Origin of the sequence: Haloferax larsenii (assembly GCF_024730625.1) — an archaeon.
Lineage (GTDB): Archaea > Halobacteriota > Halobacteria > Halobacteriales > Haloferacaceae > Haloferax > Haloferax larsenii.
In genome coordinates this window covers 337,504-392,403 of sequence record NZ_CP078063.1, presented here as the reverse complement: position 1 = coordinate 392,403, position 54,900 = coordinate 337,504, and the positions used below count along the sequence as shown (strand labels likewise).

Genomic DNA, 54,900 nt, shown 5'->3' with positions numbered 1-54,900 from the left:
GTTTCCACGTGACCCGTTGGGATTCGCCTCCTCGGTGACGTTGCCGTCTTCGTCGCAGTAGCGAAAGAGGATGCGGTCCTCGGACTCCAGTTTCTCGTAGCCCTCGTCGTCGATTTCGAAGCGCCCCTCGCCGTGGGCGATGGGGAGTTCGATAACGTCGCCTTCCTCGTACGCCTGCGTCCACGGCGTGTCCGCGTTCTCGACGCGGAGGTAGGCGTGTTCACACTGGAAACGGGCACTCGCGTTCGTCGTGAACGCGCCGGGGGTGAGACCGGACTCACAGCCGACTTGTGCTCCGTTGCAGACGCCGAGCACGGGCGTTCCCGCTTTGATTTCCTCGCGTACGGACTCCATGATGGGCGAGCGCGCGGCCATCGCACCGCCGCGAAGGTAGTCGCCGTAGGAGAATCCACCGGGGAGCATGATACCCGTCGTGTCCTCCGGAAGCGAGTCTTCGTGCCAGACGCGTTCGGCCTCGAAGCCGAGGTCTTCGAGCGCGCGGACGGCGTCTCGGTCGCAGTTCGACCCGCCGAACTGCACGACTGCAATCATCTTAGGCCTCGGCGACCTCGACCTCGTAGTCGTGGATGGTCGGGTTCGCCAGCAGACGTTCGGCCATGTCGTCGGCGCGGTCGGCCGCCTCGTCGGCGTCGGCGGCGTCGAGGTCGACTTCGTACCGTTCGGTAAAGCGCAGCGCGTCGAGTTCGAACCCGAGTCGTTCCAGCGCGCGCTTCGTCGTCTCCGCCTCCGGGTCGAGGACGCCCTGCTTGAGGCGTACCGTCACCGTCGCGGTGTAGGTGGTCATCGAGTGGTGATGCGTAGTGATGTGCAAAAACGGTTTTGGGTCGTGTTTGATATACACGAATGTGTGTATGGTCGGCGAGCGGCCTCCTATTCGGCCGGAGACCGTGCCACGTCGAGGACGTTCAGGTCCTCGTCGATGCGGAGTGTGAGGGTGTCGTCGTCGACTTCGAATGTCACTTCGGCGCGAAGCGGGTCGTCGGAGACGGTTTCGATGTCTGGCATTGTGCGCCATGCGGTCCCCCACAGATGAGGCTGTGACAGGTCGATGTCGTGGTCGTAGTAAAAGGAGACGACAGCGGGGTGGTCGAGATAGACCATCCCGACACCTGTGACGAGTTCGTCGTTACACCGGTCACAGCTGTAGGCCGCGTGGACATCGTCGAAAATAACGTCGTTGCGACTGTCGTCGCCACTCCTCACCAGTCGCCCCTCGAACGTGCCGCGACAGGTGATACAGAATCCGGCACGGGCTTGCGAGAACAGTGTTCGAGTGTATCGGTCGGCGACCGCTGGCAGTTCTTCGATATCGTACCCCTCGAATACACCCGGCGGGATGCCGACGTCCACCAACGGCTTGTCGCACTCGGTACACTGGACGGTGATTCGTTCGTCTGCGTAGGTCGCTTCGATGTCGCCGCCACACATGGGACACGGCGGGTCGAGCGGAATCGGGCCAACGTCGTCGCCACGGCTGTACGACCCCGCAAGAATAGCCCCAAAGACGAGTTGCCCCGCGAGTCGTAGTTCGTAGCCGTCGTCCGTCTTCTCGACGAACCGCCCGGTGAGTTTGCCGAGGTGATAGTTGAACCGGCCACTGTCGATGGTGCCGACGCGCTCGCGGAGTTCCGAGAACGTAAGCGGCGTGTCCGTCGCGTTCGCGAGCGCGCGAACGATAGCGAGTCGTGTCTCGTCGGCGAGCAGCGAGAACGCCGATTCGGCGTTCGATTCGACCGCCGACGAGGAATCGTTCGACATGGGCCGTGCTACGTAGCTGTCGAGTATAATACATTCGCGAGGGAACAGAACTGGCCGGAACCGGCGCTTCGACACGGTCTTTCGCCATAATTTGTTGCGGAGAACGACAGGGGTTTACCGTTCGACCACGCAGGGCGGTGTATGTTCAGCCTCGAACAGCTGGAGGTGACGGTATGACGCGAGAACTAACCGAAATCACGGTCATCGGAGGAGACAAGACCGGACTCATCGCGAACGTGACCACCCTGCTGTTCGAGCGCGGAATCAACGTCGAGGACCTCGACCAGGCGGTCCGCGAGGGAATCTTCCGAATGACGCTCCACGCGGACACCGCGGAGATGACCTGCACCCGCGACGAACTCCGCGAGGCGCTTTCCGACCTCGGTGACGACCTCGGCGTCGACGTGCAGGTTCGCTTCCCGTCGGACCGCGAGACCCGCGAGATTGCCGTTCTCGTCACGAAAGAATCCCACTGTCTCGAAGCGCTGTTCGAGGCGTGGGCCAACGACGAACTCGGCGCTGAAATCTCGGTCGTCATCGGCAATCACGACACGCTCGAACCGCTGGCGAGCCACTACGACGTTCCGTTCTACGACATCGGCGACGAGAAGGGGACCCCCGACGAGGACGAACTCCTCGACCTGCTCGAAGAGTACGACGTAGACCTCATCGTCCTCGCGCGCTACATGCGCATCCTCGGCCCCAACGTGGTCTTCCGCTACGAGGACCGCATCATCAACATCCACCCGTCGCTCCTACCCGCCTTCCCCGGCGCGGCCGCCTACCGACAGGCCAAGGAAGGCGGCGTCCGCATCGCGGGCGTCACCGCCCACTACGTGACGACGGACCTCGACCAAGGACCGATTATCACCCAGCGGGCGTTCGACGTCCCCGACGACGCGAGCATCGACGAAATCAAAGCCCGCGGCCAGCCCGTCGAGGCCGACGCGCTCCTCGAAGCCGTCAATCTGCACCTCGACGACGCCATCTCGGTCCACCGCGGGCGTACCAGCCTTCGTGAGAACGCCGACGCCGACGACTACCAACTCGGTCTGACGCGCGAAGCGCAGACTGCCAACCCCGACCGCCCGGTCGACGGCATCGTCGATGCGCTCGGCGAGACGGAGTCGGCCGTCCCCCCGCAGTCGGACGACGACTGATATATACTCACTCCGCCTCCACGGAGTGATGACAGATTCTTCTGCTCCCGGTATCCCTGACCGACCCGACAGCCCCGGCGCCGCCCGCGCCCTCGGAGAGTTCGCCCTGCGCGTCGAAGACTTCGAGACGATGCGTGAGTTCTACCGCGATGTGGTCGGACTCGGCGAGCCAATCGGTGACTTCGGCTTTGCGACGTTCTTCAGCCTCGGCGAGAGCCACGCCGGTCACGAGGCTGTCTTCGCACTCTTCGACCGCACTGACGAGGCGGACTACGAAGGCCTCGACCAGACGTTCACGACGCTGGACCACCTCGCGTTTTCCATCTCGCCCGACGACTTCGACGCCGAAGTCGAGCGCCTGCGCGGGCACGACCTCGAACTCGACTTCGCGTACCACGAGTGGGTCGAGTGGCGCTCGCTGTACTTCGCCGACCCCGAGGGCAACCGCGTCGAGTTGGTCTGCCGCGACCCGAAGGGCGCGGGGAAAAACGAGCAGTACGAAACGAACGAGTAGGACAACCGAGACGACACTGAGGTCGTCGTCGTGTTGCTACCGATGTTGCTGTTAACCGCTTACAGTTGCTGTTGACCGCTTACAGGTCCTGCACGCGCTCGACGGCGTCCTCGATGTCCGGCGCGTCGAACCAGTCGTGGCCGACGTAGGCGTTCGCCCCGGCGCGGTAGAGGTCCGACAGCGCCGCGACGATTTCCTCGGGCAGGTGTTCGGGTGCAACCTCGCACTTCTCGCGCCAGTTGGGTTCGCCCGTCTCGATGGCTTCCTGCTTCGCGTCGGAGACGGCGTCGACCCACTCGGGCTGGACGCGCTTGTAGTACTGGCGGACGACCTCTTTCGAGACCTGCTGGCCGTCGTACGAAAAGCGGTTCTCGTCGAACGTGCCGACTACGTCTGCGACCTTCACGGTCCCGTCGTGGTACAGACACTCGATTTTCCCGTCTTCGTGGGTAAATCCGGCGTCTGCGGCCTGTTGGTTGAGGACGTGGTTGACGGCGAGCGCGAGTTCTTCGAGGCGGTCGAGGTCGACCGCGCCCGCGACGTAGTCGGCCTCCTCGCGGTCGAGATAGCGGTCCTGTTCTTCGTACTTCGTGGAGAACTCGACCACTGGCTCCGACAGGTCGAGCGGTTCGTCCGGCCACTCGTCGAGGTCGAGTCCGTAGTCGGCGGGCTCACCGCGCTTGCGGAGGCTCGACCCCACCGGGACGGTGTTTCGGAAGACGATTTCGAGCGGGATGAGGTAGTTCTCGCCCGCGGCGTCGTGGTAGGCCTCGTAGTCGTACTCGCCGTCTTCGTGGGGCAGGTCGGGCACCTGCGTCAGGTCGATAGCCATCTCCGTCGGCGGCGACTCGCACTCGCCGAGGTCTTTGACCTCGCCGTCTTCGACGACGACGCCGCGGTAGTGGGTCGGGATGTGGTTCACGTCCAAGAGTTCGAAGTTGTACGCGCCCATCAGACAGAGGCTCGCGCCCTTACCCGGGATGTGGTCGGGCATCTCGCCCCAGTCGAACACAGAGTAGCGGTCGGAGAAGACGAAGCGGCCCCGGCCGAGGTCGGTCGCCGTCGCGTCCTCCTCGACACGGAAGTCCTTCACGCTGGTCATGCTCCCACGTCTGCGCCCCTCCCACTAAGAACCTTCCACTTGTGTGCGCATATTGGGTAGAATACCCTCACAGATATGCACGATTTTGCGTATCTGTGGCGACCACGGCGCTTTTTCGCCCCCACCACGTCAGTTTGGACATGGACGCGGATTTCGACACCGACGCCGACTGGGTTGCCAGCCGTCTCCGCGATGCGGACGTTGCGGTCGCGTTGACTGGCGCTGGGATGAGCACCGCTTCGGGAATCCCGGACTTCCGCGGCGACGACGGCATCTGGAACACCGAGTTCGACCCCGCGTCGTTCCACCGCGACCGATTCCTCAACGACCCCGCGGGCTTCTGGCGTGACCGTCTTCGCCTGCACGAACGGATGTTTCCCGACGAGGTCGGCCCGAACGCCGGCCACGACGCGCTCGCTACCCTCAAATCACGGGACGTTCTCGACGCCGTCATCACCCAGAACACGGACGGACTCCATCGCGCCGCCGGGTCAGAACGCGTGGTCGAACTCCACGGCAACGCCGCCGACGTGGTCTGTGAGTCCTGCGGGTGCAGGTTCGATGCCGAGTTGGCGTTCGAACAGGTGCGAGACGACGCCGTCCCTGCGACCTGCCGAACCTGCGACGGCGTCCTGAAACCTGACGTCGTCCTCTTCGGTGAGCAACTCCCGCGTGCAGCCTACGCCGAGGCGACGACGCTCGCCGACGACGCCGACATTATGCTCGCACTCGGGTCGTCGCTGACGGTCCACCCCGCAGCCGGGCTCGCGGGCCGGACGGCCGAAAACGGCTCGCTCGTCGTGGTCAACTTCGACGAGACGGAGTACGATAGGAGCGCAGACGTGGTCGTCCGCGCCGACCTCACCGAGTTTCTTCCGGCGGTCGAAAAACGCGTTTGACGACACCTGACAGCTCATAATAACTATCGGGAACGAGAGACATGAATTCTACCGGACGGACCATTAAATACTGCAACTGTGTCATGGATAAACATGGCACGCACTGGTCGGACGGGTGAGCCCGACGGGGTAGAACCGACCGTTCTCTTCGTCGCTCCCAGCCCGTCACTCGCTGAGGCAGCGAGCGCGGCACTCGAACGACAGGGGGTGGCCGTCTCCGTCGAATACGACCTCGGCGTGACGATAGAACGGCTCCGCGAACAGGACGCCGACTGCCTCGTCGCACCGACGCCGATTGCCGGACTGACAGCCACGGAACTCGTCGAGATAGTTCGTGAACGAAACATAGCGGTTCCGCTCGTCCTCCTCGTCTCCGAGGCTGACGAGGACCGCGTCGCCGAACTGGAGGAGGCCGACGGTGCCGACTACGTTCTCGCCGACGTCGACTCCGTCTCGTACGGTCGTCTCGCCGACCGAATTCGAGCCGCCGTTGCGAAATACCACTCCTCGCGCGCCCAGCAGTCCGAACGCGACATCGTCTCGCGCCTCGAACACCGCATTCAGCGGACCGAACGAAAGATTACGTCGCTCCACGGCGTCGCGATGGAACTCAGTTCCGCGTCCACAGTCGACGACATCTACGAACAGACGGTCGACGCGGCCGAACAGATTCTCGACCTCGACATCTGTTTCGCGTTCGAAGCCGAAGCCGACCGATTCGTCCCGCGGGCGAAGTCTTCGACGCCAACCGACCGCGCTCTCGAACCGGTTCCCCTCGACGCGGGCGTGATGGGCGAGACGTATCGAACCGGCGACTCCCACCGCGCCGTCGACATGGACCTCCACGCGCTGGCCGAACCCGAGTTCGGTGAGTACCGTTCGGGGCTCAGCGTCGCTATCGGCTCTTTCGGCGTGTTTCAAGCGGTCTCGAAACAAACCGGCGCGTTCGACGAAATCGACCTCGAACTCACGGAACTCCTCGTCGCACACACGACCGCCGCCCTGCAACGACTGGAGTACCAACAACAACTTCGCGTCGAGCGCGACCAGTTCGCTGCTCTCTTCGACAACAGCACCGACTGTATCGTCGAAGCGACGTTCGACGACGGCGAGCCAATCGTTCAGGCGGTCAATCCGGCATTCGAGGAGACGTTCGGCTACGACGAGTCCGAAGTCGTTGGCGTCCCTATCGACGATATCGTCGCGCCGGACGAGCGTCACGAGGAGGCAGTGCAGTTGACAAGGCAGGTCCGTGCCGGAGATTACGTCCAGACCGAAGTCAGACGACAGACCAACGACGGCGAGAAGGACTTTCTCCTTCGGTCGGTGCCACTCAGCGACGACGCGATGTACGCGGTGTATACCGACATCACAGAGCGCAGAGACCTCCAACGCGGTGTCGAAGCACAGAACGAACGGCTCGAAGAGTTCGTCAGCGTCATCTCTCACGACCTGCGCAACCCGCTGAACGTCGCTCAAGGTCGCCTCGACCTCGCTCGCGAAGAGACCGACAACGAACACCTCCAAGCAGTCTCCCGCTCGCTGGACCGAATGGCAGACCTGACGGACGAACTGCTGGAGTTCGCCCGCGAGGGGGCCGCAGCACTCGACCCGGAGCCGACGAACCTCGAAACGGTCGCACACCGCTCGTGGGAGCACGTCGATACGGCCGAGGCGACACTCGACGTCGACGCCGACCTGACTATCGACGCCGACGAGGGACGACTCCAGCAACTCTTCGAAAACCTGTTCCGAAACTCGGTCGAACACGCCGCAGACGACGTGACAATCACGGTCGGTACGCTCGACACAGGGACGGGGTTCTTCGTCGAGGACGACGGTCCAGGCATCCCGGCGGAGATTCGAACAGAGGTCTTTGACGCAGGCTTTTCCACGGCGGAGATGGGTAGCGGATTCGGGCTGACTATCGTCGCAAGCGTCGCCGAGGCACACGAATGGAACGTCGAAATCTGCGAGGGCGACGCTGGCGGGGCGCGATTCGAGTTTACGCTTTATCGCGGGGAGGATGTCAATGGCGTAGCCGAGTGACGCCGCGAGCGGAGGCGCAGGCGACTACTGGAACTCTTCGCGGAGATACGGACCGAGGTAGCCACCGAGCGCGCCGAGCCCGACAGTGTACGCGAGGGCGACGACCAGACCGAACAGGACGACGAGACCGATTCCGAGGATGCCGAGCCCGACGCCCAAACGCGGCGCACCGACGAGGGCGAACACGCTGACGAAGCCGAATCCGACGAGTGCGAAGAGAACAACGACGAGGCTCACGAAGACGCCCGAAAGCGCTCCCGCTTTGACACCCACGTTGCGGTCGGTACCGGTGAGATAGCCTGCCAGCGCGCCGCCGAGAACGGTCGACCCGGGCAGTGGCGAGAGAACGATGCTGACGACCGCGCCGACGAGCGCCGAAAAGAGGACGCTCTCACCGTCGTCGTCCAGTCCCGACTTCGCCGACTCCACGACGCCGTCTCCTGAGGATGCCGAAACGCTGTCTCCCGAGGACGTCCTGTCGGTGGCTGATTCGGGGTCAGTGTCTCCCGACGAGGGGTGTTCCATACTGGGAACGAGACTGTCTGAGCGGGTAATCCTTTCTCCGGTTCCAACGGGCTTCGATTCTACTTCCGCTACCGCCCCGTTTTTTACCGCCGTAGCGCGTTCTCCACGACCATGACCGGTGCCGCCCGCGACGACTTCGGGTTCGACCACGTCCCGGAGACCGACCAGTCGTTCGAAGAGGCCTTACAGAAGGCACGAGCGGGCGAGCGCCTCAGCGTCGCCAACGGCGTCGAACTAATGACGACCGGTACCGACAGTGCCGGAATCGACGCCCGGCGAAAGGAACTCGTCCTCGAAGCGGCCGACCGCCGCCGCGCCGAGATGGTCGGCGACGAGGTGACGTTCGTCGCCAACCTCAACAACAACGTGACGACGGCCTGTACCACCGGCTGTCTCTTTTGTAACTTCAAGAACACTGCCCACCTGTTCGAGTCGGACTCCGATGTCGACCACCAGGGATTCACGAAGACGCCCGCCGAATCCCGCGATATCGTCGCCGACGCCGTCGAGATGGGTATCTACGAAGTCACCTCCGTCTCTGGCCTCCACCCGGCGCTCGTCCTCGACGAGGAACACCGCGAGATTCTCCAGTCGTACGACAATCCCGCCGCCGAGGTGAACTACAAGCCACCCGAGGTCTACGACGCCGACCCCGGCACGTACGCCGAGCAACTCGCGGCGATGTCGGTCGACGGCGTCCACGTCCACTCGATGACACCCGAAGAGGCTCACCACGCCAAGCGCGGCACTGACTGGACCTACGAGGAAGTCTACCGCCGCCTCGACGCGGCCGGTCTCGACAGCGCACCCGGCACTGCGGCGGAGATTCTCGTCCCGGAAGTCCGCGACGTTATCTGCCCCGGAAAAATCGGCACCGACGAGTGGGTCGCTGGGATGGAAGGCGCGATGCAAGCGGGCCTCGACGTGACGGCGACCATCATGTACGGCCACGTCGAAAACGAGATGCATCGCGTGATGCACCTCGACGTCGTCCGCGACTTGCAGGACCGATACGGCGGCATCACCGAGTTTGTCCCGCTGTCGTTCGTCCACCAGAACACGCCGCTGTACGACCGCGGCCTCGTCACCGGCGGCGCGACAGACGACGAAGACGAACTGATGGTCGCCGTCGCGCGGCTCTATCTCGACAACGTCGACCACATCCAGTCGTCGTGGGTGAAGTTCGGCAACGCGAAGGCGCTCAAACTGCTCAACTGCGGGGCCGACGACCTGATGGGGACGATTCTCTCCGAGGAGATTACGAAGCGCGCCGGCGGCGAGTTCGGCGAGTTCCGCTCGTTCGACGAGTACGTCGATATGATTACCGCAATCGGCCGCCAGCCGGTCGAACGCTCGACGGACTACCGGACTCGCCGCCCGCTGGATATCGACGCCGACACACACGGTCCGATGCTCGGGCCGCATGCGGACGGGACACCGCTGTTGGAGCGCAGTCGCGACCCCGCGCTCGCAGACGACTGAGATGATGGCGACCACCCACGCGGCGGTGGGACTGGCACTCGCCGCGCCGCTCGTGTGGATTGCACCCGAACTCGCACCAGTCGCTGCCGTCGGCGCGCTCGTCGGCGGCGTCGTCCCCGACGTGGACCTCTTCGTCGGCACCCATCGCAAGAGCCTGCACTTCCCCGTCTACTACACGCTCGCGGCCGTGTTGGTTGGCCTCGTCGCGGTCGTCGCACCCAGTGCGGTGGTCGTCGCTATCGCGTTTTTCCTCCTCTCGGCAGGTGTCCACTCCATCTCGGATTGGTTCGGCGCGGGCGACGAACTCCGGCCGTGGCATCGGACCTCCGACCGCGCCGTGTACGTGCACCCGGCCAAGCGCTGGCTTCGCCCTCGCTACGTCGTCCGCTACGACGGCGCGCCGGAAGACCTCGTGTTGACGCTCCTGTTTTCGATTCCGGGCTACCTCGCGTTCGATGGCGGACTTCGACTTGTCGTCCTCGTCGGTGTCGCTGTCGCCGTCTTCTACACCGGCTTTCGAAAGCGGATGCCGGAGTGGTTCAATATCTGAGTCAGCGCTACCCCCTGACCGTCACCTCACCATCTCCCCCTGACCGTCACCTCACCATCTCCCCCTGACCGTCACCTCACCACCACCATAGCCAGACGCCCGTCTCAACACTTGTCACCGTATCTATGTACCAGACGGACCACGGCACTGAAGCGTCTCCGCGACGGAGAGTAGCGAAGGATGTCAACTTCGCCGACGCAGTGGGAGGTGACGACCCGATGATGGCACCCACGCATGCCGCCATGAGCATCGCGTTTGCTGCCGTCGTCGCGGCCGTCGTCCCCGAAGCGACGCCGCTCGTCGTCGCTGCTGCGCTGGTCGGCGGACTCGCGCCCGACCTCGACATGGTCGTCGGCGTCCACCGCAAGACGCTCCACCAACTCGAAGCGTTTGTCGGCGGCGCAGTCGTCGCCGGTGTCGTCGCGGTCGCGACGGGCGACGTGACGCCGGTGCTCGCGGCGACCGGATTCGCCGCTGCGGCGCTGCACTGCCTCGCCGACCTCGCGGGCGGGAGCAGCGAACCGAACCCGTGGGAGGCGGCTACCGACCGCGGCGTCTATGTTCGGTCTGCGGGTGGTTGGGTCGCACCACGTCGCTGGGCCGCCTATGACGGGTCGCCCGGCGACCTCGCATTCGCCGCGGTGCTGTCGATTCCGGGGTTTCTCGTCTTCGGTGGCGACGTGCATCTCGTCCTCGTCGGGAGTCTCATTGTGGCTATCGGGTATACGACCGTTCGAAAACGCGTCCCGCAACTCTCCGGGCGGACGCCCGCGATGTACGCGGCGCTCGTCGCACTGTTTTCGGTGTTGGTGCGACGCCGATGACGGACTGTCACCGTCACAGCCCGAGTACCTCGATTATTGATTCTCCGCTGGCTGTGACTCAGTCACCGTCTAACTCGGCAGCCGCACTCTCGACTTCGTATTCTACGATCCACTGGTAGAGGTCCTCGAAAATCGGCGTGAGCGAGTGCGTCTTCTCGGTGGCGACGTACTCTACACGTGGCGGAATCTCGTCGTACGAGTAGCGTTCGATGAATCCCGCGTCCGTAAGTTCGGCGAGTCGGTTCGAGAGGGTCGTCGACGAGATGCCGAGTCGTTCTTCGAGGTCTTTGAACCGAAGTCCCGAGTCGCTGAACGCGAACTCGTGCATGATTGCGAGCGTGTGCTTCTTGCCGAAAAGCGAGAGCACGTCGCTGATTTCGCTGCTGGCGTCGAGTTCGGCTAGCTGACCACAGTCTTCCGGTTCCTCGCTGTCTTTGTCCATCCCGCGTGGCGTACTCATGGTCCGATGGTTGTGGCCGGTAGTATAATACTTTAACATCTGTACTATTGGCAACCACTCCGAATATTGGGAGTTACTCCAATACTCGCTACTCGACAGCTTTTCACTCCACATTCCAAAGCGATAGCCACAATGACCCACTCCGACACGCAGACGGCGCTCGTCACGGGTGCATCGAGCGGTATCGGCGCACAGTTAGCACGGCAGTTCGCCACCGATGGGTACGACGTCGTGTTGACGGCCAGACGTCGCGCGCGGCTCGAAACGCTCGCCGAAGACCTCGAATCGACTCACGGTGTCTCGGCGTCGGTCTATACGGCCGACCTCGCCGACCCCGACGCACCGGCGGCGCTCGCCGACGAACTGGCGGACGCCGAAATCGAAATCGACGCGCTCGTGAACAACGCCGGTTTTTCGTCGCACGGTCGATTCGACCAGACGTCCCTGTCGACCGACCTCGACATGATTCAGGTCAACCTCGTCGCGCTGACTGAGCTGACAAAGCGCTTTGCGAAGCCCATGGTCGAGCGTGGACACGGCGAGATACTCAACACGGCGTCGATGGCTGCGATGGCTCCGACGCCGAAGCTGGCGGTTTACGCGGCCACGAAGTCCTACGTCCTCTCGTTCACCGAGGCCATCGCGGACGAACTCGAAGCCGCCGGTGTCACCGTCAGCGCGCTGTGTCCCGGCCCCGTCGACACCGAACTCGTGTCGCTCGACGGGATGGACGGCTCCGGTGCCGCCGACCAGCGTCTCAACGACCCCGAATCGGTCGCCCGAGCCGGCTATCGCGGGCTGAAAAATGGGAAACGCATCATCGTCCCGTCGATGCGGATGAAGGCGCTCGCGCAAGCGACGCGCGTGCTCCCCCGGAACCGCGTCGTCTCGATTGCCGGGTCGTTTTACGACTGAGTACGATTCGCTTGGTCCGGCACCGACAGCGGCCCGTCACCGCGTGCAACGCTCCGAAGCCGTTCTCCGTGAACGTCGTCCGTGCGAAGTCGCTCGACGATGGGGCCTCGAAGCCACTCACACTCGTCTCCCGTTCCGACCGCGCTGTCTTCGCTCGGCAAGAACCGCTCGTAGACTGGCAGCCGCTCGTGAAGCGAAACGCCCGCTTCGTCGGCGATATCGGCGAGTTCTTGCAGCGCCGGCCACGCGTAGTCGGGGTTGACGTAGTCGTCCGTGACGGGCGAGACGCCGCCGAGGTCGTCGACGCCACAGTCCACGAGCGACGCGGCTTCCGAGAGATTCGGCGGAACCTGCACCGACACCTCCGCTGGAAGCGCCGCGCGCGCCATCGAGACGACGCGGCGCATCGTCTCGATAGACGGGCGCTCGAAGTCAGACCGCTCGTTCGGCACGACGTTCTGAACGATGACTTCTTGGACGTGCCCGTAACGCTCGTGCAGGTCGCGGATGGCGAGCAGGCTCTCCGCGCGGTCGCGCCACGACTCGCCGATACCGACGAGGATGCCCGTGGTGAATGGCATGCCAACCTCGCCCGCGGCGCGGATGGTGTTGAGTCGCTGCCCCGGCGTCTTTCGACGGTTTCCGGCGTGTGCGTCCACGTCGGCGGTGGTCTCCAGCATCACGCCCATACTCGCGTTCAGTGGCGCGAGGTCGGCCAGCTGCTCGCGCGTAAGGTCGCCGGGGTTCGAATGCGGGAGGAGGCCTTCGTCGAGTGCGACCTCGCACGCGGCCGCGAGGTAGTCGAGGATGTCGTCGTATCCCCACTCGTCGAGTTGGCGATGAATCTCGGTGTACCGGTCGTCGGGTTCGTCGCCGAAGGTAAACAGCGCCTCCGTGCATCCGGCGTCAGCACCCATGCGAACCACGTCGCGAACCTCGTCGAGCGACATGAGCGTCGCCTGCCCGGGGACGTCGTAGTACGTGCAGTAGGTACAGGTGTACCGGCACGCGGTCGTCAACGGCACGAACACGTTCCGCGAGAACGACACGGACTGTGGCTTCTCGACGTCGTCGGGGCCGACCGAGAGGAGTCGGTCGACTTCGTCGGCGTCCACGTCGACTTCGACTCCGTACTCGTCGGCTCCGGGGAACATACCACTCGGTCTGTGGTGGAGGACAAAAAACGTGTCAGTCGCGGGGCTCACTGGTCGGAACCGATTGGCGAGAACGAAGTCGGAGTGTTGGTGCCAGACACTACTCCGACTCCTCCGTAAACCCGCCACACACCTGAGAGACTCTTTGTAAGCGTCGGTCAGGTCGTAGCGTGGCGGCCGGAGTTTCACTGCCTCCCGCACCGCCGACAGACGGCTCGGAAGGGCGCGGCGCACGTGGCCTCAGTTCCCGCCGGCGCACAGACACACCGCGCCAAGCTACTGTTTACCGTGGAACATTATGGTCCTATCGGCGCGCGCGAACTACGCCGACCCGGCCGTCGCCACGTTGGAGGCGGATTCCAGCGTCGACGACCCACTCGTGAGCGCGCCCCTCCCCGTGAAGGAGCACGTCGACGAAATCGGCGGGTTCGTCCACGTCGACGGCGAGGCGCAGTGAATCGACTTCGACGAACGTCGCCCCCGCCTCGTCGGCGAGGCGTCGGTGGTCGGCGATGGACGCACCGTGGTAATCGACCGAAAAGTCCGGGTGGCGGACGACGAGCGCGTTCGTGCCGCCACCGAGTCCGGGCGCAGCGACTACATCTCCCGCTGTCTCGAAGAGCCGCGTGAGCGCTTCGGGTGTCGCGAGCGCCAAATCCGCCATCACGACGGCGACAGGCGTGCCCGCCGCGAGTTGGTTGTTCACCGCGTCCGTGAGCGGGCGGTCGTCGACTGCGACGGGCGCGTCGATGGGTGCGTCGAGGGGAGCATCTGCGAGAACGAGTGGTGTCCCGCCGGCGTCACACACCGCATCGAGGACGTCTCGAAGCATCGCGACTGCGAAGTCGCGTCGCTCGGCGCCGTCGAGTAGTGGAGCGAGTCGCGTCTTCGGGGACTGTGCCCCGAAGGGAACGACCACTCGCACGGAGAATCAGCCCAGTTTGTCGTAGGTCTGCTGCTGGGACTTCCAGTAGAGGAAGCCACCGGCGAGCAGTGCGACGACGACGAGCCCACCTGCTGCGTAGATGAGCAGTTGGGTCGTCTGGCTCGACTGCTTCGCTTTGTTCGCGCGGGTCTCCGCTTCTTCGGCCAGCGTCGTCGCGAGGTCGAAGTTGCCGCTGTTGTAGGCGTCAACTGCGTTGTCGAACGACTGCTGTGCCTCCTTCGTGTTCGCGCCACTCACCGAACTGATGGTCGCCTGTGCGCTGTCGAGTTTGGCGCGCGCGGCGGCACTGTCTTCGGTGTAGTGGTTCACGTCCCACGTCTGGATGTGGTTGCTAGAGCCACCTTCGCGGGTCTGGTTGAGCGAGACGGCGGTGAACGTCTGTGCGGGGTCGTAGGAGTACTCCTCGACCGCCGGCACCGTTCCGGTCACCTTGACTTCGACTTCGCTCGTCCCGTCGTCAGCGACGACCTGTGCGCCACTGAAGTTCTGCCCGTCGAAGGACTGCTGGTCGACTTTTGCGCCCGTCTGGTCGTAGTACGTGACGGTCCACGTCACGTCTTCGAGCTCAGTGCTTCCGGCGAGCGACCACGATTCGAGTTGTGGGTTCTTGTACAGTTCGTCGAGCGTGACCGACGCGGTCACTTTCGAGTCGGCCTGTGCTTCGCTCGGGACGTCGTCGGACGCGACGCTCACGGCTCCTGCCGGGGCCACGAGGGCCGACAGCAGCACGACGAGCGCGAGCGCCAGCTTAGAAGAGCGACTCCAGCTCGTCTTCGTCATCGTTTATGAGGTTCTCCAAGTTCGAATCGCTCTCCTGACGGATCTCTTCGATGTTGTCTTGCGCCTCGATGGCGACCTGCTGGAGCTCCTTGATGCGTGGCACGTTGGTCACGCCCGAAAGGAGGATGACACTGGCGACTTTTCCGGCGCCCGGAATCGGGTAGTCGCCGCCGCGAACTTCCATGGACCCGGTCTGCTCCTCGATCCATTTCCGCCCGCGCTCTATGCCTTTCCGGTTCAGATGCTCCGGCGGGCCAGCGAGTACGAGCAGCGCGCGCTCGGCACCTTCGATCTCACACGGGAGTGTGAGGCGGCCGAGTGCAGCCTTGCGTACGAGGCTGGTGATGCGGTTCGTCGTGTGGGCGGTGTCGAGGTTGTCGTCGGGTTCGTCACCGCCAGTGAGTCGCGACAGGAGGCCGCTACTCTTGTTCTCTCGCGGTTCGACACCCTCGGAGGCGTAGCCGACGGTCGAGACGCCGCCGCCAGCCAGTGTGTTGATAATCTCCGAGGAGTCGACGACAGATTCTGCGACTTCCTGTCCGTCCTTGACCTCGCCGGCGCCGAAGAGGACGCCGAAGCGGTTGACGATTTCCTGGTTAATCTCGTCGTAGCCGCCCTGCACCGATTCGCCGGTCTTTCGCCACGCGTCGTTGTCGAACACGAGGAGGTTGTCGACCTCGCGGACGAACGTCTGGAACGAGCGTGCGGCGTTGAGAGTGTAGATACCACCCTCGTCGGACCCCGGCAGGATGCCGAGGCCGTAGACAGGCTCAGTGTAGATGCGTTTGAGGTGTTTCGCGAGGACCGGCGCGCCGCCGGACCCGGTACCGCCACCGAGTCCAGAGACCACGAGGAAGGCATCGACTTCGTGAACTGGGATGCTATCGATTGCACCCTGCACTTCGTCGATGTCTTCTTCGGCGATTTCCGCGCCTAGTTCGTTGTCCGCACCGACGCCATGCCCCTTCACGCGGGACTGGCCGATGAGGACGCGCTGGTCCTTCGGGATGTTTTCGAGTCCGAGCAAGTCGGCTTTCGCCGAGTTGACTGCAACTGCTGCACGGACGATGTCCGAGTTGCGTTGCCGGTCGTACTCGACGAATTTGTCGACGATCTTTCCCCCGGCTTGCCCGAATCCGATCATTGCGAGCTTCATAGGTTCGGTCCCCTCGCCATTGCGTGAAAGCCAGTACGAACGCAGACATAAGCGTTGTGATGGCCAGGTGTCAACCCAGGAACAGATTGGCTGGAAAAAACGGCGGACGGAGGCGGAATTTTAAGCAATCATTATTCTGGCTGACGGACGCGTGACATTATCAATATTCGTGATTTATATATGATTAACAGGGTTTCTCGGTGTTTGGACCCGAGAAACGACCCGATTGTTCAGTTCGGTCGGGTCGGCCGCACGGCGTGTTCTCAGTTCCGTTTCGAGAGGAACTCCTCGAACGTCTTCAGCGACGATTTGTCGACGCCGAAGGAACCGATGTCGTTGTTTGCGACCGCGTTGTCGATTTTGAGTGACCGGTACTGGTCGGCACCCATCGGGAAGCCGGGGACGAACCCGAGCGTCGTGAGACCGACCCGAGCCAGCGGCATCGGCAGCGGCACGATGGTGATGGACTTCCCTTCAGACTCGTATATCATCTCTGTCACGTCCCGGAGCGTGAGTATCTCCGGGCCGCCGATTTCGTAGGTCTTACCCACGTGCGCGTCGTCTTCGATGGCTTCGCCGAACATGGGCGTGAGGTCGTCGATCCAGATTGGCTGGAACCGCGTCCGGCCGTTCCCGGGCAGCGGGTACAGGGGGACGCCGGGCGCGAACATCCCCTTGAGCTTCTTCGTGAAGTCGATTATCTCCGCGCCCTCGCCGAAGATAATCGACGGCCGGAAGATGGTCCAGTCGAGGCCGGACGACTTCACCGCGTTTTCGGCTTTTCCTTTCGACCGGATGTACGCCGTGTCTGCGTCCGGGTCCGCGCCGAGCGCACTCATCTGCACTAGGCGGGGCACGTCGTGTGCCTCGGCGGCTTTCACGACGTTCTCGGTGCCCTGCCAGTTGACGATGTCGTGCATCCGGTAGCCGCCGTCCGGCTTGAACAGCGGCGAGAGGGCGACGAGGTTCACGACGGCGTCTTTCCCCTCGAACGCGTCGGTGATGGAGTCGTAATCCGTGACGTCGCCGACGGCCGTCTCGACGCCCTCCGGGAGGTCCTCGCTAGTGGGGTTGCGTGACATCGCAGTCACGCTGTGCCCGCGCGACTTCAGCTCTCGGCAGAGGTTACTACCGACGAATCCGCTTCCGCCGACAACAAGGACTTTCATAGCGAATTATTCGGCGGAGCGAGCCTAAAGCTAACGGGAGTTCGAGGTGGATTTCGCCGGAGTAGTTGCCGACGACAAGAGTGTTCGGTAGACCGAGGATTCGAGTCAGTTCGGCGGTGTGTCTGTCACGCCAATATCGGTGGCATAAGCGGACCATCTGTCCGCTTAATCATCTTCCCGCCTTCGTCGTAGACGACGACTTCCTCGTGTTCGTAGTGCCATTCGTCGGGGGCCTCACACGGTGTTGCAACCTCTCGAAGCTTGGTTGCGAAGCCTTCGTCTCCCAGTGGCACCGTCTCGTCGTACCAGACGACACTGTACGGTAACGACACTGGGAGGAGTGCATCCCATCGGTTACTCACGGAACAACACATGTGGTCATCGTGTTGGGTTGACATTATCGTTACGGCAGTTTGTGGCGCGTGTCGCCCCGGCAGTTCGGGGTGAGTATCGCTGCGCCAGTTCGGGGCGCTTTTTTCGCAGGGGCGACTCGGGGGACGTATGCTCGTCACCCTCGAGGGACTCGACGGAAGTGGGAAGACCACCGTCTGGGAGGCGCTCCGTGACACGTATTCGGACGCGGTCTTCACACGAGAACCAACCGACGATTCGTGGTACGGTGAGGCGGTCAACCGCGCTATCGGCGACGACGACGCCGACCCGCTCGCGACGCTGTTTCTGTTCACCGCCGACCACGCCGACCATCTCTCGCGCGTCGTTCGACCCGCCCTCGACGCGGGTGAACTCGTTATCTCTGACCGGTACTCCGACTCTCGGTACGCCTATCAGGGTGCCTCGCTCCGCGACAGCGACCTGAAGCGCCCGATGGAGTACATCAGGGGAATTCACTCGGCGTTCACTCGCCCGCCGGACAAGACCATCTACCTCGACGTAGACCCCGAGACGGCCGCCGCTCGGAGTGGGTCGACGAACAAGTTCGAACAGGCGGCGTACCTCGCCGAGGTGCGCGCGAACTACGAGCGACTCATCGAGGCGGAGCCGGACCGGTTCGTCAGAATCGACGCCACACAGTCACCCGAAGAGGTTCTCGACGAAGTCGAAGCGGCCCTGGACGACATTCTCGCCGACGCGTAGGGCCTTCAATCGCAGTCGATACGTCCGACAGGCCGTGCTCCGCTACCGCGACTCGGGCAGGTTCTCGAACTCTTCTGGGGGAGGGACGTACAGCGTGTCGATGGTGAATCCGAGGACTAGCGGCATCCCAATCATCACGCCGAACGCTGCTGCGGTACTCCCGAGGTCCACGCCGATACCCAACACGCCCGAGAAGACGAGCGTGGACACGAACAGTACCAGCGGGATGAGGAACAGGGCGTAGAGGATGTACCCCCACTGCGTCTTCAATCGGAGGCGGAAGAAGCGCGTCATGACCGCCGCGATGAGGGTGTGAAGCACGAGTACGACGCCCATCAGCGCGAGGTTGACCACCGAGACCATACCGGGGGTTAGTATCGGGGCGTCTTTTCCCTGTCGCTCCCGGCGGGGCTATTCGGCGCGGAAGGGGTTGGTTCCCGCGTCGAGTTCGTCGGTGTTCGAGACACCGTCGTCGTCGAAGTCGTCGTCCACGACGCGATTTTCGGGGTCGGTCGGGTCGAGACCCGCTTCGAGTTCGACGCGGTCACTCAGCCCGTCGCCGTCGGTGTCGTGGTCGCTCGCGTCCAGGCCGATAGCCTGCTCGTAGTCGTTGGCGAGTCCGTCACCGTCCCAATCGTCGATTTGCGCGTCGTCGCTGGCGTCAGTCGGGTCCGTTCCGGCCTCGATTTCGACGCCGTCGTACGCCCCGCCACCGTCGGTGTCGGGGTCCTTCGGGTCGGTCGTGTAGCGTTCGTACACCTCGTCGCCGTCGAGGTAGCCGTCACCGTCGTAATCGGGGTCGGCGGGGTTGAGCCCGCCTTGCTGCTCGCTGTCGTCTTCGAGGCCATCGCCGTCGGTGTCTGACTGTTGGATGCTCACGTCACCATCGACCGGGTCGCCGCCGAGACTGTTCCACTCGGCGAGGTCGCTGCTCCCGTCGCCGTCGGTGTCGGGATTGTACGGGTCCGTCGGCGCAGTCCGTTCGAGGGCGTCGCCCACCTTGTCACGGTCGCTGTCGCGGTCGTTGTAGTTCGGCAGTCCGTCGCCGTCCGTATCGGCCGTCCCTTCCCGACTGTCGGGGATGCCGTCGCCATCGGTGTCGGTGTCGTACCACGCGGGCGCGCCGTCGTTGTCCACGTCTGACGGCCAGGTATCGAATCGCTCGCGGGCCGTCGAGATGCCGTCGCCGTCGTCGTCCCAGTCCTCCACGTTGGGGACGCCGTCGCCGTCGAGGTCACCCGCGCGCTCGTCGCTGTCAGGGATACCGTCGCTGTCTGTGTCCGTCGGTCCTGCCGACTCGACCGTTTCAGAGTCCTCCGCGGGCGTGGCGTCTGCTGTCTCGTCGGTGGCTGTCGAATCGTCAGCCGTCGTTTCGTCTCCCTGGTCCGCGTCGTCAGTCTCGTCGCTGTCGTCACCGCCCGAAGCAACTGCGTCGTCCGTGTCGTCCGTGTCCGCGTCGTCCGTATCATCCGAATCGTCCGACTCACCTGCTTCGTCTCCACTCGTCGCCCCGTCTGTACTCCCCGTCGATTCGACGGTCGTATTCTCACCGTCCTCCGTCGATTCATCTGTCGAGTTCACTTCTGTCTCGGTCGAGGTGTTCGTCTCGTCCGTCCCGTCTGTCTCGGTCGAGGTGTTCGTCTCGTCCGTCCCGTCTGTCTCGGTCGAGGTGTTCGTCTCGTCCGTCCCGTCTGTCTCGGTCGAGGTGTTCGTCTCGTCCGTCTCGTCTGTCTCGGTAGTCGTCGTCTCGTTGTCTCCGATGGCACCGACGCTCTCCGAATCGTCGAGTGAACCAGTCGAGCCAGCGCCCGACTCGGTGTCGGTCGCGGGCACGAGAGGACCACCGAAGCCAGCACCGCCGAGGGCGGCGAGCATGACGACCGCCCCGAGCGCCGTCGCGGCGATAGCCTTCGCGCTCTCCTGCAGACGTGGATACATAGCCCAGTCGAGACAGAGGAGGTGAATTGCTATCCAGTCGCTACGTCGCATTAATAGATTATTTTTGAAGCACGTTACGCGCGAGTCGCCAGGCCGCGTGGCGACGCGAATTGACCGACCCAACCGGAGTCAGTCGAGTGACACCAGGGTCCAAACCGGGGACGTTTATCACGAAGGACCGTGACCCTCCGCGCATGCATCGACTCATCGCCGAGCACGGGTTGGACGACACGGACTTCACCGAAGACGACGCCCGTGCCGCCCTCCGCGACATGATTCGAGCGCGCCGGTTCGACGAACGTGCACTCGCCCTCCAGCGACGCGGGTGGATGAGTGGCTACCCGCCGTTCAAGGGACAGGAAGCGTCACAAATCGGTGCCGCGCACGCGATGCGCGAAGACGACGTGCTCCTCCCGACGTATCGGTCGAACGCGCTGCAGATTGCTCGCGGCGTGCCGCCGAGCGACCTCTTTCTCTTCCGCCGCGGCTACGCCGAATACGAGTCCGACCACGACGTTCCGGTGTTCCCGCAGGCCGTCCCGATTGCCAGCCAGATTCCCCACGCTGCCGGGGTTGGCATGGCCAGCACCTACCGCGGCGACGACTACGCAGCGCTCGTCTGCTTCGGCGACGGCGCGACTTCCGAGGGCGACTTCCACGAGGGACTCAACTTCGCGGGCGTCTTCGACGCACCAGTCGTCTTCTTCTGTGAGAACAACGGTTGGGCCATCTCGCTCCCCCGCGACCGCCAGACTGCGAGTGACTCTATCGCGGTGAAGGCCGAGGCCTACGGCATCGAAGGCGTGCAAGTCGACGGGAACGACCCGCTCGCCGTTCGGGAAGTCGTCAGCGACGCGCTCGAAAAGGCCCGACAGGGCAAGCCGGTGCTCGTCGAGAGCCTGACGTACCGACAGGGCGCACACACCACCGCAGACGACCCGACGCGCTACCGAGACGACGACCCCGACCTCCCCGAGTGGCGGACTGCCGACCCCCTCGAACGGTTCGAGGAGTTCTGTCTCGACGCGGGCATCGTCGACGAGGACGAACTCGACGCGATGTACGAGGACGCGAACGAGGAACTCCGCGAGGCCAAGGAGACGGCAGAAGAGACGCCGGAGCCCGGTCCGGACGAGTTGTTCGACTACGTGTACGAAGACCTCACGCCGGAACTCGCCGAACAGCGGGCCGAGCACATGGCGCACGTCGACGAACACGGACCGTTCCACATCGAGCGCTGACGCCGCAGCCGACCTGTCGGTGACGGCGTCGGCGACTCAGTCGTCGAGTGAAATGTACGTCTTCGTCTCGGAGACGCCCTGTAACCCCTGAATGCGCGTCGATGCCGTCTTCAGGACTTCGTACACCGCTTCGGTGTCGACCTCCGCGATGATGTCGTACGCCCCGGCGACGATGTGGGCCTCTGCAACCGTCTCGAAGTCGCGAATCGGACCGAGCAACTGTTCTGATTCCCCGGCACCGGTCTTCACCATGATGAAGGCGTGAACCATGTGTGGGATATTCTATCACACGATGCAAAAGCCTTGCTCCGTTCGATGTCCGGTGGTTCGACCGAAACCGGGGTAAGGTTATTTGCCTTCGCCGACATACCGTACTTCCATGCGGTTCGTTATCATTGGTTCTGGACGGGTGGGGCTACGGACAGCCCGGGTCCTTCGAGAGGAGGGTCACGACATCGTCCTCATCGAGTTAGACCGCGACCGGGTGAACCGGGCCCGTGAGAGGGACTTCGAGGTGGTGGAAGGTGATGGCTCCCGCGAGGAGGTGTTGCTGGAGGCCGGCATCGACGAGGCGGACGCCCTCGGCGCGCTCACAGCCGACCTCAACGTCAACTTCGCGGCGTGCATGATTGCCAAACACTTCGGCTGTCGGACGGTGCTCCGCGTCGACGAGGACTACCGCGAAGAAGTGTACCAGAAGTACGCCAGGGAAGTCGACGAAATCGTCTACCCCGAGCGACTGGGAGCGATTGGTGCGAAGAACGCCCTTCTCGGCGGGTCGATTCGCGCTATCGCGGATATCGCCCAGAACCTACAGGTCATCCTCGTGACGGTCACGGAGAGTTCGCCCATGAACGGGTACAGTATCGAAGAGGTTGCGCTTCCGGCCCACGCGCGCATCCTCGCGTTCGGGAAGAAAGACAGTCCGATGAGTCTCCCGCTGTCGGATGACTCACTCGAAACCGGCGACCGCGTCGCCGTTCTCGCCGACTTCGACGTCCTCGACGACGTGCGTCAACTCCTCGTCGGCGACGAAGTCGTCACTGCTGCAGGAGGTGCTTGAGATGGTTCATGCATACATCATGGTGAAAGCCGCAACCGTCGCGAATGGTATCGACCAACTGAGAGAAGAACTCGTCGACGTCGACCACGGTATCGAGAGCGTCCACATCGTCGCGGGCGACGTCGATTTCATCGTGAAAGTCGACGTCGACTCGCCGGCCGACGTCAAGGAAGTCGCAAACGGCATCCAACAGGTCGAGGGAATCGAAGGCACACAGACGTACATCGCGATGGACTGAGTCGGCCGTCAGACGTGCTTCGTCCGCCGCTCGTACCGTCAGTTTCAGAATCCCGTTCCGGCGTTCTCCTGTGCTCGACTCAGGATACTCGTCACCGGTTCGGTGTAGTCGTACCCGGGGATGATTCCTTGGACGAACGTCCCCTCGACGTAGTCGATGACTGCGCCCGCGTCGTCGACGCCGCGACGCTCGTTGATGTCCGCGAACGACGTTTCGACGAGTGCCTCGTCGTCCTGGCGCTCTACGGTCGGTTCGAGCTGGTGGTCGCCTGCGGTTACGCCGCCGGCGTCGTCCATCCGAAGTTCGAACGTCTCGAACCAGCCGTCTTCGACGATGTCGGCGACTCCGTCTTCGGTGACGGCCGACAGCATCGGGACGCGAACCGACACCTCGAACTCGATTTTCCCGTCATCCCGCTGTGTGACGGTGACGCGGCCATCGAAGTGCGTCGTCGTCGAGACGAACGTTCGGTCGCCCTCGTGCTCGAACGAACCGTGGTCGCCGAACGCCCGGCGGACCCGACCGGGAAGCTCCTGCTGTTCACTCATGGCGAGAGGAAGGAACTGATGGGAGAAAAGGCCGTTGCGTCTCGGTCGGTTCGTGTTCGGTCCCCGAATCGCCCGATTCCGCCGGAATCGGCAGAATGGCGGCATGTTTAAGTATCTCGCCGCACTCCGTTTAGGTGACGCTTCGCTTTGGAGGGCCGAAGCGTCAGCGGGGACCAATCTAGGGCGGCATTCGCCGCACGGGCCGCTCCCGTGCGGCTGCCTATCCCTTTCTGAAGAACTCGACCATCGAGCCGCCAGTCTATCGATTTTACCGGCTGTATCCGCATCGAGTGGCGACGCTGTGGTCGTCTCGTGGTACTGACAGCGTTCGCGACGGTTCGTTGGAGAAGAGTGTTCGCGCGGGAATCGCACTTGGCCGTTCTGCGCGGGAGAGTGCTACTCGTCGTCTCCGGTGCCGTCGGCCGCGAGCTCCGAGAGCGTCGGCGACGAGAGTACGTCGTCGTCGACGTCGGGCTCCGGGACGACGTCTATGTCCTCAGGAGCCCCCGACTCAGGAGTGTCGTCGGGAGTTTCCGGTTCGGAGTTGCCGTCGATGTGCGCGTCGTCAGCGCCATCGCTGCTGTGTCCTCCGTCAGGCTCCCCACTGGGTTCGGCTGCGACATTCGGCTCGGCGCCTTCCGGTAAGGGGGTCGGCTCGTCGGTCGCCTCGGCTTCGATGGCGTGGTTCTCGCCGTCGAGGGTCTCGACTTCGTCGGTTCGTACCTCGAAGCGGTCGGCGAGCGCCCGGAGTTCTTCGGTCGTTCCGGAGAGTTCCTGTATCTGCCCGGCAACGCCCATCATCGCGTCGTTCTGTTCGCGAGCTGCGGCAGCGACATCGGCCGCCTCGCTTTGCGTCTCGCTGGCGATTTCGACCGCTTCGTCGGCGCGGAGTGCAACCGACTGCGCCGCTTCGGCCTGCGAAGCGGTCGCGGCGTCGATAGCGGCCACCCCGTCGTCGACCTCGTCGAGTCGGTCGACCGCTTCGTCGATTGCCTGGACGCTGTCTGCGACCGTCTCCGCCCCGTTGGACACGCGCTCTCTGGCTGCGTTGACTTCTGAGACGGTCTCGTCGGCTGCCGTTTCGACCTCGTCTATCGAGGAGGCGATTTCGGTCGTCGCTTCGGCCGTCTCGGTGGCGAGTTGTTTGACGCTGTCGGCGACGACGGCGAAGCCCTTTCCTGCTTCGCCGGCGCGGGCGGCCTCGATGGAGGCGTTGAGCGCGAGCAAGTTCGTCTGGTCGGCGATGTCCTCGATGAGGTCGACGACTTCGCCAATCTCCGCCACTTCGTCGCGGAGCGCTTCGACGCCGTCTGCCGCCGCGGCGACTCGGTCGTCGATAGCCGCCATCTCTTCGTGGACGGCGGCGCTCGCGTCGCGACCGTCTTGTCCGCGTTCGCTGGCTTCGGTGGCGAGGCTGGCGAGTTCGTCGGCGGAGGCGGCGACCTCTTGGACGGTCGCCGAGAGGTCCTGCATCTCGGTCGAGACTTCGTCGAGGAGCGTCGCCTGCGTGGACGCCCCATCGGAGATGTCGGCGGTCGCCTGCTCGACGCGTTCGGAGGCCGAAGTGACCTCTTCGGTCCCTGCGGTGACGCGCTCTCCGGCAGTATCGACGGTCGCCGCGAACGTCGCGACCTGCCCGATGGTGTCTTCGAGTTCGTCGACCATCGAGTCGATGCCGTCGCCGACAGCGGCCATCGCGTCGTCGTCCGGTTCGACCGAGGTCCGAACCGTCAGGTCGCCCGTCGCCACGCGGTCCATCGTCGCTTGGTAGTCGGCCGCGGCTGCAGCCAAGTCTTCTTGGGCCTCTTCGGCCGCTTCGATTCGGTCCTTGAGGTTGTCGCGCATCTCGGCGAACGAGTTGGTCAGTGCACCGAACTCGTCGACACGCGAGGTCGAGAGGTCCACGTCGAGGTCGCCGCTCGCGAGTGTCTCGGCGCGACCACGGAGTCGCCGGAGCGAGACGACCGTCCCGCGGCCGATGACGAGGCCGACAAGTCCGAGACCGCCCAGCGCGACGCCGATGAGGATAGTGATATCTCGCTCGACCAACGTCGCAAGCGCGTAGGTGCTCTCGGGTGGTGCTTGGATGAGCACGGCCCAGTCAGTCCCCTCGACGGGAGCGTGACCGACGACTTTCCCATCGCGTTCGATGACGCCGGTTTCTCCCGAGACTGCCGCGTCGAGCGCGGGCGTCGAGGAATCGCCACGGTACTGTTGGAGGACGTTACTGTGGTACTTGTCGAAGGCGACGACGCCGTCGGCGGTGACGACCTGCGTGTGCGACCCTTCGATTGGTTCACTGATGGTCTGGGCGTGACGCGACGCATCGACGACAATCATGACCGCAGCGTCTCGGCCCGCGACGGGGCTGAGGAACGCGAGGCGCTGCCCCCCGGCGTAGCGGTACACCTCGGAGATGGCAACGCCGTCGTTCATCGTCAGCGACCCGGTCGTCCACGACACTTCGAGGTCGGCGATGGTCTTCGTCTCCAGCACGGCGTCGGTACTGTGGACGATGTCACCGTTCGACGGCTTGACGTAGTGGACTGCGAGCACCTCTGATGGGAGTTGGTCTTTCTCTCTTTCGAGGGCTGTGTCGATTGCGTCGGGGTTCCCGGAGCGGATTGCATCGTACTCCGAGAACATCCGGGCCGTCCGCGTGTATCCCTCCAGCCAACTCGACAATTCTTCGGCTTCGAGCGACGCGACCATCTCCAGTTCGGAGTGGGCGTCGGCCCGGACCTCCTCGGTAACCATCCCCGAGATGTAGAAGCCCAACCCGCCCATCACCCCGGCGACGACCACGAGGACGAGCAAGAACTTCCGGAGGTAACTCCGTCTGAGGACCTCTGGAACGAACCGTGCGATTCTCATGCTACTCGTTCGCAAGCTAATCGAACGTAAAGTGTTGACCCACCAGATATCAGTGGTGATAACGAATGTCGTGGGTTGGTAACTTCGTCAGAGTCCGTCGGCGGTTGCACCTACTGCAAGCGCCGCTGCACCCGTTGCACCACCGCTCGTCGCAAGGTGGGTCGGAATCCCAGAAACGAGACCGACGACGCCACCGAGGACTAAACAGACCGCCATTCCGGCGAGGGCGACGTCGAATCGGGAGGGGGCGTTGGCGGGCAGCACGGCCTAATTACATGTTATTACAGTATCCGCAAAGTGTGTTGGGGTGGCGGGACTACTCGCCGGGCTCTTGGAGCGTGTCGTCGTCGCGTCCGCGTTCCGTGACCTGCTCGTAGTCGGCTGTCGCCGCCTCGATATCGCCGATTTTCTCCACTGCTCGCTCACGCTCACCGTACACAGATTCGTCCCGCATGCCGAGTGCGATGGCGCTGTCGAAACAGCGAATCGCGTCCTCGTAGAGGCCCCGTTCGGCGAGTAGGAACCCACGGTTGTACCACGCGTGCGGCAATCGCGGGTCGAGTTCAGTCGCTCGTTCGGCGTGGTCGAGCGGCGACGACGCGTCGCCGGATTCCCACAGCGCATACGCCAGGTTCGACTCCGCCGTCGCAGCGAACTCGCTGTCGTCGTCGATGCGGAGCGCCTCGCGGTACGCGCCGATTGCCTCGTCGTACTCCTCCAGTTGAGCGTGTGCGACGCCCTTGTTCACCCACGCCTCCTGTGTTTCCGGTGCGTCTTCGTCCGCGTAGGCGATTGCACGCGCGAAACTGTCGATAGCCTGTTCGTACTCCTCGATAGCGACGTAGGTGAGTCCAATGCCGACGAGCGCCGCGACGTCGACGTCTTCGGGGACGACCTGCGATTCGTCGACGAACTCGCTGAGAACGTGGTCGTCGGCTGGGTCGACCAGGCGGCCGTTCAGTCGGAGTTCGACCGGGTCGAAGTCGAACCCCGCGTACGGATTGCCGAAACCGCGACCCTCAGAAAACCGGTGATTGCGCGTCGAAGTCATCCAGAGAGATTGGCGCGCGGACGAGATAGCGTCGTCGTCGGTGCTCAGGAGACGATGCCGGGCCCCGGCTCAGTTGCTGTGTGTTTCCCGGGCCCACTCGTTCGTCCAGTAATCGGTGTGTCACTTGGCCACATTGTTTATTTATTGGTAGTGAGGATGGCCACTTGACTGGGGGGTTCCACCAAACGGGTGGATGCAACGAGCCGAATATTTCGGTCGGTCCTGTCCGGGCACTTCAGGGCCTCATTCGCGCATTCAGTTCCCTTCTCACGGACACTCCTAGTCACGCAACCCAACCATGAAATTAGGAATAATCGGCGTCGGCAATGCCGGTAGCAAGATTGTCGACAAGATGGTCGAGTTCGAATCGCTTACGGACCGAAAACTCTGCCGCCACGTGATGGTGATAAACACCGCACGGACCGACCTTTCGAAACCAGACCACATCCCCGACAGCCAGCGGATTTTAATCGGCGACACGCACCAGAAAGCCAAAGGCCACGGCGTCGGCGGCGACGTCGAAGTCGGTGCCGAAGTCGCCCAAAACGACATCGACGAGATTCGGCGCGCGTTCGACGACGTCGACATCCACGAGGTCGACGCCATCTTGGTCTGTGCGTCGCTTGGCGGTGGCACCGGGAGTGGCGCGGGTCCGGTCGTCATCAACGAGTTGCAGAAGATGTACGACGAGCCGGTGTACGGACTGGGCGTCCTCCCCGGAAAGTACGAAGGCGGTCGCCCGGCGCTGAACGCCGCCCGGTCGCTCCAGTCGTTCGTCAACAACACGGACAACTTCATCGCCTTCGACAACGACGCGTGGCGCTCGAAGGACCAGACGGTCGGCGAGGGCTACGAGGGAATGAACCGCGAACTGGCGACGCGCCTCGTCACGCTCCTCGGTGCTGGCGAGTACGACGAACCGACCGTCGCCGAGAACGCGATGGACTCCAGCGACATCATCCGAACGCTCGATACGAGCGGTATCTCTTCGATTGGATACGCGTCGACTTCGGTAGACAAGACGAACGGCGAAGGCCTGCTCAAGCGCTTCCGCGAAGACCACGAGATAGAAGACGGCTCGAACGCCGCAGCGAAGATAAACGGCCTCGTCCGCCGCGCGGTCAACTCTCGGCTCACGCTCCCGTGTGAGGTTTCGAGTGCCGACCGAGCGCTCATCGTCCTGTCCGGACCGCCGTCTGAACTCTCGCGGAAGGGACTGGAGAGCGCCCGCGAGTGGATCGAAAACGAGGTCGACACGGTCGAAGTGTTGGCTGGCGACGACCCCCGAGAGAACGCCACGGCACTTTCGGCGGTGGTGCTTCTGTCGAACGTCACGGAGACGCCTCGAATCGAGTCGATTCAGGACCAAGCGGTCGAGGCACAGGAGAAAATCGCCGAACAGGAGGCCGTCCGCGAGGAGGAGATTGCCGACCTGATAACCGACTCGGACGGGAAAATCGACCCGGTCATCTGACCATGGCTCCCGTCACGTGGAGCACGACGACTGCGGCTTCAGCCACGCGGACAACCGCCACGCGGAGCCTGGTGTCCACCTCTCGGGAGGTGAGGCTGTGAAACTGGCAGTCGTCGGCGTCGGGAACGCGGGGTGTCGCCTCGCGAATCAAATCCTCGAAACCGAGCAGACGACGGGTCGAGACCTCTGTAACGGCAACACGTTGCTCATCAACTCGACGGAGCCGACGTTCGACACGACAGCACACGTCCCCGAAGCGCGGCGACTGACGATTGGGGATGTCTACTGGGAAGCCGACGGCGCGGACATCGACGGCGACCCCGACCTCGCGGCCGAAATCGCACGCGAGGAGAAAAACGACATCATCCGCGCGTTCGACCACATCGAGTTCCACGAGGTCGATGGAATCTTGGTGATTGCCGGGCTCGGCCGGGGAACCGGCGGCGGTGCCGGTGCGGTCGTCATCGACCACCTGAAGGCAATCTGCGACGAGCCAGTCTACGCAGTCGGCGTGCTTCCCGCGGATTCGGAAGGCGAGCAAGAAGCACTGACTGCTGCGCGGTCGCTCCAGTCGTTCGTCTCGAAGGCTGACAACGTCATCGCCTTCGACAACGACGCGTGGCTCGATGGTGAGCGACCAACAGGTAGCGCGCCGGACAACCGTCTCGGAGACGACGAAGCCGGTTCTGAAGGCAACGACGCCAGTTCCGAAGACGACGACACAGCCGACGACGAAGCGTCTCCCTCGCGACCGGAGTCTGACGGCAGTGGCTATGCAACCGTCAACGCCGCGCTGGCCGAGCGACTCGTCGCGCTGTTCGCCGCTGGCGAGTTCCGCGACCCGTCGGCGGACGAATACCGAATGGACCCGAGCGACATCATTCGAGCGCTCGATACGGGTGGTGTCTCGACGATTGGGTACGCCTCGTTCGACCTCCCACAACCGGGCGGAATTCGCTCGTGGGTCCGCGCGCTGACCGACCGCTTCGCGTGGATTCCCGAACCCAGTTGGGTGTCTGCTCCGCCTCACAGCGACGAGGACACCCCAACTGACGCGGCGAAAATCAACAGACTCGTCCGCGAGGCCGCCCGGTCGAAGCTCACGCTTCCGTGTGAGATATCGAGCGCCGAGCGGGCGCTTGTCGTCCTCTCGGGGCCCTCGAAGACACTCTCCAGACAGGGGTTCGAAGGCGGCCGCTACTGGCTCGAAAAAGAGGCGGACATCGTCGACGTGATGGCCGGAGACGAACTGAACGAACGAGCGACGGCGCTCACGGCCGTGGTTCTGCTGTCGAACGTGACCGACGTCGACCGAATCGCGGAGATTCAGGAGACAGCGGTCGAGCACCAACAATCCCTGCGTACCGACGGGAAACAGTACGGTACGGCACGCTCCGAATGAACACCCCTGTCGACGACGACTGGCAACAGACGCCTGCGTGGGTTCCATCCCGCGTCGCCACCACCGTCCGAGCCATGCGTGTCGACCTGCACTGGTTGCACGCGAACTGGATGGAAGTGGCGTTCGCTCGGGACCGAGACGGAAACCACTCGGTGGTCGAAAACTGGAACGCACAGTCCAGTCGAAAACGCTGGGGGTACCGCCTGTGGGCAGTACTCGGCGCACTGCTCCTCGCCGTGGTGTACCCGCTTTTCGTCGTGGGTCTCGCGACCAGATTTTACGCCCACCGTATCGACCGTCTGACGGCGGGACTCGGATTCGTGGGCGTTGCACTCCTCTCGGCGCTCGTCTGGGGTGTGCTCACCGCCGCGACGTACGTCTCGTCTATCGCCTTCGAGGGGTTCGTCGCAGTCGGTGCCGCGGGCGTCGTCGCGACTGTCGCGGCCGTGCTCGCACTGCTTTTCACCCAGCGAGGCGGGCGAAAGACCACAGTCGGGCTTGCCTATCCATTGGGTGTCACCGCGCTGTTTCTCCCCCCGGTCGTCGCATCGCTCTACTCACCGACGCTGGCGTCGGTCGTGTTCCCGAGTTCGACGTCGCTGGCGATTTGGCTGTTGGACAACGTGCTCGACGTCGCCGGTATCGCCGCGTTCATCCGCAACACGTTCGAACTGCAGGGATTCGCGTACGTCGGTATGTGGTTCGTTCTCGCCATTCCGACGGGATGGGCACTCGGGCTACTCACCACCCTCGTCGACCGTGTCCGCACGCCTGATGACCCGGACCTCGACGAGCGAGGATCGAAGCTGTACAGGTAACCGAGACTCGCCGTCTCGGTTCTGCACTTCGGTCCTTCGCCGTCGTCGCTTAAGTGATGACTGTTAGCAAATGACTATGTCTTATCTCGTCGTATCTCAATATAGCGTCTGTTCGCCAGTAACGCGCGGTGGTGGACACGGGCGCTGGTGGGTACCCATGGCAACAGAAACGACGACAGAGACCAAACAGCAAGTCCTTCGGGAGTTCGAGGAGGCGTGGAACGGCAACGACCTCTCGGCGCTCGACGACCTGTACGCGGCAGACGTTCGCATCGCGACGGTCCGAACCGGGTCCGACGACACACTCGTCTCCCGGGACGACCTCAAGGAACTGTACAGCGAGTGGGACGACGCGTTCCCCGACGCGACGACCGAACTGCACGCGGTGGTCGCCGAAGACGACGCCGTGATGGTGTGGTGGTCCATCCACGGCACGCACGACGGGACGTTCCGCGGCATCGAACCGACCGGCAACCAAATCGACGTGGAAGGATTCAGCTACCGCCGCTTCGACGGCGGCCGTATCGCCGAGTCCAAGGACGCAGCGAGCATGACGACACTATTCGAGCAACTCGGGGTCGAACTGCCGGTTTGAGTGTCGAGGGGGTGGCTGCGGTCGGGGATTTTTTCAGGGTGTTGGGTGCGAGGGACGAGATTTGAACCACGGTCGCGCTGCTCGCTTCGCTCGCGTCGCTCCTTGGTTCAAATCTCTCTGGCCGCACTTGACACTCCTCACTGTCGTTCGCCGGTACAAGTGCGGGGGACGAGATTTGAACTCGCGAACCCCTACGGGAGCGGATCTTAAGTCCGCCGCTTTTGGCCTGGCTCAGCCACCCCCGCTCAGGCTATCGTTCTCGGAGGGACAGAAAAGTGCTTTCGTTTACCAGTCGACCGACAGCGTCCCGTCGCCGTCGGGGTCCGGGGAAATCTCCTCGTCCGTCCTGCGGTCGACGACGTGGATGACACCACGACCCTTCTTCGCCGGACAGACCTCCGCTGCGCGGATGTTCTCGTCGAGTTCGTCCTCGCCGACGAAGTACGACTTCGCACGGGCGAGTCCGGTTTCGAGGTCCATCTCCCAGTTGTCGGCGACTTCCGCACACCGCCCTGCTCCGAAGCATTTGTTTGCCTCGAAGATGATTTTATACGGCTTCTCGTCGACCGGTGGGGCGTTTTCGTCGGTTCCGAAGTCGCTCGGCTTGGGTTGCTGGGACTCCTCGCTCATCGGCGGTGATTACGACCCAGTGAACTTTGCGCTGTCGGTCGCCCGGTGACCGCACGCCTCGGTCGGTGGGCGAACACTCACCGATATGGAACGTTTTGGTGGCTGAACGAAACGCCGAATTTCGAACTGCCTCGAACGACCGAGCGTATCGTATTCGAGTCCAACAGAGTGTCTCCACAAGCGACTGAATCGGCAGGTTGATTTCTGATGAACGAACTCCGCGTAACAAATTCAAACTTCAATTCTGATATTCAGAGAGATGAACTTATCACATTCCGATAATCTCGTCCACCAATGACCGACGACAGGTATCTCCACAGACGGGTGTCGTCGATTCGTGCGACCGTGCGGGCCGTGCTCGGCGCACACGCGACTGACGACGAACAGAGTACAGAAGACCCCGCTCGGGGTGATTCCGAACAGAGTACAGAAGAATCCGCTCGGGGTGATTCATCCCGAAAACCTCGCCACGACGGCGGGACGGTCGAGTCTCCCGAAGCCAGACAGCGTCCCGACCGCGACGCCTCGTTGTCGCATCTCGACGATTTCTCAGATGCCATCGAGCAGTGCATCGAGGGCGACCTCACAGTCCGCGTCGACGTGCCGGACGACCCGGAACTCGCACGGCACGCGCAACTCCTCAATCAACTGTTCGACGAGTGGCAAACGTCGATGCGGAACGTCGACGCCTTCGCGGACCAGGTCGCCTCGTCGACAGCGATTGTCTCGAACGCTGTCGGCGACAGCCGCGGAGAGAGTCGCGCCGTCGCGGAGTCTGTCGACGATATCGCCGACGGTGCGACGCGGCAAAGCGAGAGCGTCGAAGAGGTCGCCGACGAGATGCGGAACCTCTCGGCGACAATCGAAGAGGTCGCGGCGTCGGCAGACGAAATCAGGCAGTCGACCGACGAAGCTGTCGCACGCGGCAGCGAGGGAAAACGCGCCGCCGAGGAGGCAATCCGCGAACTCGACGTTATCAGTGACCAGACCAGCGCGACGGTCTCCCGCGTCCGAGAACTCGACGAGCGAATCGACGAGATAACCGGTATCGCGGCGAAGATATCGGACATCGCGGAACAGACCAACATCCTCGCACTCAACGCCTCCATCGAGGCCGCACGCGCCGGTGAGGCGGGCGAGGGCTTCGCGGTCGTCGCCGAGGAGGTCAAGTCGCTCGCGGAGGAGACGCAGGCCGCGACCGAGGATATCGAAACGACCATCGAGGCGGTTCGAGCGCAGTCCGACGAGACGGTCGACGACATCACCGACACGAACGACCGACTCGAAGAGGGAAGCGAGACCATTCAAGACGCGCTCTCGGCTCTCGACGGTGTCGTCGAAGACCTCGAAGAGACGAACACCAGCCTCCACGAAATTAGCGATGCGACCGACTCGCAGGCGGCGACGTCACAGGAGGTCGTGAGCCAGGCCGACGAGGTCGGGAGCATCAGCGACGAGACCGCGACACTGGCGTCTGACGTGGCCGGCTCGGCTCGCCGACAGACGGTGTCGCTGTCCGAGGCGATGACGAAGATAAACACGCTCTCGGAGCAGGCAGACGACCTGCAAGCGTCAATCGACGACTACCGACTCCACTCGGCGACCGAGTCGGGACAAACTGTCGTCCAGTTCTGGCACGGGATGACCGGCGACACGGCGCTGGTTCTGGAGTCGCTCGTCGACGAGTTCAACGCGACTCACGACGGTGTCCGCGTCGAAACCGCGGCGAAGGGGAGCTATCGCGGGACGTTCGACGCGACGATGGCTGCCGCGCAGTCGGGAACGCCTCCGACAATCGCCCAACTCTACGAGGTCGGCACACAGCGGGCGCTCGACAGTGAGGCGTTTACGCCCGTCGAGTCAGTGCTTCCCGACACCTCGTTGGTGTCGTCTCTCGTCCCCGAACTCGCGAACTACTACCGACAGGACGGGACGCTCTGGTCGATGCCGTTCAATTCCTCGAATCCCGTCCTCTACTACAACGCGGATGCGTTCGACCGCGCCGGTCTCGACCCGGACGACCCACCAGAGACGTTCGATTCGGTGACGAAGGCGGCGGCGACAGTGAAGACGAACACGAACGCCGAGTACGGCGCGACGTGGGCGAACTACAGTTGGTTCGTCGAACAGTGGTTCGCTGCGGCGGGCGCGTGTCTCTTCGACGCCGACAACGGCCGAAACGGGACGGCGCGCACGCCCCATCTCGACGGCGAGGTCGCGAGAAGCGTGTTCGGATGGTGGCGCGACCTCGAACAGAACGACCTCCTGTACAATCCCGGCGTCGAAGCCAGGGGTGCCGCGAGAGAAGCGTTCCTCGACGGCCGTGCTGCGATGCTCGTCGACTCCAGTTCGAGCGCCATGTCTATCGTTCAGGGGGCCGAAGAGCGGGGCTTTACGACCAAGGTCGGAAAGTTCCCCGCGCCCGACTCGCGTGCGGGCGTCGTCGTCGGTGGTGCCTCGCTGTGGGTCGCAGACGAAGCCACAGACCAACAGCAGGCTGCCGCAGGCGAGTTCATCACGTGGTTGACCCAGCCCGAGCAACAACAGCAGTGGCACCAACACACCGGCTACTTCCCGGTTCACCGCCAGACGGAACAGCGTCTTCAGGACGCTGGCTGGTTCGACGAGCGACCCGGATTCGAAGTCGCGTTCGAACAACTGGCCGAGAGCGAAGATACGCCGGCGACTCGCGGCGCTCGTATCGGGCCGTTCACGACAGTTCGAACCATCGTCTCCGAAGGTCTCTCAGAACTGTTCGACGGTCGCGACCTCGACGCTGTCCTCGAGGCGATGGACGACCAGATAACGACTCGGCTTCGGGAGTACGAGTCGTCGAGCGAACACTGAACTCGTCGCCGACTCGCTTTTGGTCGCGTTCCCCGGTGCTTCTATCCGCGTTGCGGCCCTACGTTCGATGATGGGCCAGCCCCACCGCTCGCGCTTCTGTGACCGCTTTCGCGCCGCCTCCGCGAGCGAACGGAGACAGTTCGTCGCCGACCTCTGGGACGCTCGCGGTTGGGAGACGACTATCGAAGCCGACCTCGTCGTCGCTCGCCGGGGCAACGAGACGGTGCGGATTGCGGCCGAGAGCGGTCCATTCGGTGTTTCTCTGCCCTCTCAGCTCTCACGGCTCTCACGGCTCTCACGTTTCCTCCGACTTTCACACCCCTCCCGCCTCCCTCGACTTCGCCGCCTTTCACGTTTTTCCCCTCTCTCTGGCCCACCCCAAACCGCCGACGTGGTCGTCACGCTCGACGACGCCGAATCCACAGCCGCTCGTTGCATCTCACCCGGCGACCTGTACGAGATTGCCCGATACGGCATTCCCGAAGCGGACAGCAACGACCTCTTTCAGACTCACTTCGGCGATGCCCTCGACGACCCCGCACCAGAACTCCCTCGAACCCAGCGCACGCCCTCATCGACGGCGACGGCGCTCGGTCTCGTCGTCGCACTCGCAGTCCTGCTCGCCGTCGTCGGCCTTCCTGGGTCGCCGCTGGCGCTCGATGCCCAAACAGGCGAGACGCGACAGTCGCCTACAGCGGCGGGGACTCCTGAAGCGACACCCACGCCGGAACCGCGGGTGGTCGCCCCCGGTGTGACCTCGGCAGGCATTCAGAACGCCTCGGTTCTCGCGGCAGCACACCGCGACGCGGTGACGAATCACTCCTACGAGTGGACACTCGGCTATCGAGAGTCGATTGCGGGTGACGAGACCGGCCGCGAAGTCGAAGTCGTTCGCGTCGAGCGTCCGCACGTGTACTCCGTCGAAACCCAGCGTGCCGGGCGACTTCGGGCGTATCCACGCCCGACCTCGGCCGAAGATAGCTTCGCCGACGGGACGTACCGCTACAGTCGGCGACCGATGGAGCCCGACGGGTTCGCGGTTCGCGTCATCGACCCCGACGTTCTGGATGGTCCGGGGCGACAGGCGACGCGGGCAGAACGGTACGTCGAGTGGTATCTCTCGACTGGCGACTCTCGCGTCGTGAACACGACGACCGACGGTGGGATGCGAGTCTATCGCGTCGTCGGTCGTGGCACCGACTTCCCTCGCTCTCGGCAGTACGAGGTCGTCGCGTTGGTCGAAGAAGACGGGTTCGTTCGGTCGCTGACAGTGACCTACGAGACGCGCGATGGTCTCGGAATCACCGTCTGGTTCGAGTACGACGACGTCGACGAGACGAGAATCGAGACACCGCCGTGGGTGTCTCCAATCGGTCGGTCGACGCCCGCGACAGTCGCGTTACTGTTCGATGTCGACTGATTCGAGGACGACGTCGGACACCGGCTTGTCGTTGCTGTCGGTCGGAACCGAACCGATGTCTTCGACGACGTCCATCCCGTCTGTGACCTTTCCGAAGACGGCGTGTTTGCCGTCGAGGTGCGGCTGAGCGTCGAGCGTGATGAAGAACTGCGAGCCGTTCGTGTTGGGGCCGCGGTTCGCCATCGACAGGACACCGGGGCCGTCGTGGCTGAGGTCAGAGTGGAACTCGTCGTCGAACGTGTAGCCGGGGCCGCCGCGGCCGGTTCCGGTCGGGTCCCCACCCTGAATCATGAAGTTGTCGATGATTCGGTGGAAGAGGATGTCCTCGTAGAGCGGCTCGCCCTCTTTCGTCTCGTCGGTCTCGGGGTGGACCCACGTCTTCTCGCCTGTGGCGAGGCCGACGAAGTTCTCGACCGTGTTCGGAACCTTGTCTTCGAACAGTTCGACCGTGATATCGCCCTTGTTCGTGTGGAGCGTGGCGGTTGGGTTGTCGCTCATGGTTCCACCGTCGGGCGGACGGGTGAAAACCGTGCCGCCTCACACTCTGGTGGGACGACCGATAGAACTAATTGTCATTCGACAACGACTATCACGGGAGGAGTTATCAACTAATTGTGATTTCTTTCGGCAGCGCGATGCTGTCTGCGCTCCGGCGACTCTCGGAGCTCGCAAACACCTACTTCGTCGGCCTCGTGCTCGTCGGTGCGGCCCCCGGTGGAACCGCATCGAACGTCATGGCGTATCTCGGGAAAGGTGACGTTGCGCTCTCGGTGGCTATCTCCTTTTGAGGAAAGAATCCCGCCCTTTAGGGCGGGAGTGAATCCGACAAGTCCTCTTCAGTCCACCGTCGATTGCAGACCGGATATTCAACGCTAATCCGCACCATTAAGTAGGATTTTCTACATAGTCTATGTATGGCGATTCAAGTCACTCGCACCTACGTTGCTTCCATTCGGAACCAGCAACAGGTCAAGAGTGACTTGGACTCGCTCGGGTTCGCCGCCTCGAAACTCTGGAACATCGCACGTTGGACGTGCGACCGTATCTGGAGCGAAACAGGGACAATCCCCGAGGATGGCCCGCTTAAGGCATACCTGAAGACCCACGAACGCTACGCCGACCTCAATTCTCAGTCGAGTCAGCGAGTCATCGAAGAACTCGCTGAAGCGTTCAAAGGGTGGTACGCCAAGCGCCGAAACGGGGACGACCGCGCAAACCCACCGAAGTACAGAAAACACAACGGCGACCACCCGCGTTCAACGGTTACATTCAAAGAAGACGGCTTCAAACACGACTCAAAGAACAACCGGATTCGGCTCTCCAAAGGTCGAAACCTGAAAGAACACTGGTCGGACTTCATTCTCTGTGAAATCGAGGCCGAGTCTCCCGGCAACGAAACCGCTGGCATCGACCTCGGTATCAAGAACTTAGCCGCCGTCTCATACTCCACAGGAGACCACGAGTTGTATCCGGGGAACGCCCTCAAGACCGACGAACGCTACTTCGCCAAGGAGATAGCGAAGTGCAACTCATCTCGGTCGAATAAGGCACTCTGGCTTCGCAGGAAGCGTTCCGAGCGTCGGTCGCACTACCTGCACGCCGTCACCAGACACATCGTCGAAGAGTGCGTTGAGCGCGGGGTTGGAACGATTGCTGTCGGGAACCTCGAAGGCATCCGTGAAGATGACGAAACGGGCGAGGTTCGGAACTGGGGCGACCGTGGCAACGAAGGCCTACACAGGTGGGCGTTCGACCGCTTCACGAACCTGCTCACGTACAAGGCGAAAGCCGAAGGCATCGCCGTCGTTGTGGTGAGTGAGCGCGACACCTCGAAGACGTGTTCGTGCTGTGGACAGAAACGAGATGCCAATCGTGTAGAACGTGGCTTGTACGTCTGTCGTGGGTGTAACGCCGTGATGAACGCTGACTCGAATGGTGCAGAGAACATTCGGTGTCGGTTAGACCAAGCAGAAAAGGTAACTCTGAGTCCTCGGTCTTCCGAGGATAGGAGTAGCGGGCGTGTGGCACGTCCAGTAGTCAACCTGTTCCGTCGTGGAGAACACGACCCGAGTTGTGGACAGGGGACGTTCGCTGAACAAGCGAGCATCTGCGAACCGTAAATATCCCAACGCGGTACGGGAAGCCCCGTCCTCAGAACGGCTGTGCCGTTCTGATGGGCTGCACAAGACGCTCTGCGTCTTGTGAACGCCGTTCACGGCGGGGAGGATGTCACTACGACTGTGACGACGCTGGCCGCGCCGCTCGTCATGCCTGCGTGGGTCGTCGTGCTCGCCGGAGAACAGCTACAGGTCGGATTTATGGACCTGTTCGTCAACATCCTCCAAATCGTCTTCATCCCCGTCGTGTTCGGCTTCGGCCTCCGCCTCGCGCTCGATAGGTTCGCGCCCTCGGTTGCCGAGGTCGGCCTCGACGTGTTCCCGCTCGTCTCGGTCGTGACTATCGTCGCCATCGTCGCGGCGGTTGTCGGCCTCAACGTGGACACCATCCTCGGCGCGGGCGTCGCAGCCATCTCAGCCGTCGTCCTGCACAATGCCATCGGTCTCGGAACGGGGTACGGAACGGGGCGGCTCGCCGGGATGTCCCCCGACCGCGTTCGGACGACGACGTTCGAAGTCGGCCTGCAGAACAGCGGGCTGGCGGCCGCACTCGCGCTGTCGTTTTTCTCACCGGCCGCGGCGCTTCCGCCCGCGCTCTTCAGCGTCTGGCACAACGTCACCGGGCCGCTCTTAGCGAGTTACTTCTCCCGCAGCGAGAGCGCTGCTGTCGGTGCCACGCCTGCTGACGACTGATATTCCGAAGCGGTTCCCGACCGATATCGGGCAGTCACTCTCGACCGATATCCGACAGCGGTTCTCGGCCACGTCCTTCCCCATTCTGTCGCCCCCTAACTACAAGACGACACACTGCGATGCCTCGAACATGCACTCTGCGGAGACCGTGACGCTCGCCCGGCTCCCCTCCGGCGTCCCGGTACAGACGACGGTTCACACTTACGAGCCAGCCGACGGCGCGGACGGGCCGACGCTGTACGTGCAAGCCGCCCAGCACGGCCGCGAGATAAACGGCACCGAGGTCCTTCGACGACTGCACAGCCAACTCGAACGCGCCGACCTCACGGGTCGCATCGTCGCAGTCCCGGTCGCCGACCCGCTCACGTTCGACCGCGTCTCGTACGCGACGCCGGAAGCACTCGATTCCGTCAACTCGAACATGAACCGCGTCTGGCCCGGTGACGCCGACGGCACGCTCCACGAACGCATGGCAGCCAAACTCTGGGAGTTCGCCGGGAGCGCCGACGCTATCGTCGACCTTCACACCGGAAGCCCGGACATGCTCACGCACACGGTCTACCGCAAGCACGACGACCAGTCACGAGAACTCGCCGAGGCCTTCGGTGTCGACCTCCTGCTCGCGGAGGCTGCGGGCGAAGACGCCGAAGAGGAGTGGTCCGAACGCAACTTCGGCGGGAAACTCCGCGTCGCGGCGACCGACGCCGGAATCCCCTCTATCACGCCGGAACTCGCCCACAACAAGCAACTCGTCGAACCCGCTATCGTCGCGGGCGTCGAGGGCGTACTCAACGTCGCCCGAGACATGGGCATCCTCGGCGGCGCGGTCGAACCGTGGGACGGCCAGACCTACCGGAATCACCTCGGTCGTGTCACCGCCGAAACCTCCGGGCTGTTCGTCGCGCGCGAAGACCTCCAACTGGGCCGCGAGGTCCGCCCCGGCGACCACCTCGGCTGGGTGTACGACCCGACGACGTACAACGTGCTCCAGGAAGTCGAAGCCGAGCGTGCCGGTGTCGTCTACTCTATCACCCGCGAAGCGACCGTGACGGCCGGAAAGACACTCGTCGGCGTCGCGCTCCCGCTTGACGACGGTCTCGACGAAGACGACCCCTTCGAAGACAGCGACGACGCGTTCGAAATATAGATTCGCCCACTTCTCGCGGTGGATTTCCCACGTTCTCTCCCGGTCGGCGGTTCGTCTCTCCTGCCAATCCGTAGTAAATAATTACTATCTCCGCCTACATTTAACAATGTCTTATGTTACCACTTCAACTGGGCGTCTCGCTCGACCCCCAGCAGTACGTCCCGCAACTCGTCAGTGCAGCCACGGCGGTCCTGTTGTTCGTCGTCGTGTTCGCCGTCATCTACCTCCTCGGGAAGTCCTTCATGACCCGGGCGGTCGAAGAGGGCCTCAGACGCCGCGGCTTCGACGAGACGATTATCGGACTCGCGGTGAGTACCACGGTGGTCGTCACCGCTGTCGTCGCAGTCGCGCTGGCCGCGACAGTCGCTGGCTTCGGCGTCGTGCTCGCGGCGTTCGCGACGTTGGGTGGTGCCCTCGCCCTCGCGGTCGGCTTCGCCGCACAGGACCTCATCGCGAACTTCGTCGCCGGGGTGTTCATCATCCAAGACGAGCCGTTCACCGTCGGCGACTGGATCGAGTGGGACGGAAACAGTGGAGTGGTTCGTGAGATTCAACTGCGGGTGACGAAGTTGGACACCTTCGACAACGAACTGGTGACCGTCCCGAACAGCGACCTCGCGAACGCGGCAGTGGTCAACAACGTGGCGAACGACCAGCGCCGGGTGTCGGTCGGCTTCGGAATCGGATACGACGACGATATCGGGCAGGCGCGCGACGCCATCGTCGACGTCGGGTCGCAAATCGAGGGCGTCCTCGACGACCCCGAACCGACGGCCCCCGTCACGGAACTGGGTGACTCGGCGGTCGTCCTCTCGGGCCGAATCTGGATTGACCCGAACGCGAGCAGTTACGGCGCGGTGCGCGCGAAATTCGTCGAGGCGGTCAAAGAGCGGTTCGACGCCGAGGGAATCGACATGCCGTACCCCAACACCGAACTCTCGGGCGGCCTCGAAGTCACGAATATCGACGGGGCGGCGGGGGCGACGAGCGACTGAGCGTTCGTCTATCGACCGGCCCGTAGGTTGCCGTGACTCGCCACTCCAAAATGTGAGTCAGAAAACATTTATTGGGCGTGGGACGAGTCGTCCCATGCAACGGCGTTCGTTTCTCGCTGCGGTTGGATTAGGAACAGTTGGGTCACTCGCTGGCTGCGCTGCCCCGTATGCAGTTCCCCGGAGTCGGTTCGATTCCGACGCAGACTGTCCCGCTGGCGTCGCCTTGTGCTATCACGAGGTCGGCGACGAGGCGGTATTTCTGGCCCCGAAACGCGAGCGTGTCGAGATGGGTGGGTCTGCAGGGTTCGTTCTCGTAAACCGTCAGTCGTCGTCGCTTCTCATCGGCCCGGACCACTGGCGACTCCGAAAAAAGGAGGACGATGACTGGGTCACGATTCCTCGGGACCCGTTTGTCGATGTCGGGCAGTCGGTTCCGCCGTACGGGACCGCCGAGTGGACGGTCCCCGTCACAGCAGACGACTCAGTGCCGACAGAAGACTCTGATACTGACTGGGTTGCCACGGAGACCGAGTTTTCTCCCGGTCGCTACTGCTTCGAACTCGTGGGTGTTCCCGTCCCGGAAGCCGGTGAGCGGTCGCTCGGTGCGCTGTTCGACGTGGTCGAACCGCAGTGAGACTTAGTGGGTGACGCATTCGCCGCTGGTTTGGTGCACTGACGTACCACTGCTCGCGGAGGTGGGGTGGTCTGCTCGGACGTGCTGCAGAAAAAGCGGTCGTAGGGTCGAACTTCAGAACGCGCGCAGGTCTTCGAGCACGTCGGCCGCAGCGCCGGTGTCGATTGCCTCGCGGGCCATCTCCAGACCCTCGTCGATGGAGTCGGCGTCTTCGCGGGCGTAGATGCGCAGTGCGGCGTTGAGGGCGACGGCGTCGGCAAAGCGGTCCTCGCGCTCGCCGGAGAGGACGGATTCCGTAATCTCAGCGGAGTCGCCCGCAACGTCGTCTTCGTCTACTCCGAGGTCGTCGTACTCGAAGTCCATGCCGTACTCGGCCGTCTCGATTTCGAAGTCGTCGAACTCGCCGTCGGTCCACTCTGCGACCTTCGTGTATCCGGGGCGGATGTCGTCGTAGCCTTCCATGCCCTGGAACATGACGACGCGCTGGAGGTCGTGGTGCTCGCTCGCCTCGAAGGTGTTCACCATCTTCTTCGCGAACGCGAGGTGGTAGAACGACCCGAGGTGCGTCGAGGCGTTCGCCGGGTTGGCGATGGTCTCGATGGTGTTGACGAAGGTGCGGACACCCATGTTGTCGCGGCGCTCCCACAGGTCGTGGATGGCGGGGTTGAACGCTGGCTGGTAGTAGAAGCCGAAGCCGGTGTCGTCCACCATGTCGGCGGATTCGTCGGGGTCGAGTTCCGTGCGGACGCCGAGTTCGTCGAGGACGTGCTTGTAGGCGTCCTGCTTCTGCGTCGGGACGCGGTCGCCGGAGTGGACGACGACCGGCGTTCCGGCCGCAGCGGCGGTGACACCGGCTGCGACACCGAGAATTGCCGTCTTGCCCTTGCCGTCGTAGTTCGCGCCGCAGTCGACGGGGTCGACCTTCGGTTCGGCGTACTGGACGTGCTCGGCCATCACGTCCGTGTAGGCGGCGAGTTCCTCGGCGTTGTTGTGTTTCCAGCGGTTCGCGAGCCAGAACGCACCGAGCGTCGTGTGGTCGGGTTCGTCGGCGAGGATGCGGCGCATCGCCTCCATCGCCTGCGCCCGCGTCATGTCCTCGGCGGATTTGGTCCCGGTGCCGACGACTTCGGTCATCAGACGTTTCAGCGGCCACTCTCCGAACTCGGTGTCGGCTGCTGCCATAGTCGAGAGTTCGGCCGAACGCGCAAAAAACGTCCTGTTCGGTCCCGCGATTCGAGGAGCATCTTTCCGGTCGTCCCGATGTGTCGCGTCCGTCCGAAAGCGATACGCCCCCCGACTCCTAAGCCCGGGCAATGAGCGCCCTCTCGGACGACTGGCGAGCGGACCTCGACGAGGTCGACGCCGCACTCATCGACGACTACCAGAGTGGCTTCCCGGTCGAAGCGAACCCGTTCCGCGCTGTCGCCGCGGACCTCGGCATCGACGAAGCCGACGCCCTCGACCGCGTCCGTCGCCTCCGCGAACAGGGTATCTTCCGGCGATTCGGTGCCGTCCTCAACCCACCAGTCATCGGGAGTTCGACTCTCGCTGCCGTCTCGGCACCCGAAGACAGATTCGACGAGGTCGCCGAGGTCATCAACGGCTACCGGCAAGTGAACCACAACTACCGCCGCGACCACGAGTGGAACATGTGGTTCGTCGTCACCGCCGGGTCGCGGGAGACCCGCGACCGCATCCTCTCGGAAATCGAGGAACGAACCGGCTGTGAGGTTCTCACCCTCCCGATGCTCACGGACTACTACATCGACCTCGAATTCCCCGTGATGAACGAGGACCGATTCGCCCGCGAGAGCCTCGAACAGACGGCCGTGAGCGCGACTCGCATCTCCGAGAACGCGACGGGCGACCTCTCGGACCTCGACGCTCGCCTCCTCGTGGAGATTCAAGACGGCTTCCCGCTGTCGGAGACGCCCTACGCAGACGTCGCCGAGCGCATCGACGCCGACACCGACGAGGTCGTCGCGGCCATCGAACGCCTCGTCGACGACGGCTGTATCAAGCGCATCGGCTGTATCGTCAACCACGTCGTCACCGGGTTCAGAAACAACTGCATGGTCGTCTGGGACGTGCCGGACGACGAACTCGACGCCCGCGGTGAGGAGGTCGGAAGCCTCCCGTACGTTACGCTCTGTTATCACCGCCCGCGACGACCCGAGCAGGACTGGCCGTACAACCTCTTTACCATGATTCACGGCCGTGAGGCCGACGCCGTGGACGCGAAAATCGACGAACTCGCCGCCGACTACCTGCCGTTCGACCACGAGCGACTCTACTCGACGGAGACGCTGAAACAAACCGGCGCACAGTACGAAGCTCTCGTGAGTTCGGACGACTGAAGAAGTCCCTCCGAAACAGGCCCCACTGCGATTGCCCGGGCTACCGCGACGAGAACCGCGACAATAACTGGATGCCAGCGAGCGCGCCGCGCTTGGCGAGATAGCCGCTCTTGAGTGCGCCAATCTTGGCGTAGTAGCCCGATTTGAAGGCTCCCTTCTTCGCGAGAATCGCACTGACGAGCGCCCCCTGTTTCGCGTAGTACGCCGACTTCCGGCCCGCCGCGCCGACGTAGTGTTTCGTACTCGTCGGAATCGGCGTTCGTCGGCCCTGCACCGCCGTCGAACCGTTGCGAATCGCGTCGAGGATGTGGTCGGCCGTGAGCGACGCGCGCGACACGTCCGGAATCTCTATCTCGGTGTACGCGCGGCCGACGTACCCGACCTTGTGGGCGTCGCTCCCGGCGACACCCGGATAGTTGCGCTCGCGCGCGAACCGTCGGCCGCGGCGGTTCTTGTACCCCGTAAAGAGCCACGAGTTGTAGGTCTCGATGGCGTCGAACGCGTCGCCGTCGGCGGTCTCGTCGTAGCGCGCGAGTCGCTTGCGACGGACGCCGTGACGACTTCGCTGGAAGGGGTGCGGGACGATGGCGACGCCGCCGCGGTCGCGAATCCACTGCGCAGTCTCGTCGAGGGGTTGTCGGCGTGGCGGAAGCTCTTCGACACCCAGGGCCAGGAGGTGGCCGTCGGCTGTCGATACCTCGACGCCGGGGATACCGACGAGGCCGTACATCGGCGCGAGTTGCGCCGCCCGGATGGACTCGTGGATGACGTCGTGGTCGGTGATGACGACGGCGTCGAGGCCGATTTCCGCGGCCTGCTCCAAGATGAGTTCCACCGGGTCCTCGGCGTCGTAGGAACCTTCTGAGTGGACGTGGGGGTCAATTCGGACGGTCAGCGAAGACACACCTGTTGCTATGAAGTACGGGACGAAAAATGCATGCCCGACTCGTGCTAGCGTTTAGCTATATGTTTTCGAACGGGATTTTGGGGACTGCGCCCGCGAGACGCGCAAATACGGTGCTCTCCGATAATTGACAGCCAAATTACGGTAATTCCGTTCAGCGAAGCTTTAGGAAATCCCATGCCGTTCGCTAGCATATGTCTTCGCAAGACCGCTTCGTCCCGGCCGTCGAGCGCGACGACCTCCGCGAGACGGGCCGAAAACTCGTCTCGGTCGACGGGCGAGCAGTCGCCCTCTTCGACCACGAAGGAACCGTTCGCGCCGTCGATAATGCGTGTCCCCACATGGGGTTTCCGCTCATCGAGGGGACCGTCGACGAGGGCGTCCTGACGTGTCACTGGCACCACGCTCGGTTCGAACTCGAATGCGGCGACACGTTCGACCCGTGGGCCGACGACGTGCTCACGTATCCCGTCGAAGTCCGCGACGGGACCGTCTACGTCGACCCACATCCCGAACCGGACGAGCCGCCGGAGGTCCACTGGGCGACCCGGCTCGAAGACGGCCTCGAACAGAACCTTCGTCTCGTCGTCGCCAAGTCCGTCATCGGCCTCGTGGATGCCGACGTGGACGTGACGACGCCGCTCGAAACGGGCATCGAGTTCGGGTGTCGGTACCGACGCGACGGGTGGGGGCCCGGTCTCACTATCCTGACGGCGATGGCGAACGTGGTTCCGGACCTCGGCCCCGAAGACCGAAAGCGCGCGCTCTATCAGGGACTGGTGCAGGTCGGAAGCGACGTTTCGGGCGAACCGCCGCAGTTCGAACAGCAGACGCTCGGCGCGACGGAGACCGACTTCGACCGCTTGCTCTCGTGGTTCCGCGAGAACGTCGAAGTCCGCGACCCCAACGGGGCCGAACGCGTCCTCCGAACCGCTATCGAAGCCGGGCACGACGACGCTGACCTCGCGCGGATGCTCGCCACAGCAGCGACCGACCACCGCTACATCCAGACGGGGCACGTCCTCGACTACGTCAACAAGGCGTTCGAGGCACTGGACCACGTCGGCTGGGACCACGCCGACACCGTCCTCCCGAGTCTGGTTCGCGGCCTCACGACCGCCGAGCGAAGCGAAGAGACCTCGTCGTGGCGGCGGCCAATCGACCTCGCAGGCCTCCTCGACGACACGTTCGACGACCTCGACCAGCACGTCGAGGCGGGTACCGGAAAATCGTGGACGCGGCCCGAAGGGATGGTCGAGACGCTCCTCTCGGACGACCCACACCAAATCGTGGAGACGCTGGTCGAGGCGATTCGAGCCGGTGCGACGCCCGAGGAACTCGCCGACAGCGTCGCGCTCGCGGCGGGGACGCGCGTCGCCCAGTTCTCGACCGCGAACGAGTTCAACGACTGGAACACGGTCCACCACACCTTCACCTACGCCAACGCAGTCCATCGACTGACCGAGCGAACCGACGCGACGGAATTCTATCGCGGCGTGTTCGACGCGGCCGTCAACGTCTATCTCGACCGTTTCCTGAACACTCCGCCTGCGCCCCTCCCCGAGACGAACGCCGACGCGAACCCGGACGTCGAACTCGACACGCTCTCGGAGACGATGGACGCAGAAGGTCGCGTGAACGACGCTGGCCGCGCTGCGGCGCACTTCCTCGACGGGGGCGGCGACCCAGAGCGGCTCAGGCGAGAACTCGGTTCCGCACTTCTCCGCGAGGATGCTGGATTCCACACGTATCAGGCGCTCGAAGCAGGATTCGCGCAGGCAGAACACCGGCCGCCGGAAGAGGCGCGAACACTCTCTGTCGCGGTCGCGCGCTACCTCGCTGCACACGCGCCCACCCGCCGCGAGCGCGAACAGACGTACACCATCGCCGCCCGTCTCCGGCGCGGCGAAAAGATACACCAGTGAGTCGGTGGGCTGCGAGCGTCACGACACCAGTGAATGGGAGAGACGCGAGCGTTACCGACTACAGATGCGCTCGCCGGCCTCGATACCGCTCCACAGCGCCGCGTGAACGCGCCCTTCGCCGACCGTCCAGTCGCCGGCGAAGTACAGTCCGTCCGGCTCTCCGCGCCGGATGACCTCTCGGTTGGCGACGCCATCTGGAAGCGCGTAGCGCCACCCTTGGTCGTCTACCCAGTCGGGGTCTCGAAGTCGCTCGTCGTCGACCAGTGTTGCGACTTTGTCGGCGACCACGTCTGCGACTTCGTCCAGTGGGTCGTCGTAGTGGGCGGCCGACCACTCGGGACTCAGTTGGACGACGAGCAGGCTCTCGCCGTCCGGGACGTGGCCGTCTTTGCACTCCTCGCGGGCGAGCCAGCCCACGTCGTGTTCCTTGTCGGTGTTGACGAGCGCGTACCACGGGGTGTCGAGTTCGAATGGGTAGTGGAGCATCACCGACCGAATCGTCCGGTATTCGACGCTTCCGATGGCCTCTCGGAGGGACATCATGCAGTGGTCGCCCCATCCCATCTCGGTGAGGAGCGACGCCGTCTGCGGTGCTGGCGGCGTCAAGACGACGTCGTCGTAGGGGCCGTGTCGGGCACCCTCACTGTCGACGACGGACCAGTATTTGGTATCGGGGTTGTGGTCGATTGCGGACACCTTTGTCTGGCGCTCGACGGTGGCGTCGGTCTCGTCGAGGAGTCGCTTTGCGAGTTGGGTGATTCCCTCGGTCCACGTCCACTTGTATTGGTCTCGGTCGTCGCCCGCGGAGACGACACCGTCGGCGTCGAACGTCCAGATGGGTTCGTCGATGTCGACTAGCCCGTCCTCACCGAGACTTCGAATCAATCGCTCTGTTCGGTGGTCGTACTCTTTCACGTAGTTCGCCCCGTGGTCGTACAGACACCCGTTCTTTCGCCGGGTCGCTGCGCGTCCGCACACCCCTCTGCTCTTTTCGAGAATAGTCACGGTCGCGTTCGAGTCACGGAGCGCATATGCGGCACCAGCCCCGGCGGCACCTGCGCCGACGATACACACGTCGCGGGTCATGGTTCGCCCCCACGTGTGAGTCCAGCCAACATCGAATACATCTGTGGTGTCGAGGGGCTAAAAGACTCGTACCGCGGCGAGCGAGGTGTTTACTACAGGATGGGAAAACAATTCACCCTTCGGCCCCTCTCATCAGATATGTACGACTCGGTCATCTTCGACCACGACGGTGTCCTCACCACACTGGTCGACCTCTCGGTTCTCCAAGACGCCGTGTGGGAGACCTTCGCCGAACTCGGCGTGTCCGACCCCGACCCGGACCACGTCGAGCGGATGGTCATCCACGTGCAACCGGACGACGTACACACCGTCGCCGGAGCCTACGACCTCGACCCCGAGACACTGTTTCGAACCCGCGACGAAATCGCCTCGTCGCTACAGCGCGACGCCGTCGTCGACGGCCGAAAGGTCCCCTACGACGACTTTGACGCGATTCGGCACATCGACGCGCCCATGGGAATCGTCTCGTCGAACCAACAGGCGACGATAGACTACGTCCTCGAACATCTCGACGCGGGACACCTCTTCGGCACCGCCTACGGCCGCGAACCAGCTATTCGGAGTCTTCACCGAAAGAAACCGGCGACCTACTATCTCGAACAGGCGATGGCCGACCTCGGCGTCGACTCGCCGCTGTTCGTCGGCGACAGTGACAGCGATATGGCGGCTGCGGAGTCTGCTGGCGTCGATTCGGCGTTCATCCGTCGCCCGCACCGCACGGACCACACGCCGTCGCCCGACCCGACACACGAAATTTCGGGGCTCGACGACTTGCTCTCGCTCGACGGTGTTCCGGTCGCAGACGACTTCAACACTGTCGAAGACGACCACACCACTGCCCGAGACGGCGGGGCGTCCGAATGACGACCGTCCCTCGCGTCGGACTCGGGACGATGGGGCTCGACACCCCTGCGGAGGCGAGCGCGGTTACGACTGCGCTGGAGATGGGCTACCGCCACGTCGACACCGCACAGATTTACGAGAACGAAGCGGTCGTCGGGGACGCCGTCGCCGCCGCCGACGTCGCCCGGGACGAGGTGTTTCTCGCCACCAAAGTCTGGGCCGACAGCCTCGGATACGACGACGCGATTCGAACCACGCGCGAGAGTCTCGACCGTCTCGGAACTGACTTCGTCGACCTGCTGTACGTCCACCGACCGAGAGAGACCTACGACCCGCCAGAGACGCTCCGGGCGTTCGACGACCTCGTCGACGACGGTCTCGCCCGTGGTGTCGGCGTGAGCAATTTCACCGTTCCCGAACTCGACGACGCGCTGGACCTGCTGGATGCACCGCTCGTTGCACACCAAACCGAGTATCACCCGCTGTTCCAGCGCCCCGCCCTCCTCGACCACGCCGACGAACACGGCTACGATGTGGTCGCGTACTCGCCGCTGGCCGGTGGTCGAGTTCGCGAGGTGGACGAAGTGGTCGATGTCGCCGAAAAACACGACACGACACCGGAGTCGGTGAGTATCGCGTGGCTCGTTGCAAAAGGAGTGTGCGTCATTCCGAAGGCGTCGAGTGAAACCCACCTCCGTGCGAACCTGCGTGCTGCCGACCTCGAACTCGACGCCGAGGATGTCGTCGCCATCGACAGTGTCGAGAGAGAGGTCGAACTGTACCCCGAATGAACGCCACGGGCCGCTGACACGCCACAACGTCTCAATTCCGTCACTTGTCCCGGAACGATTATAATTAGACGGGCGGTGTGTCCCAACATGCGGATTCCTAGTGGGGTAAGCGGGTTCGACCAACTCATCCAAGGAGGCTTTCTTCCTCGGCGGCTGTACGTCTTGAGCGGCCCGCCGGGGAGCGGCAAGACGACATTCACGGCACAGTTCATGGCCGAAGGGCTTCGAAACGGCGAGCAGTGTATGTACATCACCATGCACGAGACCGAAGAGGAACTCATCAACGACATGTCGAGTTTCGACTTCGGGTTCGAGACGCTCGCGAACTCCGACGGCTTCCGCTTTATCAACCTGGTCAGTCCGAAGGGCAAGCACATGCTGAACCAGTTCTCGAAGGGCGGAAGCACGTCGAGCGTCCAGAGTCTCACCGACAAAATCGTCGCGTTCGTCAACTCTCGGCAGGTAGACCGACTCGTCATCGACTCGACGATGCTCCTTCGGCTGTTCTTCGCGAACGGGTCCGAGGAGATGACGCGCTTCCTGACGGCGCTCAAGCAGGGTGACGCGACGACCCTTCTCATCTCCGAGATGACCGACCCGTCGTCGTACTCTGACGAGCACTTCCTCGCGCACGGTGTCGTCTTCTTCCACAACTACCTCGAAGCGACAGGGATGACACGCGGTATTCAGGTCATCAAGATGCGTGGGACGAACATCGACTGCGATATTCGGTCTTTGACCTTCACCGACGACGGACTCGTCGTCGACCCCCGGTCGAAGGTCGATATCTGAGGCATCATGTACGAACGGGTATTCGGTACGGATTGGCGGACAATCACGGACGAAGAGGCGGTCAGACGCATGTACGCGCTGGGCGTGTCGACCGCGCTTGGACATCCAAATCGCGGCGAATTCGAGCGCCTCCGGCGGCAGGCGAGCACCGCCTACGGACGGAGCGTCTTGCAACTCGCGTTCGAGGAAGGAAAACAGCGCGTCGCGCGCAACGAAAGCGAGTACGAGACGAAACAGGACGTGTGGGAAGCGCTCGTCGACGAGGAGACGACGCTCTCGACGACGGGGCGTGCCGACGTGACGATGCGCAAGCCCACCGACAAACAGGGCGTCCCCGAAGCAGTGGGGCGGGCGGGCGTCCTCGACGGGACGTCCGACGACTTCGCCGGGCTCCGCCTTCCCGAGTTCCTCCGACGGGAGTAGGCGACGCCGCTTTCTTCTTGGCGTCCCTTGGGTCTCGTATGAGTGACGGAGAGTTTACTCTTTCAGACGCGGAGTGGCGAGAGCGCCTGTCGTCCGAAGCGTATCGGGTACTCCGAAAACAGGGGACCGAACCCCGGTTCTCCGGCGAGCACGTCGACCGGACAGCGGACGGCGTCTATCGCTGTGCCGGCTGTGGCACCGAGTTGTTCACCTCGGAGACGAAGTACCACTCCGGCTGTGGGTGGCCGAGCTTCTACGCCGCCGAGGAGTCGAACATCGAACTTCGCCGCGACACGAGCCACGGGATGGACCGGACCGAAGTAGTGTGTGCCACCTGTGACGGCCACCTCGGACACGTGTTCGACGACGGCCCGGACCCGACTGGAGAACGGTACTGTATCAACTCGGTCGCACTCGACTTCGACCCCGAATCGGACGACGACGCCGAGGAGTAATCGGCTACTAACGCCTCTCGGTGCCGGATGCGAGTCTGTTCGGAACGTCTAGCTAGCCCCTCGAATGCGGAGTGCTACCGTGAGACAGTGGATGTGGAGCTGGATTTCTGGCCGCGTTTCACCCCTTAGCCGAATAGCCAGATTCGCCCGAGTAGGACGTCTCTAACGAACGAACTGCCGTAGTAGCCGATTCGTACCAAAATGGAAACACGTCGTACCGTGAGGTATGTCTCGCGGCTACTCGACTCACAGTTCACCCCGCCACACGAGTTCACTCACACCGTACGTTCTGGTCGTTGCGGGGCTCGTCACCTTCTGTATCGCACTCTTAGGACCCATCGTCGATGTCTCGTCCGGACTGTCCATCACGAACATCGCGGCGGGGGAGATGATTGTCCTCGACGGTCGCCTGCTCGTCGTCAGCGGCGGTCTCTTGCTCATCAGCGCGATGTCGACGCTGTTCGGAGTTGCGCTGTTGCTGTTGCGGGTGGCGTGAGAACGGCAGGGAGAAGGCTTAGGGCTCGGTGAGCGGGGTTGCGAGAACCGGGACGTCGGCTTCGACGACGACGGTCCGCGAGACAGACCCGAGAATGTTGTCTTCGAACCGGGCGTGAGTCCCCATCGCGATGAGGTCGACCTCGAGTTCGGTGGCGAGGTCGAGGATTTCGTCTGCCGGGTCGCCGTGGTGCAGATGCGTTTCGACGGCTACCTCGTGGTCTTTCATGGTCGCGCTGGCGACTTCGAGGGCGGCCGACCCCTGTGCTTCGAGTTCCTCGATAACTTCGTCGCGTCGGTCGTCTGCGAGCGTCAAGAAGGCGCGTTTGTCTACGACGTACAGCAGATGGACGGTCGCGTCTCGCTCTGCGGCGAGGGTCGCGGCGTCTTCGACGATTGGTGCCATCGAGTCGCTCCCGTCGACTGGCACGAGGATGGTGTCGTACATCACGGGGTGGTTAGACCGGTGGTGATATCACCCTGTCCATCGGTTCCCGTCCGATGGGAACAAACTCACGTCAACGAACGAGATGGACTACGCCGTCTCGTCGCTGGAGACGTAGTCAGTCGTACCCAGAACGTTCTCTCAGTCCAAGTCGTCGTCCCGCAGGACCGACTGCACGTCGACCGATTGCGGGTCGGTAATCACGGTTTCGAGTTCGTCGACGAGTGCTGTGAGTTTTTCATCGGCCGCGTCCTCTGTTGCCCCGTCGCTCTCGTTGTGACGGCCCCCGACCGAGTCGAGGTGCGAACGGAGGCGTTCGACGAGCGTCGCGGTCGCGTCGAGTTGGGCGGTCTTCCGCCGCTCCGCCGTCACGTCCTCGGCGATACCGAGTACCGCCGGGGTCGAAGCCGACTCGATATCGAACGGGAACTTCACCACTCGCTCGACGCGCTCGTCCCCGTCTTCGTCGACCACGTGTTGGTCGCTGATGTACCTCGCCACGCCCTGTTCGATGACCTGCCGGTCTTCTTCCCGGAACTTGGCGGCGGTCTCGGGGTCGTTCACGTCGGACTCCGTCTTGCCTTCGATGTCTTCGGGCGAACCACCGTACGTTTCGGCCCCGTTTTCGTTGATGAGGAGATACCGACCCTCGATGTCCTTGACGAACACGCACTGCGGGAGGTGGTCGATGACGTTCCGAAGCAGACGAGTGCTCTGGTGTGCGGACCGCTCTGCTCGGCGCTTGGCGACGACGTTTCGGATTCGGTTCGCGAGGACACCGAACCGGTCGCTCCGCCCGCCTTTTCGGAGATAGTCCGTGACGCCGGCGGAGATTGCCTTACTCGCGATTTCCTCTGACCCTCGCCCGGTAAAGAGAATAAAGGGAAGGTCGGGGTAGCGCTGCCGAACCTCGTCTAACAGTTCGAGGCCGTCGACGGCCGGCATATCGTAGTCGCTGACGACGCAGTCGACTTCGTCGAGGTGCGTCTTGGCAGCAGTCGGGTCCGTCTCGGTTTGGACTTCGAGCGGCGGTTCGGCAGTCGATTCCCGTTCCAACAGCGTCGACGTAAGCTCGGCAAATGAAGCGTCGTCGTCGACGTGGAGGACGCGAATCGGGTTCTCGCGCTGACCGGTCGTAATCGCGTGCGCGGTCCCTGCCCCTTCCCCTCGACTCATGTAGCCCGGTATGGCACTCTATTTGATAGGCATTCGGGAAATTGATAATATATTGATATTTCTGTCGCCGACCGAGTCGCGTTAGGCGAGTCGCGCGAACGCGAGCGACCCACTCGTGTTCTTGATGTAGACGCGGACCGTCTGGCCTTCCTTCGCGCCGGGAACGAAGATGGTGTAGTCACCGCGCTTTGCGACGCCGTCGCCTTTGCGGCCGGTTCCGGTGATTTCGACCTCGTAGGTGCGGCCTTCTTCCACGGTCTCGCGCTGGCGCTTCTTGCTCGTACTGGTGCGCTTCTGGACGGGACGGAAGGCACCACAGGCCTCACAGCGGAGCATATCGACGCCGTCTTCGGTCACGAGACGCGTGTCCGGCAGGCCACACTCCGAGCAGATGACGTACTCTTCGACGTATTCGTCGATGGCCTCTTCGAAGTCGTTGATGGAGAACGACCCGCTGTAACGGGCGCGGTCGCCTTCGAGTTGGCCGCTCGTACCGAAGGTACGCTGGATGGCGCTGTGGAGGTGGGTCGGCGTCCGCGAGAGTGCGTCGGCAATCTCGCCGAGGTTGGTGAGGCGCGTGAATGCACCGTCCGTTTCGCCCGACGGGTCCGGTATCGTCAGGCGTTCCTGTTCCACGTTCCGCTCCGGAAGGATGTCGAGCGCTCGGTCGAGCGCAGTCTGGTATTCCATAGGGTGTGGAGTGACTGGCGACGTATAGACGTTCCGTGACTGCTCTGCCCATGCCGTGCCAGACGGTGTTTGGTTCGCCCTCAGTCGGACCGAAACTAGCCAGTACTCCTTCAGTGCTGGCTCTCGTTCGTATTCACATGGACTATACGTGGCAGTACTACGACCTCGTCCTCGTCGGAATCTTCGTGAGCCTCGTCGCTGGCGTAGTAATCGGCCAGTTCACGTCGTTTTCCC

58 protein-coding genes, 1 tRNA gene and 2 pseudogenes (2 of these 61 cut by a window edge) are annotated in these 54,900 nt (G+C 63.4%); 33 read left to right on the top strand and 28 right to left on the bottom strand.

The genetic code is table 11. The features are described from left to right. The 3 genes from purQ to KU306_RS02120 all read right to left on the bottom strand — a co-directional run. Window positions 1-552: the 5' portion of a phosphoribosylformylglycinamidine synthase I gene (gene purQ / locus KU306_RS02130; RefSeq protein ID WP_258302729.1), read on the bottom strand. The gene continues 126 nt to the left of window position 1, outside the view; only the first 552 of its 678 coding nucleotides appear in the window; the start codon lies at window positions 550-552; its stop codon lies off the left edge, out of view. Between the two features lies 1 nt (window position 553). Further along, window positions 554-805 (bottom strand): phosphoribosylformylglycinamidine synthase subunit PurS, encoded by a 252-nt coding sequence (purS, locus tag KU306_RS02125; RefSeq protein ID WP_007542467.1) that lies wholly within the window; start codon window positions 803-805, stop codon window positions 554-556. 86 nt (window positions 806-891) lie between these two features. Then, window positions 892-1,779, bottom strand: coding sequence for a winged helix-turn-helix domain-containing protein (locus KU306_RS02120; protein ID WP_258302728.1), 888 nt, complete (start codon window positions 1,777-1,779; stop codon window positions 892-894). 173 nt (window positions 1,780-1,952) lie between these two features. On the opposite strand from KU306_RS02120, the gene KU306_RS02115 reads away from it, so the two are divergent. Beyond that, the gene (locus KU306_RS02115) at window positions 1,953-2,939 is read left to right on the top strand and encodes a formyltetrahydrofolate deformylase (protein WP_007542469.1); all 987 of its coding nucleotides are present in this window, start codon (window positions 1,953-1,955) and stop codon (window positions 2,937-2,939) included. Window positions 2,940-2,967: 28 nt separating this feature from the next. Beyond that, on the top strand, window positions 2,968-3,453 hold the full coding sequence (locus tag KU306_RS02110; RefSeq protein WP_007542470.1) for a VOC family protein: 486 nt from the start codon (window positions 2,968-2,970) through the stop codon (window positions 3,451-3,453). Between the two features lie 79 nt (window positions 3,454-3,532). On the opposite strand, the gene KU306_RS02105 is transcribed toward KU306_RS02110, so the two are convergent. After that, a complete protein-coding gene (locus tag KU306_RS02105; RefSeq protein ID WP_258302727.1) occupies window positions 3,533-4,555 on the bottom strand; it encodes a phosphoribosylaminoimidazolesuccinocarboxamide synthase in 1,023 nt (340 codons plus the stop codon). 140 nt (window positions 4,556-4,695) lie between these two features. Here KU306_RS02105 and KU306_RS02100 point away from each other — a divergent pair, with 140 nt between their 5' ends. After that, the gene (locus KU306_RS02100; protein ID WP_258302726.1) at window positions 4,696-5,454 is read left to right on the top strand and encodes an SIR2 family NAD-dependent protein deacylase; all 759 of its coding nucleotides are present in this window, start codon (window positions 4,696-4,698) and stop codon (window positions 5,452-5,454) included. A 93-nt stretch (window positions 5,455-5,547) separates the two neighbouring features. Next, a complete protein-coding gene (locus KU306_RS02095; RefSeq protein WP_258302725.1) occupies window positions 5,548-7,503 on the top strand; it encodes an ATP-binding protein in 1,956 nt (651 codons plus the stop codon). Window positions 7,504-7,527: 24 nt separating this feature from the next. Here KU306_RS02095 and KU306_RS02090 read toward each other — a convergent pair whose 3' ends face one another. Then, the gene (locus KU306_RS02090; protein WP_007542474.1) at window positions 7,528-8,028 is read right to left on the bottom strand and encodes a DUF5518 domain-containing protein; all 501 of its coding nucleotides are present in this window, start codon (window positions 8,026-8,028) and stop codon (window positions 7,528-7,530) included. A gap of 111 nt (window positions 8,029-8,139) precedes the next feature. Here KU306_RS02090 and cofH point away from each other — a divergent pair, with 111 nt between their 5' ends. The 3 genes from cofH to KU306_RS02075 all read left to right on the top strand — a co-directional run bounded on the left by cofH (window position 8,140) and on the right by KU306_RS02075 (window position 10,884). Next, on the top strand, window positions 8,140-9,510 hold the full coding sequence (gene cofH, locus KU306_RS02085) for a 7,8-didemethyl-8-hydroxy-5-deazariboflavin synthase subunit CofH (protein ID WP_258302724.1): 1,371 nt from the start codon (window positions 8,140-8,142) through the stop codon (window positions 9,508-9,510). A 1-nt stretch (window position 9,511) separates the two neighbouring features. Then, entirely contained in the window at window positions 9,512-10,060 is a 549-nt protein-coding gene (locus KU306_RS02080; protein WP_074795920.1) for a hypothetical protein, read from the top strand. Window positions 10,061-10,281: 221 nt separating this feature from the next. Further along, window positions 10,282-10,884: a hypothetical protein gene (locus KU306_RS02075; protein ID WP_258303414.1), complete on the top strand. Its 603-nt coding sequence runs from the start codon at window positions 10,282-10,284 to the stop codon at window positions 10,882-10,884. 58 nt (window positions 10,885-10,942) lie between these two features. Here the strand turns inward: KU306_RS02075 and KU306_RS02070 are convergent, their stop codons facing one another. Beyond that, window positions 10,943-11,344, bottom strand: a complete 402-nt coding sequence (locus KU306_RS02070; protein ID WP_258302723.1) for a winged helix-turn-helix transcriptional regulator — start codon at window positions 11,342-11,344, stop codon at window positions 10,943-10,945. Window positions 11,345-11,476: 132 nt separating this feature from the next. Between KU306_RS02070 and KU306_RS02065 the strand changes: the two genes are divergently transcribed. Then, window positions 11,477-12,259 carry an SDR family NAD(P)-dependent oxidoreductase gene (locus KU306_RS02065; protein WP_258302722.1) on the top strand — a complete coding sequence of 261 codons (783 nt, stop codon included), beginning with the start codon at window positions 11,477-11,479 and terminating at the stop codon, window positions 12,257-12,259. On the opposite strand, the gene cofG is transcribed toward KU306_RS02065, so the two are convergent. From cofG to KU306_RS02035, 6 genes are all read right to left on the bottom strand, one after another. Then, window positions 12,250-13,413: a 7,8-didemethyl-8-hydroxy-5-deazariboflavin synthase subunit CofG gene (gene cofG, locus KU306_RS02060; protein ID WP_258302721.1), complete on the bottom strand. Its 1,164-nt coding sequence runs from the start codon at window positions 13,411-13,413 to the stop codon at window positions 12,250-12,252. The genes KU306_RS02065 and cofG overlap by 10 nt on opposite strands. A gap of 304 nt (window positions 13,414-13,717) precedes the next feature. Next, window positions 13,718-14,338, bottom strand: a complete 621-nt coding sequence (gene cofC, locus KU306_RS02055; RefSeq protein ID WP_258302720.1) for a 2-phospho-L-lactate guanylyltransferase — start codon at window positions 14,336-14,338, stop codon at window positions 13,718-13,720. A 6-nt stretch (window positions 14,339-14,344) separates the two neighbouring features. Further along, complete coding sequence (locus KU306_RS02050) at window positions 14,345-15,139, bottom strand: hypothetical protein (protein ID WP_258302719.1); 795 nt, start codon at window positions 15,137-15,139, stop codon at window positions 14,345-14,347. Then, on the bottom strand, window positions 15,108-16,295 hold the full coding sequence (locus KU306_RS02045) for a tubulin/FtsZ family protein (protein WP_007542487.1): 1,188 nt from the start codon (window positions 16,293-16,295) through the stop codon (window positions 15,108-15,110). Before KU306_RS02045 ends, KU306_RS02050 begins: the two co-directional genes overlap by 32 nt. Window positions 16,296-16,558: 263 nt before the next feature. Next, complete coding sequence (locus KU306_RS02040; protein WP_258302718.1) at window positions 16,559-17,464, bottom strand: complex I NDUFA9 subunit family protein; 906 nt, start codon at window positions 17,462-17,464, stop codon at window positions 16,559-16,561. A gap of 125 nt (window positions 17,465-17,589) precedes the next feature. Then, window positions 17,590-17,826, bottom strand: coding sequence for a hypothetical protein (locus tag KU306_RS02035; protein ID WP_425499533.1), 237 nt, complete (start codon window positions 17,824-17,826; stop codon window positions 17,590-17,592). A gap of 139 nt (window positions 17,827-17,965) precedes the next feature. Here KU306_RS02035 and tmk point away from each other — a divergent pair, with 139 nt between their 5' ends. Continuing rightward, complete coding sequence (tmk, locus tag KU306_RS02030; RefSeq protein WP_258302717.1) at window positions 17,966-18,559, top strand: dTMP kinase; 594 nt, start codon at window positions 17,966-17,968, stop codon at window positions 18,557-18,559. A gap of 42 nt (window positions 18,560-18,601) precedes the next feature. Here the strand turns inward: tmk and KU306_RS02025 are convergent, their stop codons facing one another. Beyond that, on the bottom strand, window positions 18,602-18,922 hold the full coding sequence (locus KU306_RS02025) for a DUF7991 family protein (protein ID WP_258302716.1): 321 nt from the start codon (window positions 18,920-18,922) through the stop codon (window positions 18,602-18,604). 48 nt (window positions 18,923-18,970) lie between these two features. Then, entirely contained in the window at window positions 18,971-20,548 is a 1,578-nt protein-coding gene (locus KU306_RS02020) for a thrombospondin type 3 repeat-containing protein (protein ID WP_258302715.1), read from the bottom strand. Window positions 20,549-20,691: 143 nt separating this feature from the next. Between KU306_RS02020 and KU306_RS02015 the strand changes: the two genes are divergently transcribed. Continuing rightward, complete coding sequence (locus tag KU306_RS02015) at window positions 20,692-21,738, top strand: thiamine pyrophosphate-dependent dehydrogenase E1 component subunit alpha (protein ID WP_007542498.1); 1,047 nt, start codon at window positions 20,692-20,694, stop codon at window positions 21,736-21,738. Between the two features lie 36 nt (window positions 21,739-21,774). Here KU306_RS02015 and KU306_RS02010 read toward each other — a convergent pair whose 3' ends face one another. Then, on the bottom strand, window positions 21,775-22,008 hold the full coding sequence (locus KU306_RS02010) for an Lrp/AsnC ligand binding domain-containing protein (RefSeq protein ID WP_007542500.1): 234 nt from the start codon (window positions 22,006-22,008) through the stop codon (window positions 21,775-21,777). A gap of 109 nt (window positions 22,009-22,117) precedes the next feature. On the opposite strand from KU306_RS02010, the gene KU306_RS02005 reads away from it, so the two are divergent. Next, window positions 22,118-22,801, top strand: a complete 684-nt coding sequence (locus tag KU306_RS02005; protein ID WP_007542502.1) for a potassium channel family protein — start codon at window positions 22,118-22,120, stop codon at window positions 22,799-22,801. Window position 22,802: 1 nt separating this feature from the next. Further along, window positions 22,803-23,039: an Lrp/AsnC ligand binding domain-containing protein gene (locus KU306_RS02000; RefSeq protein WP_049918739.1), complete on the top strand. Its 237-nt coding sequence runs from the start codon at window positions 22,803-22,805 to the stop codon at window positions 23,037-23,039. A gap of 44 nt (window positions 23,040-23,083) precedes the next feature. Here KU306_RS02000 and KU306_RS01995 read toward each other — a convergent pair whose 3' ends face one another. The 4 genes from KU306_RS01995 to KU306_RS01980 form a co-directional block, all read right to left on the bottom strand. Continuing rightward, window positions 23,084-23,587: a DUF5813 family protein gene (locus KU306_RS01995; protein WP_007542506.1), complete on the bottom strand. Its 504-nt coding sequence runs from the start codon at window positions 23,585-23,587 to the stop codon at window positions 23,084-23,086. A 396-nt stretch (window positions 23,588-23,983) separates the two neighbouring features. Beyond that, the gene (locus tag KU306_RS01990) at window positions 23,984-26,461 is read right to left on the bottom strand and encodes a methyl-accepting chemotaxis protein (RefSeq protein ID WP_258302714.1); all 2,478 of its coding nucleotides are present in this window, start codon (window positions 26,459-26,461) and stop codon (window positions 23,984-23,986) included. Window positions 26,462-26,548: 87 nt separating this feature from the next. Next, window positions 26,549-26,725: a DUF8015 family protein gene (locus tag KU306_RS01985; RefSeq protein ID WP_160163436.1), complete on the bottom strand. Its 177-nt coding sequence runs from the start codon at window positions 26,723-26,725 to the stop codon at window positions 26,549-26,551. A gap of 52 nt (window positions 26,726-26,777) precedes the next feature. Continuing rightward, complete coding sequence (locus tag KU306_RS01980; RefSeq protein WP_007542510.1) at window positions 26,778-27,512, bottom strand: tetratricopeptide repeat protein; 735 nt, start codon at window positions 27,510-27,512, stop codon at window positions 26,778-26,780. Between the two features lie 298 nt (window positions 27,513-27,810). Here KU306_RS01980 and KU306_RS01975 point away from each other — a divergent pair, with 298 nt between their 5' ends. From KU306_RS01975 to KU306_RS01960, 4 genes are all read left to right on the top strand, one after another. Further along, window positions 27,811-28,986: a tubulin/FtsZ family protein gene (locus KU306_RS01975; protein WP_007542512.1), complete on the top strand. Its 1,176-nt coding sequence runs from the start codon at window positions 27,811-27,813 to the stop codon at window positions 28,984-28,986. A 16-nt stretch (window positions 28,987-29,002) separates the two neighbouring features. Then, window positions 29,003-30,388, top strand: a complete 1,386-nt coding sequence (locus tag KU306_RS01970) for a tubulin/FtsZ family protein (RefSeq protein WP_425499532.1) — start codon at window positions 29,003-29,005, stop codon at window positions 30,386-30,388. Further along, window positions 30,385-31,206, top strand: a complete 822-nt coding sequence (locus tag KU306_RS01965; protein ID WP_258302712.1) for a hypothetical protein — start codon at window positions 30,385-30,387, stop codon at window positions 31,204-31,206. The genes KU306_RS01970 and KU306_RS01965 overlap by 4 nt, the downstream gene beginning before the upstream one ends. Before the next feature lie 157 nt (window positions 31,207-31,363). After that, window positions 31,364-31,801: an ester cyclase gene (locus KU306_RS01960; protein WP_258302711.1), complete on the top strand. Its 438-nt coding sequence runs from the start codon at window positions 31,364-31,366 to the stop codon at window positions 31,799-31,801. Window positions 31,802-31,961: 160 nt separating this feature from the next. On the opposite strand, the gene KU306_RS01955 is transcribed toward KU306_RS01960, so the two are convergent. Further along, window positions 31,962-32,046 (bottom strand) — tRNA-Leu (locus KU306_RS01955). Window positions 32,047-32,086: 40 nt separating this feature from the next. Beyond that, window positions 32,087-32,431, bottom strand: a complete 345-nt coding sequence (locus tag KU306_RS01950) for a ferredoxin (RefSeq protein ID WP_007542519.1) — start codon at window positions 32,429-32,431, stop codon at window positions 32,087-32,089. A gap of 294 nt (window positions 32,432-32,725) precedes the next feature. Here KU306_RS01950 and KU306_RS01945 point away from each other — a divergent pair, with 294 nt between their 5' ends. Then, complete coding sequence (locus KU306_RS01945; RefSeq protein WP_258302710.1) at window positions 32,726-35,278, top strand: methyl-accepting chemotaxis protein; 2,553 nt, start codon at window positions 32,726-32,728, stop codon at window positions 35,276-35,278. A 70-nt stretch (window positions 35,279-35,348) separates the two neighbouring features. Continuing rightward, window positions 35,349-36,698 carry a hypothetical protein gene (locus tag KU306_RS01940; RefSeq protein ID WP_425499548.1) on the top strand — a complete coding sequence of 450 codons (1,350 nt, stop codon included), beginning with the start codon at window positions 35,349-35,351 and terminating at the stop codon, window positions 36,696-36,698. On the opposite strand, the gene KU306_RS01935 is transcribed toward KU306_RS01940, so the two are convergent. Next, window positions 36,678-37,196: a peptidylprolyl isomerase gene (locus tag KU306_RS01935; protein WP_007542524.1), complete on the bottom strand. Its 519-nt coding sequence runs from the start codon at window positions 37,194-37,196 to the stop codon at window positions 36,678-36,680. The two genes, KU306_RS01940 and KU306_RS01935, sit on opposite strands and share 21 nt — an antisense overlap. Window positions 37,197-37,354: 158 nt before the next feature. On the opposite strand from KU306_RS01935, the pseudogene KU306_RS01930 reads away from it, so the two are divergent. From KU306_RS01930 to KU306_RS01905, 6 genes and pseudogenes are all read left to right on the top strand, one after another. Continuing rightward, a pseudogene (locus tag KU306_RS01930) lies at window positions 37,355-37,480 on the top strand (bile acid:sodium symporter family protein); the annotation flags it as partial. 132 nt (window positions 37,481-37,612) lie between these two features. Further along, on the top strand, window positions 37,613-38,818 hold the full coding sequence (locus KU306_RS01925; RefSeq protein ID WP_258302708.1) for an RNA-guided endonuclease InsQ/TnpB family protein: 1,206 nt from the start codon (window positions 37,613-37,615) through the stop codon (window positions 38,816-38,818). A gap of 114 nt (window positions 38,819-38,932) precedes the next feature. Next, a pseudogene (locus KU306_RS01920) lies at window positions 38,933-39,508 on the top strand (bile acid:sodium symporter family protein); the annotation flags it as partial. Between the two features lie 130 nt (window positions 39,509-39,638). Beyond that, a complete protein-coding gene (locus tag KU306_RS01915) occupies window positions 39,639-40,655 on the top strand; it encodes a succinylglutamate desuccinylase/aspartoacylase family protein (protein ID WP_049918793.1) in 1,017 nt (338 codons plus the stop codon). Between the two features lie 113 nt (window positions 40,656-40,768). Next, window positions 40,769-41,650, top strand: a complete 882-nt coding sequence (locus KU306_RS01910; RefSeq protein ID WP_258302707.1) for a mechanosensitive ion channel family protein — start codon at window positions 40,769-40,771, stop codon at window positions 41,648-41,650. A 94-nt stretch (window positions 41,651-41,744) separates the two neighbouring features. Beyond that, window positions 41,745-42,284: a hypothetical protein gene (locus KU306_RS01905; protein ID WP_258302706.1), complete on the top strand. Its 540-nt coding sequence runs from the start codon at window positions 41,745-41,747 to the stop codon at window positions 42,282-42,284. Window positions 42,285-42,398: 114 nt separating this feature from the next. Here KU306_RS01905 and KU306_RS01900 read toward each other — a convergent pair whose 3' ends face one another. Then, window positions 42,399-43,466 (bottom strand): anthranilate phosphoribosyltransferase, encoded by a 1,068-nt coding sequence (locus tag KU306_RS01900; protein ID WP_258302705.1) that lies wholly within the window; start codon window positions 43,464-43,466, stop codon window positions 42,399-42,401. Between the two features lie 131 nt (window positions 43,467-43,597). Here KU306_RS01900 and ahbB point away from each other — a divergent pair, with 131 nt between their 5' ends. Further along, complete coding sequence (gene ahbB / locus KU306_RS01895) at window positions 43,598-44,641, top strand: siroheme decarboxylase subunit beta (protein ID WP_007542535.1); 1,044 nt, start codon at window positions 43,598-43,600, stop codon at window positions 44,639-44,641. Window positions 44,642-44,681: 40 nt separating this feature from the next. Here the strand turns inward: ahbB and KU306_RS01890 are convergent, their stop codons facing one another. Then, window positions 44,682-45,545, bottom strand: coding sequence for a CehA/McbA family metallohydrolase (locus tag KU306_RS01890; RefSeq protein ID WP_007542539.1), 864 nt, complete (start codon window positions 45,543-45,545; stop codon window positions 44,682-44,684). A 194-nt stretch (window positions 45,546-45,739) separates the two neighbouring features. Between KU306_RS01890 and KU306_RS01885 the strand changes: the two genes are divergently transcribed. Beyond that, window positions 45,740-47,470: a Rieske (2Fe-2S) protein gene (locus KU306_RS01885; protein WP_258302704.1), complete on the top strand. Its 1,731-nt coding sequence runs from the start codon at window positions 45,740-45,742 to the stop codon at window positions 47,468-47,470. 51 nt (window positions 47,471-47,521) lie between these two features. Here the strand turns inward: KU306_RS01885 and KU306_RS01880 are convergent, their stop codons facing one another. Then, entirely contained in the window at window positions 47,522-48,556 is a 1,035-nt protein-coding gene (locus tag KU306_RS01880) for an NAD(P)/FAD-dependent oxidoreductase (RefSeq protein ID WP_258302703.1), read from the bottom strand. Between the two features lie 138 nt (window positions 48,557-48,694). On the opposite strand from KU306_RS01880, the gene KU306_RS01875 reads away from it, so the two are divergent. From KU306_RS01875 to KU306_RS01850, 6 genes are all read left to right on the top strand, one after another. Next, window positions 48,695-49,420, top strand: a complete 726-nt coding sequence (locus tag KU306_RS01875; RefSeq protein ID WP_258302702.1) for an HAD family hydrolase — start codon at window positions 48,695-48,697, stop codon at window positions 49,418-49,420. Next, window positions 49,417-50,190, top strand: a complete 774-nt coding sequence (locus KU306_RS01870) for an aldo/keto reductase (RefSeq protein WP_258302701.1) — start codon at window positions 49,417-49,419, stop codon at window positions 50,188-50,190. Before KU306_RS01875 ends, KU306_RS01870 begins: the two co-directional genes overlap by 4 nt. 87 nt (window positions 50,191-50,277) lie before the next feature. Continuing rightward, window positions 50,278-50,982: an RAD55 family ATPase gene (locus tag KU306_RS01865; protein WP_049918741.1), complete on the top strand. Its 705-nt coding sequence runs from the start codon at window positions 50,278-50,280 to the stop codon at window positions 50,980-50,982. 6 nt (window positions 50,983-50,988) lie between these two features. Continuing rightward, on the top strand, window positions 50,989-51,405 hold the full coding sequence (locus tag KU306_RS01860; RefSeq protein WP_258302700.1) for a DUF8057 family protein: 417 nt from the start codon (window positions 50,989-50,991) through the stop codon (window positions 51,403-51,405). A 38-nt stretch (window positions 51,406-51,443) separates the two neighbouring features. Next, window positions 51,444-51,860, top strand: a complete 417-nt coding sequence (gene msrB, locus KU306_RS01855) for a peptide-methionine (R)-S-oxide reductase MsrB (RefSeq protein ID WP_007542553.1) — start codon at window positions 51,444-51,446, stop codon at window positions 51,858-51,860. Between the two features lie 226 nt (window positions 51,861-52,086). Continuing rightward, a complete protein-coding gene (locus tag KU306_RS01850) occupies window positions 52,087-52,356 on the top strand; it encodes a hypothetical protein (RefSeq protein WP_007542554.1) in 270 nt (89 codons plus the stop codon). An 18-nt stretch (window positions 52,357-52,374) separates the two neighbouring features. Here the strand turns inward: KU306_RS01850 and KU306_RS01845 are convergent, their stop codons facing one another. The 3 genes from KU306_RS01845 to KU306_RS01835 all read right to left on the bottom strand — a co-directional run bounded on the left by KU306_RS01845 (window position 52,375) and on the right by KU306_RS01835 (window position 54,666). Further along, window positions 52,375-52,803: a universal stress protein gene (locus tag KU306_RS01845; protein ID WP_007542556.1), complete on the bottom strand. Its 429-nt coding sequence runs from the start codon at window positions 52,801-52,803 to the stop codon at window positions 52,375-52,377. Between the two features lie 138 nt (window positions 52,804-52,941). Then, window positions 52,942-53,976 carry a PAS domain-containing protein gene (locus tag KU306_RS01840; RefSeq protein WP_258302699.1) on the bottom strand — a complete coding sequence of 345 codons (1,035 nt, stop codon included), beginning with the start codon at window positions 53,974-53,976 and terminating at the stop codon, window positions 52,942-52,944. An 81-nt stretch (window positions 53,977-54,057) separates the two neighbouring features. Next, complete coding sequence (locus KU306_RS01835; RefSeq protein ID WP_258302698.1) at window positions 54,058-54,666, bottom strand: translation initiation factor IF-2 subunit beta; 609 nt, start codon at window positions 54,664-54,666, stop codon at window positions 54,058-54,060. Window positions 54,667-54,803: 137 nt separating this feature from the next. Between KU306_RS01835 and KU306_RS01830 the strand changes: the two genes are divergently transcribed. Then, window positions 54,804-54,900 carry the beginning of a DUF8015 family protein gene (locus tag KU306_RS01830; RefSeq protein WP_258302697.1) on the top strand. 122 nt of this gene lie beyond the right edge of the window, so the window shows 97 of its 219 coding nt (coding positions 1-97); its start codon is at window positions 54,804-54,806; its stop codon lies beyond the right edge, outside the window.

Bases quoted from the DNA above. Each gene is read 5' to 3' on its own strand.
- KU306_RS01950 (WP_007542519.1), bottom strand. From the start codon at position 32,431: ATGAGCGAGGAGTCCCAGCAACCCAAGCCGAGCGACTTCGGAACCGAC.
- KU306_RS02090 (WP_007542474.1), bottom strand. From the start codon at position 8,028: ATGGAACACCCCTCGTCGGGAGACACTGACCCCGAATCAGCCACCGAC.
- KU306_RS01875 (WP_258302702.1), top strand. From the start codon at position 48,695: ATGTACGACTCGGTCATCTTCGACCACGACGGTGTCCTCACCACACTG.
- KU306_RS02045 (WP_007542487.1), bottom strand. From the start codon at position 16,295: ATGAAGCTCGCAATGATCGGATTCGGGCAAGCCGGGGGAAAGATCGTC.
- KU306_RS01975 (WP_007542512.1), top strand. From the start codon at position 27,811: ATGAAATTAGGAATAATCGGCGTCGGCAATGCCGGTAGCAAGATTGTC.
- KU306_RS02115 (WP_007542469.1), top strand. From the start codon at position 1,953: ATGACGCGAGAACTAACCGAAATCACGGTCATCGGAGGAGACAAGACC.
- KU306_RS02075 (WP_258303414.1), top strand. From the start codon at position 10,282: ATGGCACCCACGCATGCCGCCATGAGCATCGCGTTTGCTGCCGTCGTC.
- KU306_RS02105 (WP_258302727.1), bottom strand. From the start codon at position 4,555: ATGACCAGCGTGAAGGACTTCCGTGTCGAGGAGGACGCGACGGCGACC.
- cofH (WP_258302724.1), top strand. From the start codon at position 8,140: ATGACCGGTGCCGCCCGCGACGACTTCGGGTTCGACCACGTCCCGGAG.
- KU306_RS02120 (WP_258302728.1), bottom strand. From the start codon at position 1,779: ATGTCGAACGATTCCTCGTCGGCGGTCGAATCGAACGCCGAATCGGCG.
- KU306_RS01835 (WP_258302698.1), bottom strand. From the start codon at position 54,666: ATGGAATACCAGACTGCGCTCGACCGAGCGCTCGACATCCTTCCGGAG.
- KU306_RS02050 (WP_258302719.1), bottom strand. From the start codon at position 15,139: ATGACGAAGACGAGCTGGAGTCGCTCTTCTAAGCTGGCGCTCGCGCTC.
- KU306_RS01935 (WP_007542524.1), bottom strand. From the start codon at position 37,196: ATGAGCGACAACCCAACCGCCACGCTCCACACGAACAAGGGCGATATC.
- purS (WP_007542467.1), bottom strand. From the start codon at position 805: ATGACCACCTACACCGCGACGGTGACGGTACGCCTCAAGCAGGGCGTC.
- KU306_RS01905 (WP_258302706.1), top strand. From the start codon at position 41,745: ATGCAACGGCGTTCGTTTCTCGCTGCGGTTGGATTAGGAACAGTTGGG.
- KU306_RS01880 (WP_258302703.1), bottom strand. From the start codon at position 48,556: ATGACCCGCGACGTGTGTATCGTCGGCGCAGGTGCCGCCGGGGCTGGT.
- KU306_RS01925 (WP_258302708.1), top strand. From the start codon at position 37,613: ATGGCGATTCAAGTCACTCGCACCTACGTTGCTTCCATTCGGAACCAG.
- KU306_RS01980 (WP_007542510.1), bottom strand. From the start codon at position 27,512: ATGACTTCGACGCGCAATCACCGGTTTTCTGAGGGTCGCGGTTTCGGC.
- KU306_RS01900 (WP_258302705.1), bottom strand. From the start codon at position 43,466: ATGGCAGCAGCCGACACCGAGTTCGGAGAGTGGCCGCTGAAACGTCTG.
- KU306_RS02020 (WP_258302715.1), bottom strand. From the start codon at position 20,548: ATGCGACGTAGCGACTGGATAGCAATTCACCTCCTCTGTCTCGACTGG.
- KU306_RS02080 (WP_074795920.1), top strand. From the start codon at position 9,512: ATGATGGCGACCACCCACGCGGCGGTGGGACTGGCACTCGCCGCGCCG.
- KU306_RS02000 (WP_049918739.1), top strand. From the start codon at position 22,803: ATGGTTCATGCATACATCATGGTGAAAGCCGCAACCGTCGCGAATGGT.
- KU306_RS02065 (WP_258302722.1), top strand. From the start codon at position 11,477: ATGACCCACTCCGACACGCAGACGGCGCTCGTCACGGGTGCATCGAGC.
- KU306_RS01990 (WP_258302714.1), bottom strand. From the start codon at position 26,461: ATGAGAATCGCACGGTTCGTTCCAGAGGTCCTCAGACGGAGTTACCTC.
- KU306_RS01885 (WP_258302704.1), top strand. From the start codon at position 45,740: ATGTCTTCGCAAGACCGCTTCGTCCCGGCCGTCGAGCGCGACGACCTC.
- KU306_RS02005 (WP_007542502.1), top strand. From the start codon at position 22,118: ATGCGGTTCGTTATCATTGGTTCTGGACGGGTGGGGCTACGGACAGCC.
- KU306_RS01860 (WP_258302700.1), top strand. From the start codon at position 50,989: ATGTACGAACGGGTATTCGGTACGGATTGGCGGACAATCACGGACGAA.
- KU306_RS02070 (WP_258302723.1), bottom strand. From the start codon at position 11,344: ATGAGTACGCCACGCGGGATGGACAAAGACAGCGAGGAACCGGAAGAC.
- KU306_RS01850 (WP_007542554.1), top strand. From the start codon at position 52,087: ATGTCTCGCGGCTACTCGACTCACAGTTCACCCCGCCACACGAGTTCA.
- KU306_RS01995 (WP_007542506.1), bottom strand. From the start codon at position 23,587: ATGAGTGAACAGCAGGAGCTTCCCGGTCGGGTCCGCCGGGCGTTCGGC.
- tmk (WP_258302717.1), top strand. From the start codon at position 17,966: ATGCTCGTCACCCTCGAGGGACTCGACGGAAGTGGGAAGACCACCGTC.
- KU306_RS01945 (WP_258302710.1), top strand. From the start codon at position 32,726: ATGACCGACGACAGGTATCTCCACAGACGGGTGTCGTCGATTCGTGCG.
- KU306_RS02110 (WP_007542470.1), top strand. From the start codon at position 2,968: ATGACAGATTCTTCTGCTCCCGGTATCCCTGACCGACCCGACAGCCCC.
- KU306_RS01840 (WP_258302699.1), bottom strand. From the start codon at position 53,976: ATGAGTCGAGGGGAAGGGGCAGGGACCGCGCACGCGATTACGACCGGT.
- cofG (WP_258302721.1), bottom strand. From the start codon at position 13,413: ATGTTCCCCGGAGCCGACGAGTACGGAGTCGAAGTCGACGTGGACGCC.
- KU306_RS01965 (WP_258302712.1), top strand. From the start codon at position 30,385: ATGAACACCCCTGTCGACGACGACTGGCAACAGACGCCTGCGTGGGTT.
- KU306_RS01845 (WP_007542556.1), bottom strand. From the start codon at position 52,803: ATGTACGACACCATCCTCGTGCCAGTCGACGGGAGCGACTCGATGGCA.
- KU306_RS02025 (WP_258302716.1), bottom strand. From the start codon at position 18,922: ATGGTCTCGGTGGTCAACCTCGCGCTGATGGGCGTCGTACTCGTGCTT.
- KU306_RS01960 (WP_258302711.1), top strand. From the start codon at position 31,364: ATGGCAACAGAAACGACGACAGAGACCAAACAGCAAGTCCTTCGGGAG.
- msrB (WP_007542553.1), top strand. From the start codon at position 51,444: ATGAGTGACGGAGAGTTTACTCTTTCAGACGCGGAGTGGCGAGAGCGC.
- KU306_RS02100 (WP_258302726.1), top strand. From the start codon at position 4,696: ATGGACGCGGATTTCGACACCGACGCCGACTGGGTTGCCAGCCGTCTC.
- KU306_RS01870 (WP_258302701.1), top strand. From the start codon at position 49,417: ATGACGACCGTCCCTCGCGTCGGACTCGGGACGATGGGGCTCGACACC.
- KU306_RS02010 (WP_007542500.1), bottom strand. From the start codon at position 22,008: ATGGTTCACGCCTTCATCATGGTGAAGACCGGTGCCGGGGAATCAGAA.
- KU306_RS02095 (WP_258302725.1), top strand. From the start codon at position 5,548: ATGGCACGCACTGGTCGGACGGGTGAGCCCGACGGGGTAGAACCGACC.
- KU306_RS02015 (WP_007542498.1), top strand. From the start codon at position 20,692: ATGCATCGACTCATCGCCGAGCACGGGTTGGACGACACGGACTTCACC.
- KU306_RS01865 (WP_049918741.1), top strand. From the start codon at position 50,278: ATGCGGATTCCTAGTGGGGTAAGCGGGTTCGACCAACTCATCCAAGGA.
- KU306_RS01940 (WP_425499548.1), top strand. From the start codon at position 35,349: ATGGGCCAGCCCCACCGCTCGCGCTTCTGTGACCGCTTTCGCGCCGCC.
- ahbB (WP_007542535.1), top strand. From the start codon at position 43,598: ATGAGCGCCCTCTCGGACGACTGGCGAGCGGACCTCGACGAGGTCGAC.
- KU306_RS01915 (WP_049918793.1), top strand. From the start codon at position 39,639: ATGCACTCTGCGGAGACCGTGACGCTCGCCCGGCTCCCCTCCGGCGTC.
- KU306_RS02040 (WP_258302718.1), bottom strand. From the start codon at position 17,464: ATGAAAGTCCTTGTTGTCGGCGGAAGCGGATTCGTCGGTAGTAACCTC.
- KU306_RS01910 (WP_258302707.1), top strand. From the start codon at position 40,769: ATGTTACCACTTCAACTGGGCGTCTCGCTCGACCCCCAGCAGTACGTC.